The organism is Rhodoferax antarcticus ANT.BR (genome assembly GCF_001938565.1).
Lineage (GTDB): Bacteria > Pseudomonadota > Gammaproteobacteria > Burkholderiales > Burkholderiaceae_C > Rhodoferax > Rhodoferax antarcticus.
In genome coordinates this window covers 53814-110987 of sequence record NZ_MSYM01000020.1, presented here as the reverse complement: position 1 = coordinate 110987, position 57174 = coordinate 53814, and the positions used below count along the sequence as shown (strand labels likewise).

At 48.3% G+C, this 57174-nt stretch carries 58 protein-coding genes and 22 tRNA genes (2 of these 80 running past the window's edge); 72 read left to right on the top strand and 8 right to left on the bottom strand.

What is annotated here, in order from left to right; genetic code table 11:
* The 12 genes from traL to BLL52_RS20115 all read left to right on the top strand — a co-directional run.
* Positions 1-209, top strand: the 3' portion of a protein-coding gene (traL, locus tag BLL52_RS19265) for a type IV conjugative transfer system protein TraL (RefSeq protein ID WP_075588248.1). Its footprint begins 76 nt before the window's first position; the window shows 209 of its 285 coding nt (coding positions 77-285); the start codon falls outside the window, past its left edge; its stop codon occupies positions 207-209.
* A complete protein-coding gene (locus BLL52_RS19260; RefSeq protein ID WP_075588247.1) occupies positions 206-823 on the top strand; it encodes a TraE/TraK family type IV conjugative transfer system protein in 618 nt (205 codons plus the stop codon). Before traL ends, BLL52_RS19260 begins: the two co-directional genes overlap by 4 nt.
* Positions 820-1788 carry a TraK domain-containing protein gene (locus tag BLL52_RS19255; RefSeq protein ID WP_158025717.1) on the top strand — a complete coding sequence of 323 codons (969 nt, stop codon included), beginning with the start codon at positions 820-822 and terminating at the stop codon, positions 1786-1788. The genes BLL52_RS19260 and BLL52_RS19255 overlap by 4 nt, the downstream gene beginning before the upstream one ends.
* Positions 1785-3035, top strand: a complete 1251-nt coding sequence (locus tag BLL52_RS19250) for a TraB/VirB10 family protein (protein ID WP_075588245.1) — start codon at positions 1785-1787, stop codon at positions 3033-3035. Before BLL52_RS19255 ends, BLL52_RS19250 begins: the two co-directional genes overlap by 4 nt.
* Positions 3036-3061: 26 nt before the next feature.
* Complete coding sequence (locus BLL52_RS19245; RefSeq protein ID WP_139313499.1) at positions 3062-3730, top strand: TraV family lipoprotein; 669 nt, start codon at positions 3062-3064, stop codon at positions 3728-3730.
* 74 nt (positions 3731-3804) lie between these two features.
* A complete protein-coding gene (traA, locus tag BLL52_RS19240; RefSeq protein ID WP_075588243.1) occupies positions 3805-4104 on the top strand; it encodes a TraA family conjugative transfer protein in 300 nt (99 codons plus the stop codon).
* 98 nt (positions 4105-4202) lie between these two features.
* Positions 4203-6761, top strand: coding sequence for a type IV secretion system protein TraC (traC, locus tag BLL52_RS19235; RefSeq protein ID WP_075588242.1), 2559 nt, complete (start codon positions 4203-4205; stop codon positions 6759-6761).
* Positions 6762-6764: 3 nt separating this feature from the next.
* A complete protein-coding gene (locus tag BLL52_RS19230; RefSeq protein ID WP_139313498.1) occupies positions 6765-7274 on the top strand; it encodes a hypothetical protein in 510 nt (169 codons plus the stop codon).
* Complete coding sequence (locus tag BLL52_RS19225; RefSeq protein ID WP_075588240.1) at positions 7271-7816, top strand: S26 family signal peptidase; 546 nt, start codon at positions 7271-7273, stop codon at positions 7814-7816. Before BLL52_RS19230 ends, BLL52_RS19225 begins: the two co-directional genes overlap by 4 nt.
* On the top strand, positions 7816-8748 hold the full coding sequence (gene traF / locus BLL52_RS19220; RefSeq protein ID WP_075588239.1) for a conjugal transfer protein TraF: 933 nt from the start codon (positions 7816-7818) through the stop codon (positions 8746-8748). The genes BLL52_RS19225 and traF overlap by 1 nt, the downstream gene beginning before the upstream one ends.
* Positions 8745-10163: a conjugal transfer protein TraH gene (locus BLL52_RS19215; RefSeq protein ID WP_075588238.1), complete on the top strand. Its 1419-nt coding sequence runs from the start codon at positions 8745-8747 to the stop codon at positions 10161-10163. The genes traF and BLL52_RS19215 overlap by 4 nt, the downstream gene beginning before the upstream one ends.
* 19 nt (positions 10164-10182) lie before the next feature.
* Positions 10183-13788 (top strand): conjugal transfer protein TraG N-terminal domain-containing protein, encoded by a 3606-nt coding sequence (locus tag BLL52_RS20115; RefSeq protein WP_083634088.1) that lies wholly within the window; start codon positions 10183-10185, stop codon positions 13786-13788.
* Between the two features lie 55 nt (positions 13789-13843).
* On the opposite strand, the gene BLL52_RS20575 is transcribed toward BLL52_RS20115, so the two are convergent.
* Positions 13844-14275 (bottom strand): hypothetical protein, encoded by a 432-nt coding sequence (locus tag BLL52_RS20575; protein ID WP_139313497.1) that lies wholly within the window; start codon positions 14273-14275, stop codon positions 13844-13846.
* 55 nt (positions 14276-14330) lie between these two features.
* A complete protein-coding gene (locus tag BLL52_RS19200; protein ID WP_139313496.1) occupies positions 14331-14735 on the bottom strand; it encodes a DUF5658 family protein in 405 nt (134 codons plus the stop codon).
* A 53-nt stretch (positions 14736-14788) separates the two neighbouring features.
* Between BLL52_RS19200 and BLL52_RS20570 the strand changes: the two genes are divergently transcribed.
* From BLL52_RS20570 to BLL52_RS19155, 10 genes are read left to right on the top strand one after another with little or no spacing between them, the layout of a single operon-like run.
* Entirely contained in the window at positions 14789-15451 is a 663-nt protein-coding gene (locus BLL52_RS20570) for a thioredoxin domain-containing protein (RefSeq protein ID WP_139313495.1), read from the top strand.
* A 2-nt stretch (positions 15452-15453) separates the two neighbouring features.
* On the top strand, positions 15454-16053 hold the full coding sequence (locus BLL52_RS19195; RefSeq protein ID WP_075588236.1) for a S1 RNA-binding domain-containing protein: 600 nt from the start codon (positions 15454-15456) through the stop codon (positions 16051-16053).
* Positions 16050-16496: a lytic transglycosylase domain-containing protein gene (locus BLL52_RS19190; RefSeq protein ID WP_241839293.1), complete on the top strand. Its 447-nt coding sequence runs from the start codon at positions 16050-16052 to the stop codon at positions 16494-16496. Before BLL52_RS19195 ends, BLL52_RS19190 begins: the two co-directional genes overlap by 4 nt.
* 8 nt (positions 16497-16504) lie before the next feature.
* Positions 16505-16780 (top strand): hypothetical protein, encoded by a 276-nt coding sequence (locus BLL52_RS19185; protein WP_075588234.1) that lies wholly within the window; start codon positions 16505-16507, stop codon positions 16778-16780.
* Positions 16768-18231, top strand: coding sequence for a GspE/PulE family protein (locus tag BLL52_RS19180; RefSeq protein ID WP_075588233.1), 1464 nt, complete (start codon positions 16768-16770; stop codon positions 18229-18231). The genes BLL52_RS19185 and BLL52_RS19180 overlap by 13 nt, the downstream gene beginning before the upstream one ends.
* Before the next feature lie 46 nt (positions 18232-18277).
* A complete protein-coding gene (locus BLL52_RS19175) occupies positions 18278-19006 on the top strand; it encodes a DsbC family protein (protein WP_083634087.1) in 729 nt (242 codons plus the stop codon).
* A gap of 3 nt (positions 19007-19009) precedes the next feature.
* Complete coding sequence (locus tag BLL52_RS19170) at positions 19010-19621, top strand: hypothetical protein (protein WP_075588232.1); 612 nt, start codon at positions 19010-19012, stop codon at positions 19619-19621.
* Positions 19618-20736 carry a TraU family protein gene (locus BLL52_RS19165; protein WP_139313494.1) on the top strand — a complete coding sequence of 373 codons (1119 nt, stop codon included), beginning with the start codon at positions 19618-19620 and terminating at the stop codon, positions 20734-20736. The genes BLL52_RS19170 and BLL52_RS19165 overlap by 4 nt, the downstream gene beginning before the upstream one ends.
* Before the next feature lie 12 nt (positions 20737-20748).
* Entirely contained in the window at positions 20749-21468 is a 720-nt protein-coding gene (gene trbC / locus BLL52_RS19160; protein WP_075588231.1) for a type-F conjugative transfer system pilin assembly protein TrbC, read from the top strand.
* A 2-nt stretch (positions 21469-21470) separates the two neighbouring features.
* Positions 21471-21878 (top strand): hypothetical protein, encoded by a 408-nt coding sequence (locus BLL52_RS19155; RefSeq protein WP_075588230.1) that lies wholly within the window; start codon positions 21471-21473, stop codon positions 21876-21878.
* A gap of 56 nt (positions 21879-21934) precedes the next feature.
* Here BLL52_RS19155 and BLL52_RS19150 read toward each other — a convergent pair whose 3' ends face one another.
* Entirely contained in the window at positions 21935-22927 is a 993-nt protein-coding gene (locus tag BLL52_RS19150) for an ATP-binding protein (protein ID WP_075588229.1), read from the bottom strand.
* A 261-nt stretch (positions 22928-23188) separates the two neighbouring features.
* Here BLL52_RS19150 and BLL52_RS19145 point away from each other — a divergent pair, with 261 nt between their 5' ends.
* The 3 genes from BLL52_RS19145 to BLL52_RS19135 all read left to right on the top strand — a co-directional run bounded on the left by BLL52_RS19145 (position 23189) and on the right by BLL52_RS19135 (position 26847).
* Positions 23189-25726 (top strand): adenosylcobalamin-dependent ribonucleoside-diphosphate reductase, encoded by a 2538-nt coding sequence (locus BLL52_RS19145; RefSeq protein WP_083634085.1) that lies wholly within the window; start codon positions 23189-23191, stop codon positions 25724-25726.
* Between the two features lie 156 nt (positions 25727-25882).
* A complete protein-coding gene (locus tag BLL52_RS19140) occupies positions 25883-26260 on the top strand; it encodes a DUF1643 domain-containing protein (protein ID WP_158025715.1) in 378 nt (125 codons plus the stop codon).
* Positions 26261-26541: 281 nt separating this feature from the next.
* Positions 26542-26847: a hypothetical protein gene (locus tag BLL52_RS19135; protein ID WP_075588227.1), complete on the top strand. Its 306-nt coding sequence runs from the start codon at positions 26542-26544 to the stop codon at positions 26845-26847.
* 303 nt (positions 26848-27150) lie between these two features.
* Here BLL52_RS19135 and gmtX read toward each other — a convergent pair whose 3' ends face one another.
* The gene (gmtX, locus tag BLL52_RS22100; RefSeq protein WP_420852641.1) at positions 27151-27312 is read right to left on the bottom strand and encodes a gamma-mobile-trio protein GmtX; all 162 of its coding nucleotides are present in this window, start codon (positions 27310-27312) and stop codon (positions 27151-27153) included.
* 182 nt (positions 27313-27494) lie between these two features.
* Here gmtX and BLL52_RS19125 point away from each other — a divergent pair, with 182 nt between their 5' ends.
* A complete protein-coding gene (locus BLL52_RS19125; protein ID WP_075588225.1) occupies positions 27495-27827 on the top strand; it encodes a hypothetical protein in 333 nt (110 codons plus the stop codon).
* A 242-nt stretch (positions 27828-28069) separates the two neighbouring features.
* Positions 28070-28564, top strand: coding sequence for an RDD family protein (locus tag BLL52_RS19120; protein ID WP_075588224.1), 495 nt, complete (start codon positions 28070-28072; stop codon positions 28562-28564).
* A gap of 100 nt (positions 28565-28664) precedes the next feature.
* Here BLL52_RS19120 and BLL52_RS19115 read toward each other — a convergent pair whose 3' ends face one another.
* Positions 28665-29696, bottom strand: a complete 1032-nt coding sequence (locus BLL52_RS19115; RefSeq protein ID WP_075588223.1) for a lambda-exonuclease family protein — start codon at positions 29694-29696, stop codon at positions 28665-28667.
* Positions 29697-29903: 207 nt separating this feature from the next.
* A complete protein-coding gene (locus BLL52_RS21115; protein WP_198930663.1) occupies positions 29904-30644 on the bottom strand; it encodes a hypothetical protein in 741 nt (246 codons plus the stop codon).
* A gap of 197 nt (positions 30645-30841) precedes the next feature.
* On the opposite strand from BLL52_RS21115, the gene BLL52_RS19100 reads away from it, so the two are divergent.
* Both BLL52_RS19100 and BLL52_RS19095 read left to right on the top strand, forming a co-directional pair.
* The gene (locus tag BLL52_RS19100) at positions 30842-32872 is read left to right on the top strand and encodes a DNA topoisomerase (protein WP_075588220.1); all 2031 of its coding nucleotides are present in this window, start codon (positions 30842-30844) and stop codon (positions 32870-32872) included.
* On the top strand, positions 32869-33411 hold the full coding sequence (locus tag BLL52_RS19095) for a hypothetical protein (RefSeq protein ID WP_139313493.1): 543 nt from the start codon (positions 32869-32871) through the stop codon (positions 33409-33411). The genes BLL52_RS19100 and BLL52_RS19095 overlap by 4 nt, the downstream gene beginning before the upstream one ends.
* Positions 33412-33416: 5 nt before the next feature.
* Here BLL52_RS19095 and BLL52_RS19090 read toward each other — a convergent pair whose 3' ends face one another.
* A complete protein-coding gene (locus BLL52_RS19090) occupies positions 33417-33935 on the bottom strand; it encodes a helix-turn-helix domain-containing protein (protein WP_075588218.1) in 519 nt (172 codons plus the stop codon).
* Between the two features lie 166 nt (positions 33936-34101).
* On the opposite strand from BLL52_RS19090, the gene BLL52_RS19085 reads away from it, so the two are divergent.
* From BLL52_RS19085 to BLL52_RS20555, 39 genes are all read left to right on the top strand, one after another.
* Positions 34102-35073: a hypothetical protein gene (locus BLL52_RS19085; protein ID WP_139313491.1), complete on the top strand. Its 972-nt coding sequence runs from the start codon at positions 34102-34104 to the stop codon at positions 35071-35073.
* On the top strand, positions 35074-36978 hold the full coding sequence (locus BLL52_RS19080; protein ID WP_139313490.1) for a hypothetical protein: 1905 nt from the start codon (positions 35074-35076) through the stop codon (positions 36976-36978).
* A 91-nt stretch (positions 36979-37069) separates the two neighbouring features.
* Positions 37070-37897 carry a hypothetical protein gene (locus tag BLL52_RS19075; protein ID WP_139313489.1) on the top strand — a complete coding sequence of 276 codons (828 nt, stop codon included), beginning with the start codon at positions 37070-37072 and terminating at the stop codon, positions 37895-37897.
* 48 nt (positions 37898-37945) lie between these two features.
* Positions 37946-38533 (top strand): hypothetical protein, encoded by a 588-nt coding sequence (locus BLL52_RS19070; protein ID WP_075588214.1) that lies wholly within the window; start codon positions 37946-37948, stop codon positions 38531-38533.
* Positions 38517-38750 carry a hypothetical protein gene (locus BLL52_RS19065; RefSeq protein WP_139313488.1) on the top strand — a complete coding sequence of 78 codons (234 nt, stop codon included), beginning with the start codon at positions 38517-38519 and terminating at the stop codon, positions 38748-38750. Before BLL52_RS19070 ends, BLL52_RS19065 begins: the two co-directional genes overlap by 17 nt.
* Before the next feature lie 104 nt (positions 38751-38854).
* Positions 38855-39523: a hypothetical protein gene (locus tag BLL52_RS19060; protein WP_075588212.1), complete on the top strand. Its 669-nt coding sequence runs from the start codon at positions 38855-38857 to the stop codon at positions 39521-39523.
* Positions 39524-39565: 42 nt separating this feature from the next.
* Complete coding sequence (locus BLL52_RS19055) at positions 39566-41470, top strand: ParB/RepB/Spo0J family partition protein (protein ID WP_083634084.1); 1905 nt, start codon at positions 39566-39568, stop codon at positions 41468-41470.
* Entirely contained in the window at positions 41443-41931 is a 489-nt protein-coding gene (locus BLL52_RS19050; protein WP_139313487.1) for a hypothetical protein, read from the top strand. Before BLL52_RS19055 ends, BLL52_RS19050 begins: the two co-directional genes overlap by 28 nt.
* Positions 41925-42497: a hypothetical protein gene (locus BLL52_RS20565; RefSeq protein WP_139313486.1), complete on the top strand. Its 573-nt coding sequence runs from the start codon at positions 41925-41927 to the stop codon at positions 42495-42497. The genes BLL52_RS19050 and BLL52_RS20565 overlap by 7 nt, the downstream gene beginning before the upstream one ends.
* A 19-nt stretch (positions 42498-42516) precedes the next feature.
* Positions 42517-42759 (top strand): hypothetical protein, encoded by a 243-nt coding sequence (locus BLL52_RS20865; protein ID WP_158025714.1) that lies wholly within the window; start codon positions 42517-42519, stop codon positions 42757-42759.
* A gap of 163 nt (positions 42760-42922) precedes the next feature.
* Positions 42923-43306 (top strand): hypothetical protein, encoded by a 384-nt coding sequence (locus BLL52_RS21110; RefSeq protein ID WP_206744501.1) that lies wholly within the window; start codon positions 42923-42925, stop codon positions 43304-43306.
* Positions 43307-43426: 120 nt separating this feature from the next.
* The gene (locus BLL52_RS20560) at positions 43427-43825 is read left to right on the top strand and encodes a hypothetical protein (RefSeq protein ID WP_139313485.1); all 399 of its coding nucleotides are present in this window, start codon (positions 43427-43429) and stop codon (positions 43823-43825) included.
* Positions 43826-44048: 223 nt separating this feature from the next.
* Positions 44049-44124 (top strand) — tRNA-Phe (locus BLL52_RS19035).
* 5 nt (positions 44125-44129) lie between these two features.
* Positions 44130-44206, top strand: a tRNA-Met gene (locus BLL52_RS19030).
* A 65-nt stretch (positions 44207-44271) separates the two neighbouring features.
* Positions 44272-44348: transfer RNA gene (locus BLL52_RS19025), tRNA-Pro, on the top strand.
* 15 nt (positions 44349-44363) lie between these two features.
* Positions 44364-44440: transfer RNA gene (locus BLL52_RS19020), tRNA-Trp, on the top strand.
* Positions 44441-44448: 8 nt separating this feature from the next.
* Positions 44449-44525 (top strand) — tRNA-Glu (locus BLL52_RS19015).
* 17 nt (positions 44526-44542) lie between these two features.
* Positions 44543-44610 (top strand) — tRNA-Ala (locus tag BLL52_RS19010).
* Positions 44611-44787: 177 nt separating this feature from the next.
* Positions 44788-44862, top strand: a tRNA-Gln gene (locus tag BLL52_RS19005).
* 21 nt (positions 44863-44883) lie between these two features.
* Positions 44884-44968 (top strand) — tRNA-Leu (locus BLL52_RS19000).
* Positions 44969-44992: 24 nt separating this feature from the next.
* Positions 44993-45068: transfer RNA gene (locus BLL52_RS18995), tRNA-Arg, on the top strand.
* An 8-nt stretch (positions 45069-45076) separates the two neighbouring features.
* Positions 45077-45150, top strand: a tRNA-Gly gene (locus tag BLL52_RS18990).
* A 127-nt stretch (positions 45151-45277) separates the two neighbouring features.
* Positions 45278-45363 (top strand) — tRNA-Tyr (locus BLL52_RS18985).
* A gap of 7 nt (positions 45364-45370) precedes the next feature.
* Positions 45371-45446: transfer RNA gene (locus BLL52_RS18980), tRNA-Arg, on the top strand.
* Between the two features lie 17 nt (positions 45447-45463).
* Positions 45464-45541, top strand: a tRNA-Asn gene (locus tag BLL52_RS20860).
* A gap of 10 nt (positions 45542-45551) precedes the next feature.
* Positions 45552-45627, top strand: a tRNA-Cys gene (locus tag BLL52_RS18975).
* 98 nt (positions 45628-45725) lie between these two features.
* A tRNA-Ser gene (locus tag BLL52_RS18965) sits at positions 45726-45814 on the top strand.
* A 9-nt stretch (positions 45815-45823) separates the two neighbouring features.
* Positions 45824-45900, top strand: a tRNA-Leu gene (locus tag BLL52_RS18960).
* Positions 45901-45996: 96 nt separating this feature from the next.
* A tRNA-Ile gene (locus BLL52_RS18955) sits at positions 45997-46072 on the top strand.
* 17 nt (positions 46073-46089) lie between these two features.
* Positions 46090-46165, top strand: a tRNA-Asp gene (locus tag BLL52_RS18950).
* Positions 46166-46176: 11 nt separating this feature from the next.
* Positions 46177-46251 (top strand) — tRNA-Val (locus BLL52_RS18945).
* A 12-nt stretch (positions 46252-46263) separates the two neighbouring features.
* Positions 46264-46340: transfer RNA gene (locus BLL52_RS18940), tRNA-Thr, on the top strand.
* 189 nt (positions 46341-46529) lie between these two features.
* Positions 46530-46605: transfer RNA gene (locus BLL52_RS18935), tRNA-Lys, on the top strand.
* Between the two features lie 48 nt (positions 46606-46653).
* Positions 46654-46742, top strand: a tRNA-Leu gene (locus BLL52_RS18930).
* Between the two features lie 93 nt (positions 46743-46835).
* On the top strand, positions 46836-47399 hold the full coding sequence (locus BLL52_RS18925) for an HNH endonuclease (RefSeq protein WP_075588208.1): 564 nt from the start codon (positions 46836-46838) through the stop codon (positions 47397-47399).
* Positions 47400-47764: 365 nt separating this feature from the next.
* Entirely contained in the window at positions 47765-48247 is a 483-nt protein-coding gene (locus BLL52_RS18920) for a DUF1643 domain-containing protein (RefSeq protein ID WP_075588207.1), read from the top strand.
* An 11-nt stretch (positions 48248-48258) separates the two neighbouring features.
* Complete coding sequence (locus BLL52_RS18915) at positions 48259-52746, top strand: RHS repeat-associated core domain-containing protein (RefSeq protein ID WP_206744500.1); 4488 nt, start codon at positions 48259-48261, stop codon at positions 52744-52746.
* Positions 52747-53041: 295 nt separating this feature from the next.
* Complete coding sequence (locus BLL52_RS18905) at positions 53042-53437, top strand: hypothetical protein (RefSeq protein ID WP_139313484.1); 396 nt, start codon at positions 53042-53044, stop codon at positions 53435-53437.
* Complete coding sequence (locus BLL52_RS20555; protein WP_206744499.1) at positions 53438-53749, top strand: hypothetical protein; 312 nt, start codon at positions 53438-53440, stop codon at positions 53747-53749.
* 210 nt (positions 53750-53959) lie between these two features.
* Here the strand turns inward: BLL52_RS20555 and BLL52_RS18900 are convergent, their stop codons facing one another.
* Positions 53960-55087, bottom strand: a complete 1128-nt coding sequence (locus BLL52_RS18900) for a hypothetical protein (protein ID WP_139313482.1) — start codon at positions 55085-55087, stop codon at positions 53960-53962.
* 552 nt (positions 55088-55639) lie between these two features.
* Between BLL52_RS18900 and BLL52_RS18895 the strand changes: the two genes are divergently transcribed.
* The 4 genes in view from BLL52_RS18895 to BLL52_RS18880 are tightly spaced (at most 8 nt apart) and all read left to right on the top strand, a layout consistent with a single transcriptional unit that may run on beyond the window.
* Positions 55640-56020 carry a hypothetical protein gene (locus BLL52_RS18895; RefSeq protein WP_139313481.1) on the top strand — a complete coding sequence of 127 codons (381 nt, stop codon included), beginning with the start codon at positions 55640-55642 and terminating at the stop codon, positions 56018-56020.
* Positions 56021-56380, top strand: a complete 360-nt coding sequence (locus BLL52_RS18890) for a hypothetical protein (protein ID WP_075588201.1) — start codon at positions 56021-56023, stop codon at positions 56378-56380.
* Positions 56381-56388: 8 nt separating this feature from the next.
* Entirely contained in the window at positions 56389-57051 is a 663-nt protein-coding gene (locus BLL52_RS18885; protein ID WP_075588200.1) for a DNA-directed RNA polymerase subunit alpha C-terminal domain-containing protein, read from the top strand.
* Between the two features lie 4 nt (positions 57052-57055).
* Positions 57056-57174 carry the 5' portion of a DUF2786 domain-containing protein gene (locus BLL52_RS18880; RefSeq protein WP_139313480.1) on the top strand. Its footprint extends 628 nt past the window's final position, so 119 of the gene's 747 nt are visible here — the first part of the coding sequence; its start codon is at positions 57056-57058; its stop codon lies beyond the right edge, outside the window.

The window sequence follows — 57174 nt, the reverse complement described above, 5'->3', positions numbered from 1 at the left end:
TTTTGATGTCTGGCTTTGCCCTTGGTATTTTGGGGGGAGGTCTATGGACGTTGGTTGGACTTGGTTTTGGTTTTTTTCTGGTCAATGTTTTTAGGAAATACAAGGACGGTGGCTTGCCAGGTCAGTTGAATCACATAGCGCACTGGCACAACGGAATAAACATCAACTCCCGCTTCCCAAATGGCGGGGTTCGCAGGATATTTAAATGAATCTCAATGCTCACAGTAATAACATTGTTTCGCTCAAGCGATCAAATTCACTTTTGGCTGTCGCTTGCGTAGTGATGGCTTTGACGATAGCGATGATGGCAATCTCAAGCAGTTCCAAACACGAACGAATTGTCATTGTGCCGCCTGGTTTGAGTGGTTCTGTCGAGGTTGATTGGGGTGGTGCCAGCGCTGAATACATCAAGTCCTTTGGCATTTTTTACGCAACTTTGGTAGGAACGATTTCTCCCAAAAACGTAACCTACGTTGCCGACCGTCTGTCGTCAATGACCACTGTTAATTCCTATTCCGTGATTAGAAAGCGGTTGCTGTCTTTGGCGCTTGACCCTCAGTTTGTTAACAGTGGGTCTTCGGTGAATTTTGTGTCGAGTGAAGTTGTTTACGAACCCGAGCGCAAGAAAGTTTTTGTGATCGGAGAGAGCCGCGTTCAGTCGGGCTACGGCGAAGTAAAGATCACGCCAATCGTGTATGAAATGGATATTGAAATTTTGGAAGGTCGCCCTGTGGTCATGCTCCTTGACAACTATGTTGGTACAGCGCCAAGGACAGCTAAATGGATATTGGAACACCCACCTGTGAAAAAGGACTCACAATGAAAAAACAATTTTTAATATCCTTTGTTTCATTGGCCTGTGCGTCAGCGTTCGCTCAATCGTCTGATTTACAAACACCTGATGGTGGTCCTGTTGTGCCGGTTGCGGCGGCACAATCGTCAAATTTCGTTGTCATCCCAAAGAAGGGTTTCATTGTTGTTCCTTCACGAAAGGAAGCTCCTGCAGCCCGCGCTGAATTAAGAGCATCGGTTTCTCCTGGGGCTCTGGATTTGCCGCTACCAAAGCCGCTCAAGGCTGACGCGCAATTGTTACCTGGTCTTGGCATGATGCCGGGAACAATCACTGAGAACAAAATCAAATCAGTGAAAGTTGGGACGGACAGGAATGAACGTATCTATGTCTCATTGACTCAACTCAACAAGATTGCCACACCATTTGCAAATCCAAAGGCTATTGATGTCACTGGTGCGAGTCTCAAAGCTGTTGGTCAAGACATATTTGTACAGCCGTCAAGCGATCAGCCAATCACCATTTATCTCAGTGATGGTGGTGCAGGTCAATCAATCGGTTTAACGCTTGTTCCTATCGCTAATTTGCCAGCTCAATCGATTGTTATTGAGCCTGAAGCTGGAACCATGAAAAACTTACCAGAGCAAACGGCTTTGGATGATTTTGTACCAAGCGATTACGTCGGACGCATTACGTCGCACATCAAACAATTGGCCCTGGGTAAAACGCCAAGTGGTTTTTCAAAGAGCAAACTGCCATTGGCGATAGCCAACAATTCGCAAATGGCGTTCGAAACCCAATTCAAATACGTTGGTTCAAGTTACGACATTTTTAGTTACAAGTTGACTTCGATTTCATCCTCACCTGTTGAGCTGAGCGAAGAGACTTTTTACACCCCGAACGTGCGGGCAGTTGCGTTCTATCCGAATGCCATGCTTCAGCGCGGTCAGACAACGAATGTCTTTGTGATTTCTAATCACACGGGGGGTTCTAAGTGAGCGCTATAAAAAAACCATCGCTTGTCGATAACTTCAAAGCCCTACCGTCGGGTACACGTAACGGCATCATTCTTGGTCTGGTTGTTTTGGGCATGTTTGTTTACGGCACGATGAATGACACGGGGCCGAAAACTAAGGTCAAGAACAAGGAACAACGTGATTCATTTTCGGTGGCCAATCCCGGATCGACTCAAGCCACTGAAGGGATTGCTTCTGGACTGAGTGTGGCAGAGAAAAAACAAAAAGATCTGGAACAACAAATCGAGCTACTAAAGCTACAAAACAAACAAATTATCGAAGGCTCTAGTATTGATGGTAAGTGGAATGACATTGCGGCGTTGACTGCGCAAGTTCAAGAGTTGAAGCAGCGGCTTGATTCTGGCAATGTGCCAGCGGCCAAACCCGATGCAACGGGCGCAACTGGTGCGGCACCAGGCAGTCTTAATTTGCCGCTACCGCCACCGCCCATGGGACATTCTGGAACAGAACAAGTGACTGCGCCTCCTGCTTCCAGTGGTCCAAACTCTCAACAACGAGAAATCCAGGTTATCGGAAATGATGCGTCTTCGCCAGGCTTAGTGTCTGCCAAGCAACGTACTGAGGTCATCGCAAATATCCCAGGCGGTTCGAGCTTTGAGGCTGTACTTTTGAATGGTATGGATGCGTCCACGGCGATGAGCGCAAACAAGACTCCTTCACCAGCAGTTTTGCGCATAAAAACGGATGCTATTCTGCCGTCGCTCTACAAATACGATCTCAAAGAATGCCTCGTTTTAGTCGGTGGCTACGGCAATATGAGTTCAGAACGTGTGGAGATGAGAACAGAAACGATGAGTTGCATAAACGAACGTGGCGAGGTCTACGAGGGCAAAATCGAAGCTTATGTGGTTGGGGAAGATGGCAAGGTTGGTGCTCGCGGTCGGCTAGTTTCCAAACAAGGCACGCTGCTTGCCAAGTCGTTTTTGGCGGGCCTTGCCAGCGGCATAGGAAGCGCCTTTACGCCGCAACCAGTTCAATCACTCAATATCGCTGGTGGCACTGAGCAGCCCTATCAGTATCCTACTGGCGATCAGATTATTGGTTCAGGCGTGGGCAAAGGTATGAATCAGGCCGGGTCACAGCTCGCAGCGTATTACCTGAAGGTTGCAGAACAACTTTTCCCAATCGTCGAGCTTGATTCAGGTCGCAAGATGACCATCGTTGTCCTGAAAGGCTTTGATCTAAAAATGGATAAAAAGCCAACATAGCTGTTTTTTTTGACATCGTTGAAATTTTGGATACAATCATTGCAACAAGCACATTTATGAAACATAAACGTTCGTTCTCCAACATCTGCACCATCGCTGCATCCCTGGTGATGGTTGGCACTGTGGCTGGCTGTGCTTCCCTTGTAAACACCGCTGACAATGCTGACTTCGGTTGTCCTGGCATGCCGCTGGGTGTGACTTGCAAAACGCCTGCTGCGGTGTACAACTCGACAAATGGTCAGCTACCAATCAGCGACTTTGACACGCCAATTGGAGCGAAGAAGCTAGCCAGTGGTGATGCCGGTGGTGAGATGTCTATCCCTGAGCCAAAGGCGTTTGCTGCTATGTCTGGCATGCCAGTCACCGTTGAAGCGACATCAAATTCAAGGCATGGTCCAAAGCCTGTGCGGGAGGCAGCTAAAGTTGTGCGGATCTGGATAGCTCCCTGGGTTGATAAAGAAGACAACTTGCATTTGGCTCAACTTCAATACACAGAAGTGACACCACGATACTGGACTGTTGGGATGGACGAAGTTAAGTCGGGTAGCTCCTATGTAATCCCGCACATTGCATTCAATAATATTCCCTTGCCAGTCGAAGCTGGCAAGAATCCGAATGATCGCTCGGTGGGGCGTTCGTCTGACGGTTCAAGGCCGCCAGTGTCATTACCACAAACACCAAGCGTGCAGCAATGAGCATTAGTGCCAGGTTAACTGCCGAAACATTATGATCTTTGCAACACATTCTTTTAGCATGAAATGAGGCCTCAATGAAATCTATCAAATCTTCCACCTTGACCGCTCTGGTTATTTTTGCTGCTCTGGCTGCTTCTGCCATTGCCGGTACTGACACGACGTTCGGTACGGCTACGACCGGCCCCTTGGGCACTTTGACAGGCTGGATGACTGGTTCTATGGGTCAATTGTTCGCAATTGGCGCGCTGTCTGTGGGGCTGGGTGTAGGGATTGTCAAGCAGTCGATCATGGCGGTGGTGATCGGCATTGCAGTAGCTTTGGCAGCCTCTACTGGCCCTACCGTTCTGGCTGCAATTTTCACTGCCGTTCTGTAAAAAGTCCGGGCTATCTGATGAGAATATGGCGCACTCGTTGCGCCATATTTTTTAGTGAAGTTAATTTTGAGTTCACATTAAATAGAGAGTAATTTTCGATGAATCTCCAAGGAAAATACGATCCGCTCGATGCTATTTTCTCGATGCAATCGTTTGACACAAAGACCAACACTTTTGCCGGGTATTATGACGGTGAAAAAGAGGTTTACTTAGGAGCCATGTGGTTAAGCGAACCAATGGTTGGCCTGGATGAAGGTCAATTGCTTTCTATTCAATCTGTACTCTCCAGTCCTTTTCAAAAAGAGACAATGATTCAAATCGGGCTTCTGAGTTCACCCGATTTTCAAAATACCATTTTTGAATACAAATATACGAAGCGCCATTGCAGCAATCCAATCATATCTGAGCTGGTAAAGCGTCAGGTCGATCTCATGACCAGTGGGCGGGATAAGCCTGTTATTGATGCCTCGGGTGTTTTGCTAAATAAAAAACGAGTAATAATTACTCTCAAATGCAAATTTGAAAAAGTGCTTATTGGAAACATCGTTGCTTTCAATGAGCAAGCTACAAAGGTTGAATCCAGCTTGCGGGCCAATGGTTTGATGGCGAAACGATCAAATGCGTCTGAATATCTCGGTATATGTCGGCTGATAACTCATTTGTATGATCCTTTTGATGATCGATACGATGAATCAATGACTCTCAACGAGCAGGTGTTTTACACTGGTGATGAGATAGTCATCAATAAGAATTTCATTGAATTTAACACTGGTGTTGAGAAGACAAGTAATTACTTTGCTAGTGCACTTTCACCAAAGTTCCTACCAAAAGACTTCAGCCTCGGTTTGATGAATTATGCTATTGGTGATCCGAAAGGGTTGAGCAATCAAATCAGACTCCCATATCTGATGATCATAACGCTGAATTATCCTGATCAGGTAGCAAAGAAAGCCGAAGTAAATAAAAAAGCAAGCTGGATCAATCACCAGCTTTTCGGTGGGTCTGCCAAGTTCATGCCAAATTTGGGGCTCAAAAAGGAAGGCTTCGACATCCTAAGCGATGAAATCGAACGCAATTCTGCCGTGTTGGTTGAGGCCACTTTTGCCTTATGGTTGTTTGGCCGCGATAAGGCTGATCTGCAGGCTCAAAATGATGACATCCGAAACTATTGGTCTTCGCTCGGTTTTGAGATGCGTGCTGATAAGTTCATTCTTGATGTGCTATTTTCGTATTGCATGCCGTTAAACCCAACTCTCAAGAGTGGTCAAGGTTTATTCAGAAAGCATACTTTAACTGCTTCACAGGCGGCTCAGTTTCTACCTGTTATCGCTGAGTGGAAGGGTTCTCCGCAGCCGACGGTTCTGTTGTCAACACGACGTGGTGAGGTCGGCGGATTTGATTTGTTCAAAAGTTCGAACAATTTCAATTGCTGCCTTATCAGTGCATCAGGCGCTGGCAAAAGTTTTGTTACCCAACGCATCATTGTTGACTATCTTGCCGAAGGCGCGAAGGTATGGGTTATTGATAGCGGTTATTCGTATAAAAAACTCGCGGCAGCTCAAGGTGGATCTTTTCTCGATTTTCAACCATCCAGCGATATTTGTCTGAATCCATTTACCTCGTATTTAGCAGAACGAGGCGGCGAAAGCAAAAATATCGACGAAGAAATGGAAATGATTTGCACTTTGCTCGAACGCATGGCGGCGCAGCGTGAATCTCTTGATGACATGGAGATTGAGACTCTAAAGAAGGCGATTCGCCAAACTTTTATTGAGCATCAGGGTTACACAACCATCCAAAATATTTCTGAATGGTTAACTGCTCAGTCGTCAGACCCGAGAGCACGGGATTTAGCCTTACGCCTTGACAGCTTTGCTTTCGGCCAGTACGCCAGGTTCTTTAACGGAGCTGCCAACGTCAACATGGAATCCGATTTCGTCGTTTGTGAGTTGGACGGTCTAAAGAATCAAAAAACATTGCAGCAGGTTGTTCTTCTTCAGCTTATTACGCAAGTCACCAATGACATGTACCTGTCAAACAAAACAGGGGAAACCAGAAAACGTTTATTGATTATTGACGAGGCATGGAGCCTGATAGACGATCCTGTGATGGGACGCGCAATGGAAACCGCGTTCCGAGTGGCGAGGAAGTTTAACAGCAGCATTTTCCTTGTCACTCAGGGTATTGGAGATATGTATAAATCTAGTGCCGGACAAACAATGATTGAAAATTCTTCTTGGCAGATTATTCTCCAACAAAAGGTTGAAGCAATTGAATCTGTTAGAAACGCCGGTCAATTGACGCTTGATCAGTATTCTTATGAAATGCTGAAGACTGTGCAAACGGTTCCTGGCCAATATTCAGAAATGATGATCATCAACAATGGAGCCGCAGGCATTTTCAGATTGACGGTAGACCGCTTCACTCAAATTATGTTTTCAACCACCGGTGCGGAGCGGGCAAAAATTTTGCAGGATATTGATGATGGTGTTGATGTTATTGAATCAATCCAAAATTACATCGTTGGAGATGATTCATTTCAACGATTTACCGAGATTCGCCATTTGATGAATGAAATGCTTTCACAAGGCAAACACAAATCCGAGGTGTCGAAAATGTTAAAAATGGCAATTACAGAAGTTGATTTGATGGAGTAAGAAATGGAACAAAATACACCAAATCCAAGTGCTGCAGCTCAACATTCGTCACCAATCGAAAACACCCAACCAGCCGTTGATATTGTTTCACCAGTTGCCCCCACGCCTCTTTCAACGATGCAAGACGATTCTGGTCAGTACGTGACTCTGACATCTCTTTTGATTGTTGTGGCTATCACCATAGTGGTCACACTTGCAGCGGTTTACGGCGGTGCATCGAAAGGATTTTTCAACTTTTCTGGCAACGACTCTGCACAAAAGGTTGTCATCCTGAACCCTGATCGCCTGGTGCAAGCGGGGCTTAAAGCACATGAGGCGAAAGGAACAGGAGCGGACGCACAAGCCGATGCGGCACAGTTCCAAATCGATCTAAAGGGGGAGATAGATCGCTTGTCCAATGAAGGCTACATGGTGATTAACTCACGCGCTGTCGTCGCCTCTGGCAAACACATGGATGTCACAGATGTCGTGCTTGCTCGCCTTGGCCTGAGTCAAGCTGGAGCGTCCAAATGAGCGCAGCATTGGCCTTTTTAGATAAGCACCTTGGCTTCATGGTCCGGGTGCAAGAGAAGGAGCGCAACAGGGCCATTTTGGTGCTGGCTGTCACGTTCTTTGGAGTGATTGGTTTTTCGAACTTCTTCGGTGTATTCATTGACACATCAGAGCTTCGATGCTTGCCTGAGCGCGTGTACATCGGCTATCCAAAACTGCACGAACCACGCATAGGTGACATCGTTAGTTTTGTGTCAACGGAACGAGAGGCTCTTGGCATTTTCCGTGGGCACCGGTTGGCAAAGATCGTTATGGCCCAAGGTGGCGACAGGGTGGTCAGTGATGAACGTGGAGTTTTCATTAATGGCAAATTTATCGCTGACCGATCTCCAGTCAGCCTGCAAAAACTCAAAGAACGCAAACTCGACCCCATCAACATTAACCGAGTGCTACAACCAGGTGAGCTTTTTCTGATGGGCACCCTGCCAAGGTCGTTTGACTCGCGCTATTGGGGGGTGGTTCCAGATCGGCTTGTTGAGAGATATGTTTTGGCGGTGATCTGATGAAGACCCCAACTTATTTCCTGCCCGGTGTGCTGTTGCTTGCATGCTTAGGGTCAGCCCATGCTCAAGACGCGGACAGTCAGTTCAATCGGTATCAGGGCGATGGCTATTACTGGTACAAAAAGGAAGCAGAAGCAGCGGCCCCAAAGAAGCCTGCATCAGCCCCGAAGCCTGTAGAAGCAAATGCAAAAGAGAATAAGCCAGCGCAACTAAAACCATTGTCGGTCGCTTGGATCAAGGCCAACATGCCAATTTTGCTGGAAAAGGCTATCGAAGATCCTACCCGTGAGAATGTTTCAAATTACATGTATGCACAACGTGTCGTGCTGGATAGGTCGCAGGCCTTTTCTGATATGGCGACAGATGTGGTTGCATCCGATGGATACCTCGATGAAAACAATCGCGTTCCCATGGCAGCCTTTGCTCAGAATACTTTTATCCTTCAACTCGCAGAAAGCAAACGTGCTGCGATGAAGTTCCTATCTACAAAAACTGGTGTATGGGTGTTCGTAGATAAACCAGATAAGTGTAGAGCATGTGCCACATACGTTAACGATATTGTTAAGTCCAACGTAGTAGGGCTAGAAACTAAATTTGGATTCAATGTCAGAGTTATTGACGTTAGTAGTCCTGGCGGGATGATTGCGGCACAACGATTCAATTTGAAGTTGACACCAACCACTATGTTGGTATCTCCACCTGATAGCTACTATATTGTTTCTCAGGGTCTTATGGCTGCGACAACATTGCAAGACAAAATACTGGTTGCAGCTCGCATGAATGGCGTTCTGGATAAATCCACCATTGAGTCGATTGAGCCATATTCAAAAGGTCTTATAACAAAAGAAACCTTAAATTCAGCAGAGTATTCTGATGACCCAGCAGTTGTTATGTCAAAATTTAGAACCAGATTAACCGGAGATGAAAAGTGAATTATAAGAAAAGTATTATTATTTTCATCATTGCATCATTGCAAATGTCAACATCCAATGCTGCACTTGATTCCGTCTTGAATGGCATGTTTTTAAATGCGACCGCGCCTGATGTAACAAGTAGCCAATTTCGTGGTACATTGTCTGGTGGCTCTTTGTATGTCAGAACGCCGACAAGCCGTCTTCAATTATTTTCAATAGATCCTCCAAGATTCTCGGCAGGCTGTGGAGGTATTGACCTCTACATGGGTAGTTTTGGTTTTATATCAGCAGCAAAATTAACACAATTTCTTAGAAATATAGCTCAGAATGCTGGCCCATTGTTATTTCAGATGGCAGTTACTAACCTTTTTCCCGGTTTGGCTGAGGGTATTAAAAAATTCCAACAAATAGCTCAGGATATGGGCAAGCAGAATCTTGATAGTTGCAAAATGTCACAGGGGTTGATTGACGCAGCAAGAAATCCAGCCAATGCAATGGCTGATCTGGTGACAAATGTGGAGGCTGGGTGGGCACAAGTCACGGGATGGGCTTCCAACTTTTCAGAGGCTATTGATTCGGCGGTTACGTCGCCAGGAACAGGTGCCAGCCAAGCTAACGTAGCGCATGAACCTGATGGTCATAAAACAATTAACGAACTTGGTAATTTGACATGGAATGCATTGAATACAACTACGTTTGCAGGACAGTTACTCGGGCTTGCGGATTCAGAAGTCATTTCTAAACTTATTATTCATGCTCTAGTTGGTACAGAGATTCGCGGTAAAACTGATTCAGATCTCACCAAGCAACCTACCTCACCTACTCTTCCAAATATTCTCAGGCTGTCGCAACTCGCTAGACCAGACAGCGACACTACGGGGACTCCTGGTTTACCTGTATATGTTTGTGATGAGTACACCATGTGTATGACGCCGACGGCAGGTGAAATTCCTTCAAAGGGCATTAAGGGTTTTGTAGAGCTTCACATGCTTGGAGCCGCTGGTGCGACAGCCCCTTTACCTGGTTCGATTTTCTATCAACTCACTCTTTGTAATGATTCTAATAAATGTGGTCTAAATGCTGGGCAACTCCAATTTCTCAATAATATTTCCAGCGTTCCTGTCGTTGCATTAATAATGCATGGTCAAAAGAATCCACAAATTTTAGGCATGATCATGCCAGGACTTATCAATCAAATGATAGATGAAATCACCGTTTTATATGCTCGCGGATTAATTCAAACCATTCATAGGATGTTTGCATCAACACAAACACCAACATCTCAAACGTTCGATTCATCAAAAATAGAGATGCTTGCGGATTTGCGCGTCTTTGAGGAAAAAGCAGGTAATGGCATCAAGCTTCTGAATGAGAATATGCAGCTTATCGATTCGTCAAATCGTACATTAGGTAATGCATTGGGCTGGCGTTAGTAATTAATTAAGGTAATTTATGCCATTTACAGCTTCTGCAATTTCGACGGCCAATATTGGCACTTGGGATTACTACATCATGAGCGACAACACCGCCGTTTGGCGGGCCATGAATGGATTAGCCGCGTGGTTCAATGCAAGCGGCGGCATGGTTCAAAGCGCAGCCTGGCTTGGGGCTCTTGTTATGCTTTCAATGATGCTTTGGGGTGCTGCAACTCACTCTAAATCGGTCAGTGCGGGTACGCTTGGAAGCTGGTTCTTATTTATGTCATTTATGGGTGTCACTGGAACGGCTCAAGTCACCAATGTGTATTCCGGTGCTGTAACCCTCGTTGCGAATGTTCCCGCCTTAGCGTTGATTCCATCAAGCATGTTTTCAAAAGCTGCTTTCAACATATTCACAACTATGGAAACGGCTTTTCAGGCTGTTCCTGGCAGCTATATGTCCGTTGATCAGAATGCTTTTGTTGGTCCGCTTGATATTCTTTTGAGCCTTCGATCATCAAAAGCATCGAATGCTGCACCAAACTTGTACAAATCTTTGGTTCAGGTAGTTCATGATTGCTCAAAAACTCCTGGTGGTCCTATTATTGCTAAGACTATTGAAAACTCTAAAGATGTTTTGCAATGGCTTGAAACAAATGGAAATCAAATTGGTCTAACAAAAATTTATGCAGTTGGAGATACGTCTGGCGACGGAACAATATTTGCTTGTGGTGGTCCAGGCGGAGCCTTGGAAACTATTAATACGATGTTTACTGTTTTTGCGTCTGGTAGTGGCCCGTTTGTTGGTTTTGTGAATGCGGCTACAACAAAGAAAAATCCACAAGACATTGATGGCAAATGGACTAACGCTAGTGTTCCCAACTCTTGGGATGCGCTTTTTGGACTAATTCCTGGTATCCAGCAGTCTTCATTAGAGTTCACAAAAAACGCTCTTACCGCAACAACAATTACAAACACTCTTGCCTGTCTTAGTCAGTCCGGCATGCTGACTTCTGCAGACAACTGTACGACAGCAGCGTTCGCGTTGGCTGATGGCAAAGAGAGGTGGAAGACGGAAGCTGCTATGGCTGGAGGTGGTTTTTTAAAAACCATGTTTACGTCTATGGGTTTTTTGCAAGTGATATTTTTTGCTCTATTCCCATTCGTTGCCATATATGGTCTTGTCGTTGCAAGTAAAACGTTGGCCGTATTTGGTGGTTATATTTTAATTGGCATTTGGTCACAATCATGGATGATTGTTATCGCACCAATTCAGGCTTATGTTCAAACATCTGTAATTGAAGACATGACCAAGGCCCTTTCTGCCGATCACGCGGGTACTTTGGCTAATATGTCTTCAATCTATGATGGTCTGTCTACGAAGTTGGCTGTCGCATCTGATCTCATGGCCAATGCTCAAATGTTTTCCTTAGCTCTATTAACAGGTTCTGTTTATGCGCTAAGCGGGATGGCTGGCAAGTGGGGGGGCTCAGGGCATAATGATTCTGGCATTATTCAGGATAAGCCTCTTTCAAATGATGCGATTGCAAAGCGTGATGCTATATCTACAACTAACATGATTAGAACTAATGATGGTGGTTTTCAGCTTTCAACGGAATTTGCTGGCGCGTCGGGTGCAAGTGTATCGACAAGCTATATGACTAATCGAAGCCAAACGGCGCAGAATGAAGTTTCGGCTGGATCAAGAGCGTCTAGGGCTCATGATATTGGGGCGGCTATTCGTAGTTCGACTGGTATTCAGGTAAAAGACAGTGAGATTGCTTCAATTTTGGAAACTGCTGAATCAGGAAGTGCATTCACAGGTCAGATCAGTGCTACTGCTATTGCTTCAACTATAAAAGCATTGCAGTCAAGGGGTATGTTTGGCGCTCTTGATAAGCCTGGTCAGATGGCAAATGCTGAAAAGGTGGTTGGGAAAGCGCTGAATCAGTCTGCACAACAAATTCATAAGGAAAAGCCCGGCGTCATTATGGGTATGTTTAGCGATGATGCTGAAATCTCGGCTGAATCGACAGCTATCGTTGCGGAAAATGCTGTGACTGCAATTTCTATTGGGTTGACTGCTGTTGAAGTTGCGTCAGGGGTAGGTTCATTGGCTACTGCTCCAACATTGCTCTCGGGAGTGCTTACAAGAAAGGCCGTTGGCAGCGCTGTGAGAGATGGGATGAAGAAGAGAGCTAAAAAGATCGGGTCTGCTAAAGCTAAAAAGCAATCCGATTGGGCGGCTGGTGCGAAGGATGTTCTTGGCGGTGTAGCACAAGGTTTTGGTGAGGGCACTGGAGCAATGGCTAAAGCGATGATTTCCGACACTATTAAGAAGTCCCATGGCATTGGCAGTGATAGATCGATTACAGGTGGCATTGATATTGGTGCAACTGAGTCAGATATGCTTTCAAATGCCATTGATGCTGGTTTACGAGAATCAGAATCAAATTCTTCTGGTAAAGGATTGACAAATACAACGTCCATTGTTTTAAATAATCAGGCTTTAGACAGGATGGGTACAAATGGCCTTAATGGGAAAACGGGACAAGAACTCAGAAGGCAAACTGCGACAAATCGAGCGAATTTAGATAGCGGTCAAATTCATCAACCAGGCAGCAACCTTCCATACGACAAGGATCAAAAGGCTGCGGCACGTAAGTTTTCGAAGGAAGCAGTTGCAGGATATGAAACCGGTAATGCTGAATTGGACGCTTTTAAAGAAAACGTGTTCTATGAAAACGCTCTTACAGGTAATGTCAATGGTTCACTTGGGGGTATGGCTCAGGCACCTATTGGTGGGGCTGCAGCAGTTGGTGATGCTCTGCCTACGAACACGCAGGCCGCAAAACCTGCGGTGAAGGCTACCGCAGGTCATTATGAGCAGAATAAGGGCAAAGATGGGAAACCCGTTGGCAAAGCTGCGAATCCAACCACTGTTAGGCAATGGCTTAATGGAGATGATCCGAAGAACGCGGCAAGCGTAGAAGCCGCATCTAAGGCTGGCTATCATTGGGTACCTGGAACCAAGGGCCGTGCTGCGACTGATGAGACAATAACACTTGCCGACCCATCAACTACGAATAGTGATTTGACTGGACAACTTTCGAAGAAGGACAGAGCAAACCCTGGCGGCGATATTGCCGGAGGTAACACCAGTCCTCAATTCAAATATCTGGAAGGACAAGTTAATAATGCAAACGCCAATTTGACCAGTGTTGCAGCCGGAAGTCAATCAACTGAAGAAAGACTCGATAAAAGCGGTAAGCCACTTGTGGCTGCAGCCGCGCATGATCGCACAATGAAATGGGTTGCCGTAGGTGCCGCTTTTGGAGTGGCTGCAGTTGGCCAGAGCTTGGGTGTTATGCATAAAAATGCAAAAGATGCTGCTAAAGATGCTGCTAAAAATGCTGGTAACAACACTTCTGGCACTCCTGGCACTCCTGGCACTCCTGGCACTCCTGGTACTTCTGGCACTTCTGGCACTTCTGGCACTCCTGGTACTTCTGGCACTTCTGGCACTTCTGGCACTCGTGGCACTCGTGGCACTCGTGGCACTCGTGGCACTCCTGCGACCGGTACTAATAAGCCACCTCCAGGTAGTTCTGGCACAGTGATTAGACGCGGACGGCGCTGACAGCGTTGCAAAACGGCAACAAATTAGCGGAAATCAATCTTATTTGACTTGGAAATCATGGGTTTTGTTGCAAAACACATATCACCGTAACATTTTTTATCAAGATATGAGTATTATCCCAAGTTAGCGATATTAGAACATCGCTAATTATTTGATAATGACGAATATATTTCGTTAACAATTTCTTGAGCGTCACATCCCCGCTTGATAGTGGGGATTTTATGTTCAAAGAACTTTTTTCATTAATTTGGGTAGTCTTGCGTGGTGCCATCGTATTTGCACCATTATTTATCATCGGAAGCCACTTTACTTTCGGTGTTTTTGTTGTTTCAATTCTGTGGGTTACTTTGTCATTAGCTTTTCTTTTTAGAAAAGCCTTTGCAGGAGCACCGCGTGAAAGCATAGCTACTTCAGAGCCATCTCTTGGTGATGATTTGTCAGACTCAGAGCCATTTCTTGGTGATGATTTGTCAGAATTTGCTTTCATGATGAGCGATGATGGTTACATTAAGTACAACTAGGCTGTACTTAAATCAACAATATCAGCCTTTCAACGAAGTCATCACTGACAGCCAGTAGAAGTTGCGGTGAACGACGGCAATGTAAAAGGCCGCTACAAAAAACAACGAAGCCACCGCATTCATGGATGGCTTCGTTTTTATCATCAGCCAAGCGAACATTGAGGCCACCAGCATCTTGGCCGCTAAAACCACAATCTGAATTGGCACATTGAATACATGTGCTGCCTTGTTCAGTAAAACATTGCGTTCAACAAGATGACCTGTGTTTATTCCCATGAATGTCGAGATTGCGTCCAGTACCTGCAAAATAATAATTAGGACGCATAGGCTTGTAACGGCCATCTTGTAGATTCTGTTCCTTTTGATGGCATTTGGTGAAAGGTCGATCTTGTCGCTTGACCTTCTTTTTTGCATTTCTTGTGGCATTTAAATCCAGTAGCTATAATGTTTGCAACACGTCGTGACTTTAACCGAAAATTATGAACATTTCTCGTAGACACATCGCCAAAGCAATGGTTTTTGCGGCATCTTCGTGCCTGGTGCATCGCTCGTATGCACAGACAGAGACAGCAGAAAAACCGGTCCCGAAGCCTTACCGTGATGTAAGTGTTCCTGCGGATAAAGGTCACATCATTTTTTTCTTTGATTTTTTGTGCCCATTTTGCGCCAAATATCATCCGTCTTTTATGAGATGGGCTCCTACAGTTCCGAAGTCAATCAGGGTCAGTTCTGTTCCTGTTGTCAATGCGGGGAATGCCGCGACCATGCGCGATCAGATTATTGCTGCCCGATGCTTTTTTGCTGCAAAAGAACTGGCAACCCCAGATCAACTCAATCGATTTGTGTCGGCTGTTTATATCAATGTCTCCAATGGTGTTCCGTTCAGCTCTCAAAGTGGTTGGATTACCGCTGTTCAATCTGCTGGTTTAGATTTGGGTAAATTTGGCAAAGGAATTAGTGCATCCTCACAGCTCGGAAGCATTCGTGACTCGGCAAAACAAGTGGCACTCTATATGCTCGATGCGACTCCAAGCGTGGCAATTGACGGTAAATATGTGGTTACACCTGACAATGTTGGAGGCAACCAGGAATACTTTTTTACCCTGATCAATGGACTTGCATCAAAAATACTCGTCGGATAAATATGTTTAAAAGCTTTTTTTCGTTCCTTTCTTTCAAAGAAAGTCCTCAACGCAACCAGATCTCTGCACCTGATCCTGTGGAGATCGATTCCGATGATCGTGGCAATGAGATAGAAGCTCCGGTTCTTCGGGTAAGCGAATACACACATGGGCAAGAGTTGAGTGGGTGGGTCTTGAAAGTCAATGATGGTGGCATCGTTGTTTCGCTACCAAACACTGAAACCGGCCTTGTTTTGCGGGATGAGGTGTACTGGAGAGGCTACCCCAAAAAGTTCAAGAAGGGCGATTGGGTCGATGTGGTTGTTATTGCTTTCAAGCCGGAGAAGGGTCTGTTCCTGTCAATCCGCCGTGCGAACAGTGCGGAGCGCATCAAGGCAGTTTACGAAACGGTGACGGTCGGCGCTGTCCTTTCCGGGAAGATCAAATCGGTCAAAGAGTATGGTGTCTTTGTGTCTGTCGGACCTGGGGTTGAAGGCCTGTGCCATGTGAGCCACATAACCGACATCTCTGCTTTTGACAAACACGCCATTGGTCAAGATGTCAAAGTCCGGGTTCTTGAATTCATTGAGGCTGAAGATCGCATCCAACTGGAGTTTGTGTGAAATCAATCTTTTTTGTACTTTGTTTGGTTACACCAGTATTTTCGATGGCTCAGGCAGTACCTTTTGATCAATGCTTTTCTGAAGCTGCCCAGCGGTTTTCGATCAACAAATCTTTGTTGATGGCTATCGCAAAAACGGAATCCAACCTCAATCCGCGTGCGATTGGCCCCACCAATAAAAACGGTAGCTTTGACATCGGACTCATGCAGATCAATTCTGGCTGGCTACCAACTTTGGACCGCTATGGGATTTCGTATGCGGATCTTCGCTTGGCATGTACAAATATTTATGTTGGTGCTTGGATTATGGCGAACAACATCTCAAGTCATGGCCAGACATGGAAGGCCGTTGGAGCCTACAACGCCAAAACGACATCAAAGCGTGAGATCTATGTCTATAAGGTACGCAAGAATCTCAACGAACTTCAAATGGCATCGAACTAGGGTCTGTTATGTCAAAAATTGGTGACTTTATCGCGTGGATTTTTATCTGCATGCTTTTGATTTGGTTTGCGGGGTTGATTTTTTCAACCGATAAATGCACACGGGTTCATCGATCTGCGTGGCCTGTTATTTATGGGATGGGCGCTGTGGAGTCGCTTAGCGAGAATTGGGTGAGTGCTGGAACAAAGCTGAAGATGCTTAGGTACAAAGCGAACGGGGCCGTCGCTATGCAAAATGTGTTTGAAAAAACTGTTTACGGAGACAAAGAAAAATGCACCAAGTAGGAGTTGTTAAGCTTAACCCAATTGTTGCTAGGTCTGTTGAGCAGTCCGGGCGCTTTGTGTCAACAGGAGGACATGCCGAAGGAAAGGTTATTGATACTTTAAACAACATTTTTGAATTGGCTGTGGTTGACAGGATTTCTGACATTCACTTTGAATTTGATGACATCGACGGCATGCTTGTGCGTGGTCGAATGGCGGGTGATTTGATGTTTTTGGAATATTCCCTGCCGACAGAGTTGGCTCGTATTGCCCGAACAAAAATTTGCGCGAAGTCAAAGCTCAACGATCAGGAGCGCTTAATCCCGCAAGATGGCCGAATGATGGTTTATTTCGGTGGGCGACGGGTTGACATTCGGGTAGCCCTGATCCCGACCGTGGGCGGCTACAAGATTGTTTGCCGGTTGCTTGACTCAAATAACTCAGATATTCAGATTGACGAACTCGAAATGCCTTTCTTGATCAAAGAAGCCATGAAACGAGTAGCCGAATCCCCGGAAGGGATGGTGTTGCTCTCTGGCCCGACGGGATCTGGTAAGACAACAACGCTATATGCAATGCTGCGGTATCTCAATGATGAGTCCCGACACATTCTCACTATTGAAAATCCGGTGGAGTATTCCATCAAGGAATTCACGCAGATTGACGTGGATGGCAACATGACTTTTTCCATGGCAATGAAGTCCGCCTTGCGTCTTGACCCGGACGTGATCATGGTCGGTGAGTTGCGCGATGAAGAGTCAGCCGCAATTGGTGTCAAAGCCGGGGCAACAGGCCACATGATGCTTTCCACAGTGCACGCCAACAGTGCTCCTGAGACTTTGACACGGTTGATGGCGATGGGGTTGAAAAGCAATTCAATCTCTGCTGTGATGTCAGCCATGATTGCACAGCGTTTGGTGAAAAAAATTGGGGCTGATGCCGAAATTGAATGGATCAAACCTAACGACATCGAGCGTCAATGGCTGCAAAAACGTCAGATGTATTCTGAGTCCCAGGTGTTTCCAAAAATCGTTAAGGGCGGGTTTGGTGGGCGTGTTGCGATGATCGAAATGATTGAGATGACTCAGGACATGCGTTACTTGATGGACATGTCTGAAACAGAACCCAATTGGATCAATAAACTGGTGGAAATGGCAGTCAACCAAGAGCAGTTTGAGACACTGGCACAGGCCGGTGTACGTTTGGCACTAGAAGGAAAGACCACGCTGAGGGAGGTCATGAAAGCTGTTGGCGCTACGGGCTATGTGCCTACCCGTCGCAGGTTTGAGCAAATTCTGATTCATCAGGGTTTGTTGAGTTTGGAATCGCTTGAGGACTCTCACCGCGAGATTAGCGAAAGTCGTCATGCTGGGCGCGTTGTCACTTTGGAAGACTATTTGGTAAAAATGGAACTATGCAAGCTTGAGGACGTGACCAACGCGATCAAGATGGCCGGCAACTTAGTCGGGTGAATTGATTCTTGAAATATTTTCTTAAAATTTTGATAGAATATGATCTTTGCAACACATCTTTTTTAAACATATGCGTAAATCACAACTTTTGATGCTCGTTCTGGGTTTGACTTTGACTGTTAAATCTTTTGCAACTCCCGCGACTGATTTGCTGGACAAGTTGAAAAAAACCTATCCCAACATTCCGTTTTCGCATGTTGTGGAAACCCCTGTGACGGGTATTTACGAGGCCGGTTTTGGCAAAGACATCTTGTACGTGGAGGCAAGTGGCACGTACTTTTTCCCAACAATGGTCAACATGATCACCAAGCAAAACCTGGGCGAAGATCGCAGGGCAGAGCTGAACAAAGTGAACTTCTCTGACCTGCCTCTGAAGGATGCAATCAAAGTTGTGAACGGCGACGGTAGCCGCGAAATGGTGGTCTTTTCTGACCCAAATTGTTCGTATTGCAAACGCCTTGAACAAGTCTTGTCCAACACCAAAGATACAACGGTTTACGTCTTTGCGGTCGGCATCTTGGGCGAGGATTCGGTTAAAAAAGCGAACGCGATTTCATGCGCTGACGGCGACAAGGGAAAGCTGTGGAGATCAATGGTTCTTGAAGGGAAAACGATTCCAGCTAAGTCCTGCGATAACTCGCCAGTTACTCGCAATTTGGCTTTGTTTCAAACCCTCGGCTTCCAGGGTACGCCTGGCATCGTTTTCAAAAATGGAACGGTGGTTAAAGGCTTCATCGATGCCCCCAAGATTGAAGAGCTGCTGGCTAAAAAGTAAATCATGCGAATTCCTTTTGATTTAATCGCCGCTGTCTTGTTGGCCGCTTCGGTCACTGTACACGCTGAAGACCTCGGGGTTTACGGCAGCACCTATGAGATCAAAGAGCGTGATGCGATTGATTCGTTCAAGGAAGCTGCCGCAAAGAAACTGGCCAACGGCGGCAAAGAACAAATGATCGAAGGAGCCAAAGATCGCTATCTCGACTCCCTTGCAAACGTCAAAACACCTGACGGGATTCATGCTGCAAAAGCAAACCAGATCAGACATGTTGATCTGAGTGAAACCGTCAAAGAAACGATCAAGGACACCAACGGCTTTGTGATCGTTGCAGCAGGGACAAAGATCAATCCTTTGGCGCTTGGGGGGTTGTCAAAAAAACTGTTCTTTATCGACGCCAAAGAGGACTGGCAGATTGACCTGGTAAGGCGTAGATCCAAGCCTGAAGATAAAATTATTTTGCTTGGCGGTTCGATATTCGTGGCTGGTGAAAAACTAAATCGGAAGGTTTACCTTGATGTTCCAGGTCTGCATAAACGCATGGACATAAGGGTTTTACCTTCAATTGCATCCCAGGACGGTGCGTTACTTAAAGTTGAAGAGGTCAAACAGTGAAGTCTTTCAAATCATTTGTTGTTGGCTGTCTTCTGGTGGCAACGTGTCTTCAATCCATTGCTGCGTCAGATAAATGTCCGAATAAATTTCCAAACTTTATCAGTGATATTTGTTGGTCTTGCATGTTCCCCTTTCGTCTTTGGGGACTCAACATCATGAAGCTCAACAATGAGGACTTTGATACCGACGCCAATTCAACCCCAGTATGCTATTGCTTTAGTTCATTGAAAATCGGTGTTCCAATCGCATTTTGGGAACCAGCCTATATCGTCGATGTCCACATGGAGCCGGGTTGTTTACCAACACTTGCAGGACTTGAATTGCCTTTGCCGTGGAAGGACGGTCAGACGGGATCAACTGAAATAACAAAGAAGTCGGGTGCAGGTTATATTTATCGTCATTCAGCGTATTACGTTGCACCAATAATGTATTTACTGGAATCTGTACTTGATGACACTTGCGCTGATCGCTCACCGTTTGATGTGGGCTGGACAAGTGAATTCGATCCAACGTGGGATGATGACCAGCTTATGATGATTAAGATGCCAATTGCATTCGCATTTGGCACTCTGCCAGCGATTTTGGCTTCTGCACCGGATGCGGCGTCGGCGGCAGTTGGATTCCCAATTGATTCAATCTTTTGGCATGCGGGCTCGTGGGGGCCGATCTACCCGCTGGGTGGTATCGTTTCCAACTATTCATCAAACGATCAGGTCGGGCGACTGGTGGCCACTCGCATGCTGGCAGAGGCTCACGCGATGAGCGAGATGGCGGGGCTGTTCGCAAAGGGCTCTGGTAGATCCTTTGCCTGCAGACCGGGTGAGGTTGGGTGCAATAGCAGCGTGACCAAAAGGGCTATGTGTGCTGGCAGTCCGCTCGATATGCCGAAGGCCTTGGTCATGCAAAAGAGCCAATACAAAATCCAACGCATTTTTCCAGTACCTCAGACCGCAAAGTTGCCTTTAGGCGGGTGTTGTAGTCCGATTGGTCGATCGTCAATTTTGATGGAGATTGGCACTCAAGCACCAACCAAGGGGTTCAGAGACTTTGGTTATCAGGTTTTTAGAAAACGGGACTGTTGTGCGGGCGTTGTATCGCCAGCGTCGGCCCCATAGTCAGCAAAAAAAATGAAACACAAAACTTTTGCCTTTTCCATGATGATGGTTTGGCTTGTGGCACAGGCTCAATCCTTGCCGGGTGAAGCTGATGTGGCTGTCCAGCGTCAAAAGATGTTGGACGCCATGGCTGCAACGGCCAATGTGACTGCACCTGGTCCCGCTCCTGCCAGATCGGGCACCGGTCCCAACTTTGATGCTATCGACAAGTTGTCTGCCCCCGTGAATGCGCAAGCTAAGCCTGTTGACTTTATGAACCTGGCCCGATCCGGCGCAGCACAGCAACGGGCTCTAGCCCAGCCGAATCGCAAGGTATCTGATTTGATGATTTTTGTCTCAATGAGCATGCCTGATCAGATGTTGACAAATTACGCGATTCAGGCAAAACGGTTTGGTGCTGTATTGCTGATGCGTGGATTTGTGGATAACAAGTTAAGCCGCACTCGTGAAGTGCTATCCAGGTTGAATAAGGCTGGCGTCGAGTTTGAGATCAGCCCTGAGCCGTTCAAATACTTCAAGATCACCAAAGTCCCAACTATTGTTCTTGCCGCTGCTGATGCTGTTTCAGTCTTGGAAAACGGATGTGCAAGACCGGACACTTTCATCTCGATTGCCGGTGACATCACTTTACTGGATGCACTGGATAAATTTTCACTTTTAAGCAAGTCTGTCTTGGCAAAAGACGCAAAAGCTCGCATTGTTTTGGATCGTCAAACAGGAACTAAAGGGTAATCATGGACTTCATCAAGGAAAAACCGAAATTTGTCTCTATTGCCGAACGCATCATCTATGGCACGCTTGGAGTTTCAGCGCTCTCAACCCTTTTCGTATTTCTGTTTGGTCCGGTCGAATTTCCCGAGTTGCTGGCAAACATGCTTTTGTTGGGTGCCGTGGCCACATTGCCTTACGCGATGGGTCGTGGGAGCAACAAGGCCCGTTTCATCTACTCGGGATTCACGATCTTGTCAGCGTTGATCATGTTTGGTACCAGTGATTTCATCCAGAATTCGCCTCGTTTTGATTTGCATATCGGTGTTTTGTTGACGCCCATCGAATTGTTCGTGTGTGGCATGCTGTTTACCAAAGAATCAAGCGAGTGGTTCAAGAAGGCCAAGCCGGTTGTCAAAAAGGCGGCTGAATAGCCTTCAAAAAGGCAATAAAAAATACCCCGCAAAGCAGGGTATTTCGGGTTGGAATATCACTCAAGAGTGATCGGTAAACCTAAGCGGTTTGCCACAGAGTTAGCAGCTCGAATGAACTCGGTACGATCATCAGGCCCCCATCGAAATAGGAACGTCATTTCAAGACAAGGCAGCATGCCCTTGCATTGAGCTTGAAGTGCTGGTTCTTCGGTCAAATTGCCTGAATACGAAGTCAGTCGTTGCGCCGACGAGATGGTTTCTCGTGGCGATAACGGCGATGTCAAAGCACCTTCAGACGCAGCTTTTCTGGCCATGTCAGCGATTTCAGCGAGGTAGTTGGCAACCTTTGGGTGAATGCCAGGAGCCTTGCCGGTCATCATGGCAACTTCATCATTAACGCTCATGTACTTGACGCGAATGCCCAAAGTAAAGCGGCTCAGTAAAGCAATGTTTTGCTTTTGAGTGCCTTTGTAACTGCCTTTGCCAACACCATCGATTGCATTGCCAGTGGCACCAATCCGGAAATTTTGATGAGCTTTTACAAGCTCGCCGGTTTCAGGAATCGTGTACACCTTGGCTTGCAACGCAGTATTCAAACCGCCTGCAACTTCAGGTGGCAGAAAGTTCATCTCGTCGAGTAACAAAATTCCGCCAAGACGCATTGCTGCGATCAGTGGTCCATCAGCCCATCCAGTTGAACCGTCTGGTAGCAATGTCACGCGGCCAATGAATTCTTGAAATTCCATGCCGCCATGACAACCGACTGCAAACACAGGCCAGTTAAGGCGTGCCGCAACTTGTTCAATCAATGTTGTCTTTCCGGTACCGGTTTCGCCTTGCAAAAGAATGTTCTTTTCAGCGCCGTGAGTCCAATACTGAATCGTTTTCAAGTGTTCCTTACGAAACACATAAGCACGATCACGCTCGGGGACGTACTCTGACAAGCCTTCAAGAACAGGGAAACGCGAGTTTTCACGAACCGCATCAGGAAAGCGTGCGAAGCCGAAAAGATCGTCACCATAACCAAAGTTTTTGTATATAACTGCCATTGAATTTCTCCATAAAAGTGCCTGCTTGATTGCAAGGTACTGTTTTGGAGATGCTGACTTTTCGTAAAGTCTTGATGCGATGGGTTGGGCGGTAGCAATTTGGCTAACTGGCGAGCGCACAGCCTGGCTTTGGGGCGGGAGGATGTCAAGTTTTGCGAACCGTTGTGTCTGCCAATGTTGCGATCATGGATTTCAAAATTAGCTACTTTTTTGGCTGCATGTTGGCTACAATCTTTGCAACATCAACATTTATTCGCCACAATGAACCACATCACCAGACAGTCTGTCGCAAAAGCCACTGATGCAAAAGCTGAAAAAGCAATCTCGGATCTTGTCCGCAGCGCACCAAAATATGATGACTTTGGGCTTGACCCTCAAGTGATCTCGGTGGACACGCTGACGGAAAAGTATTTGAAGCCCGGCGAGAAAAATGTAGAGGATCTTTACCGGCGAGTGGCAACTTTCCTTGCCTCAAAGGAGGCTGATGGCCAACGTGATCATTGGGCGAGTGAATTTTTGGAAAACATGCGTGCCGGTGGCATCGGGGCAGGGCGCATCATGAGTTCGGCTGGAACTGGCTTACAGGCCACTCTCATCAATTGCTTTGTCGAGCCTGTTGGTGATGCTGTAAGCCATTTTGATGACGACGGCTACCCAGGCATCTACGAAGCTCTCAAGCAAGCCGCCGAAACAATGCGCAGGGGCGGCGGGGTTGGTTATGACTTTTCACGCATCCGGCCCTGTGGCTCGTATGTGAAAGGGACGGCTTCGAATGCATCCGGCCCATGCAGCTACATCGACATTTTCGATGCCAGTTGCAAAACTGTGGAGAGCGCAGGAGCCCGTCGTGGTGCTCAGATGGGAGTGCTTCGAATTGACCACCCTGATGTCTTGGAGTTCATCACTGCGAAGCGCACGCAGGGTCGCTGGAACAATTTCAACGTGTCAGTGGGTATCTCAGAAGAGTTTATGCAGGCCGTTTTCGGTGGCAAATCATGGGATCTGGTCCACAAGGCGTCCCCCAACGACACCTTGAAAGCCGCTGGTGCTTTTCTTCGTTCTGACGGTAAATGGGTCTACCGCTCGATGCCAGCAGTTGACTTGTGGAACACCATCATGAAGTCCACATACGACTACGCAGAGCCTGGCGTTCTGTTTCTGGACAACATCAATGCTGCCAATAATTTACGTTACTGTGAGCAGATCGCTGCTAGTAATCCATGCGGAGAGCAGCCACTTCCCTCTTATGGTTGTTGCGATCTTGGGCCGGTGATTTTGACGCGCTTTGTCAAGAATCCTTTTGGGCTGACGGGTTCTCCCTATTTTGATTTTGATGCGTTTGAAGACGTTGTTGCCACACAGGTCCGCATGCTTGACAATGTTCTGGATGTGACTGTGTGGCCACTGCCGGAGCAGGAGCAGGAGGCCAACAACAAACGCCGCGTGGGCGTGGGCTTCACGGGCATGGGTGATGCGCTGATCATGATGTGCTTGCCGTACAACACAGCACAAGGCCGGTCGTTTGCTGAGTCTGTGGCGATCTCGATGAAGAATGCCGCTTACTTTGCGTCGGTGGAACTGGCTAAAGAGCGTGGTGCATTTCCTCTTTTTGATGCCGACAAGTACCTGGAAGACGGCACCTTTGCAAGCACCCTGGATGAAAGCCTCAAGGCAAAGATCCGTGAGCATGGCATTCGAAACTCTCATTTGCTTTCAATTGCGCCAACAGGCACTGTGAGCCTGGCGTTTGCCGACAACGCAAGCAACGGCATCGAACCAGCCTTCAGTTGGACTTACCAGCGCAAAAAACGAGCTGCAAATGGTGGCCATTCGATTTACGACGTGGAAGACTACGCATACCGCCTTTACCGGCACTTGGGAGGCGATGTATCGAAGTTGCCGGATTACTTTGTGACGGCTTTGAGCATGAGTGCCACTGACCACATTGCCATGATGGAAGTTGTACAGCCTCATGTGGATTCGGCCATCAGTAAAACCATCAACGTCGCTGAAGACTACGACTTTGAGGATTTCAAAGGCTTGTACCTGAAGGCTTGGAAGGCAAAACTCAAAGGAGTGGCTACCTACCGACCCAACAGCACGCTCGGAGCTGTCCTGATCGCGCCTAGCGCGTCCACAGAGCAAAAAGACCAGGTGCCTGATCTCGCGCCTGCCGTTGTTGTTGATCCGATGCGACAAATGATTGAGCGTCGTCCGGCTGGTAGTCTGCCAGCGGTGGCCGAGAAAATCGAGTACATCACCCAGCACGACGGAAAAAAGACCCTTTATCTTCTGGTGTCGTTCCTGCCGGTTGAGGGGAAGAGTGGCGAAAAGCACTTAAGAGCCATCGAGTTCTTCATGCCCGTAGGCCAAAGCGCAGTGTCGCAACAGTGGATCAGTTCAAGCATGCGCTTGTTGTCGTTGGCCGCTCGCGGTGGTTTTCTTGAGCGTGCGCTGGATGACATGCGCAAGGTGACATGGGATCGCGGCCCGGTTCGCCTTGGTCGATACGTTAAGGAAGACGGCGGCAGTGTCCCCATGTTCCATGACTCGGAAGTTGCCGCCATCGCTTACCAGATCCAACAGATCATTGCCGAGCATCACATCTTGTTCAATTTGAACTCAGGCGAGTCTGAAGAAACGTCAGCCGCCATCAAACCGGTCGCCAAGGCAGAGCCTGCAGTCACCCATGGCTTGATGGCCGGAAAGAAATGTTTTGAGTGTGGGGCGCACGCGGTTGTCCGTCGTGACGGGTGCGACAAATGCACCAATTGCGGCATGTTGGGTGCTTGCGGCTAATTCGTGTGCGTTTACGCATAAGGTGAAATCTTTGACGCATAAAGTGAAACCTTTTTGCGCATAAAGTGAAACCATCCTTGGGATACTTGCAAATTCCGAGTCGTTTGTATCAGCGTATGTTCACGGATCGCATCACCGTTCATTACTGGGATGGTAATGCCGCGTGTTGTATATATCATGCTAAATCCTAGTACAGCGGACGCGGATGTTGATGATGCAACCATTCGCAAGTGCGCTGGCTTCGGCAAAAGACTTGGTTACGGCGGCTTTGATGTGGTCAACCTCTACGCTTTTCGAGCAACTAAACCAGCAGACCTCAAGCAAGCGAGCTACCCGGTTGGCGAGCGCAACGATGAATTCATCCGTTCCAGTTTACTGACGACTTCGACTGTTATTTGCGCATGGGGATCAAACGCAAAGGGGCTTGCTCGTCCAGTAGAGGTGTTGACACTGCTAAAAAGTATTGGCAAGAAGCCGATGGCTTTGCAGATCAATGCAGGGGGAGTCCCTGCGCATCCACTGATGCTGCCATAAACATGCGATCGGCATTGGACAGGGATGCGACGCAGATGATGTTCCGCGCGAGGTTTGGCAACCGGTGATTCGCCTTGGAATGACGCTATGAAAAGTTTACGAGTCCAGCGGGCCGGTTTGACGGTTGTGGAACCCAGTAGATCCATTGAGCATCGAGCACGGGGACACCCCTTCGGGTGGGCAAGCGCCAAAACCGCAAGGTTTCCCTATGTGAGCACTCTTTGCGGCGGGAAGTCGCTGGCAGGTTGGGATGCCCTGGACTCACCATTTCTAGGATTACTATGCCGGTAGAGGACGACCACAACAACGCTGAAACCCTGCAAGAGCAGTTGATGCGCTTGGAGCGCATTGCTCTGGCGGCAGGGCTGCCTTTGGCAGCAGAGTGGGTGCGCGACCATCACTCGCATGCAACGGTATGGGTGGAAGACGGTAAAGGCAATGCGCAACTGATGTTTGCCTGGCTGGCTAAGGAGCGTAAGTTGGAGCCCATCCTATGCGCCCTTTGCGACCACGTTGCAACTGAGCCAGATAGCCTTTACCCCTACCACCGGGAGCGCAGCCGGTGCGCTGCACACATCAAGGATTAATTTATGGGAAACGGATCAAGTCAACTTGCGAAAAATGACGATGGGCTTATTTGAACGTTGGCTAGAAATTGAGCGGGCGACCGGAAGACCAATGACCTCAATTCTGGGTGATATTAACGCGGCATGCGGTACGTCATACCGCCACAACTGGCCCAGCCTGATGGCAAAACGAGGCTACAGCCTTGACAGGTGCCCAACAAATGTTCGGAGATACATGATGAAAGTGGTAGTTCCTGATGAACTTCTGAGGTTAGGTATGCAAGCGACCGATGGGAATGTTGCGGCCATCGTTGTCAAGTTGACCTAAGTCTTAAGAACTTTGCGGATCGCGGTCACGAAGCCGGGTTCAAACAAAGTACGTCCGGTGGGTGTAATGATTTCACCATCCTGTCCAATCGCCCATCCTTGGTCAGCCAGAAATTCCTTCAAGATCGCCCGATTCAGGGCATCACTCTCTGAGTTGATGTGACCTTTCGAAATCGTTGCGACGTATTCGAAATGAATGCGACGAAATAGCTTTAAAATTTGAAAAATTTAGGCCATCCTTGCATTGCACGGGTGGCCTTTCTGCTGGTCGATGCCGGAGCCAACAACAGGTCAGGCGCATTGGAGAGATCGCAGATCGCAAGAAAATTTCCCATTCGTCTATGAATTCACAAGTCATTGATTTTGCTTGCGATTTCGGATTTTCAACGTCTGGCAAGGCTGGCGGTGGGCATTACCGAAAGGGCTACACTCGTCAGGCGGCGGAGTCACCTTTGCCATTGTTTGCCGACACGAGTGGCGCGACACTGGACGGCCTGGAAGATGTTTTCAAGGCGGCTTTCGACATCGCGCAAAGCCAGATCGATACCGATCCTGCCTCACTGAAGATTCATGGGCCACAAGCCAAGGTCGCCGCCAACACCACGGACCTGACAAGGCTAAAAAATCAGAGAGAGGATTTGGCCAAGGTCATTGGTCGCATCGAATTTGCATAAAGTAGAACGCAGTCGCATCAAATGTTAGAAAAATCGGCGCAATGATTTAAAAAATGCCTTAGCTAAGTCGTTGATTTATTGTTTTCGTTGTCGCAACTTATTCGAAAAATCACATTAGGGCGGGGAGGATGTCAAGATCGGAATATCCCCCAAATGGGGGATGGCGCAAACCGAATTCGACAAGTACCATAGTCTTAGTTTTGAAAAATTCGTTCTATGTCGGTCAAAATAAATAAATCGCAGTGCATTCAAACGATCTTGAGTATGTTGGCTTCTGGCCGCGCGTTGGCGCATCACTCATTGACATGCTGCTGCAGCTCGCCATCATGTTGCCCCTGACCTACGCAGTTTATGGTCGGTTTTCTCAGCCTGGTCGGATGTTCATGGGCTTCGGGGACTTCTTTCTCAACATGCTCGTACCTGCCGCAGTGGTCATTGCGTTCTGGGTTTACAAGAGCGCAACGCCTGGAAAAATGGCGCTGTCAGCGCGAATTGTTGATGCCGATACAGGCGCACCCCTGACAACCTCTCAATCTGTCATCCGCTACTTGGGCTACTTCGTATCCCTGATCCCGCTGGGTGTTGGTTTCTTTTGGGTGGGATTTGACAGGCGCAAGCAAGGGTGGCACGACAAGATGGCCAACTCTGTTGTGGTTCGTCCTGGCGGTGTCGAGCCCGTGAGATTTCAGTCCAAATCGGATTGGCGCAACCCACCACCGCAAGAGCCGCGATTTTGAGAACTGCTAGTCAATGTTGCGTTGGTAGCGTGGAAAAGTAAAAAATTTATACGAGAAAAAGCCATCGCAACAAGTGCAATGGCTTTTGGGGTTTACTGGATCACCATACCGGTGTCGGCTGTTCAAGTTTTTCAGCTTGAATTTCCATCGAAATGCCTTGGGCAAATTGACGTGAACGCAACTCTTCTAAAACGGCGGAGGCATCAGAGGCTTCTTTAACGGTTGTGACCGTCGTAGGCTTACTTTTGTGCATAAGAGCAATTTGATCAAGTGCATCTTGAGTCATGTCAAGTTGCTTTGAGAGATCAATTGCCACTTTTTCCCAGCTCGTTCGACCGTCGTTTGAAGACACGATGACCATGACACCGGAGCCTTGAGTCGATTTGCCATCGGCCAATTTTTTCAAGCGGTCTTTGGCGGTGTCAACATCAGTTTGAAGTAACTTGAGCCGAGAATTGAGAACAAGGTAGCTTTTGGCAGCTTGTTCAAATTCAGATCCACACAGTTCAACGTCAGTGATGATGGCCACTCGCAAGCGCATGGCCTCAAGTAGCAATTCACCTTGTCGAACAACGTCAAGCTTGACCGTAATTGGTGCAGCTTTTCCAATTTGCGGCGCATACGAGAAAAAATCTATTTCCTGGATCTGATTGTCAGTTGCAAGCATTTGCCACTGGATCTGATCGTAGTAATACTCAGGCACTTGACCCAGCATAGCCATGTCGTGAATGCGCTCAGAGATCGGACATTTGATTTCAACACCGCGTGAGCGAATGATGTTAGCGCCGTCCAATGATGCTGCTATCCATGGTGTTGCCGTGGATTCAACACACAAGGCCTCGTACTCTTCACCGACGATAGCCATGTACTCTTGACGAGCTTTTGGCTCCAGGGCAGTGCCGCGAGCCATTGCAAAGGTTCCAACTTCGCGTTGACGACGCCCGGTCATTTCTTGCCATGTTTTGTGCATGGTCGAAAACGGTGATTTGCCACCACAAATACTACCTACGGTCGCCGTAATGCGAGTGCCATCAAGAGCTACGTGTGCGACACCAAACGTATCGGTGAACGCACGACCTGAACGCCATGCTAACCAATCGGGATCACCCTGTTCGAGATGAATTTCTTTCATTTGAAATCTCCAGTTATGTTTTCACGGAATGTGAGAACTGCCCTAGTAATGCGGCCTGGAGAAAAAAGCGAAGGAGGGTTGCTGTTTTGTGTTGAAAGTCGTTGTTTTAGGCCGCAATATCGACGGCAGACATGAAAAAAGCCAACTCGAAGAGTTGGCTTTTAAGGGGTGTTAGATCGTCGTATTTTGTGAATACGTCGTCAACATTTAGCGGTTGTAACGCGCCATTTTCCGAGAATTGCGGCAGAAAGTGCCTTCAATATTCGATTGCGTGCTATCAGAATGATAGTGAATGAAGGGAATGTCATCATCCATGTCGTCAAAACCAGAGGCGGCGCGACTTGGAGCAGGAGCTTGTGCAGCACCAGAACGTTGAGCCGGAGAAGCTTGACGAGCAGGAGCCGGTTGACGAGCAGCAGGGGCCGGTTGACGGGCAGGAGCAGAACGTTGAGCCGGAGCAGGTTGACGAGCCGGAGGCGCATCGTCATCCATGTCAAACGAATTTCCGTGAGCAGGGGCCGGTTGACGGGCAGGAGCAGAACCTTGATCTTGAAATTCACTGATGGCAATGGAAAGATAGTCACCCGCCTTTTCACCTTGTTTGATCCAAGCGGCCAATGACAGTTTCGGACCATCTTGTTGGTTGTCCAAATTCAAAGAACCACGGAAATCAGGCTGTTTAAGCTCGGTTTTCTTGTCGTTTTTGAACAGAGCGCCATTGAAGTACGAACGCGATTCGCCGTCAATGAGGGCGACAGAGAGGCGGATGTAGCCTTTGCCAGCAGCCGACTTTTGACGAACGCCACGAACATCGTAGCCCTTATCTTTGTCATAACCGCTGTACTGCGCCTGGACACGGTTGTCCTTGGAAAGTGAGAATTCGATTTTTTCGTTCGTGTTTTGGAACACGTTGAAATTTGCCAAACGCAGAAGATTTTGCTTGCTCATGATAAGTTTCCTTTAAGTACGGTACACAGGCGAGCGGCCCATGTCTTCGTTAAAAAAGCAGTCGAAACCGCTAGTTGCAGCGAAATTGCTACGAACTAAGCTGGATATGTGCGAAAAAATTAAAGTCGCTCAGACAAGCTTTGCTCAAATTCCGTGCATATCCATTATAATGTTTGCAACGGGTCTACTTTTGCGACATGAAACTAATTATTGCTGAAAAACCAGCCATGGGACGCGACATCGCACAAGCCCTGTCTGGGATGCTGGGCCAACCTATCAGGGCAGATTCCGCTCGGATGTGTCAGTGGGTGGGTGACTACGCGATCGTTGGGGCGCAAGGGCACTTGTTTCGACTCGTTGATGCGGAACACTACGGCGATCAGTTTGCTTTTCCCTGGAAGCTCAACACACTGCCGGTTCTCCCCGCGCAATTCTTACTTGAGCCGGCCTATGAAAAGCTCAACGGAAAAGTGGTCAACAGCAGCTTGACACAATCCATCAAGCGCCGTCTTGTTGCCATCAAAAGCTTAATTGCTGACGCTCATGAAGTCTGTCATGCAGGCGATCCAGACCGCGAAGGGCAAGCCATTATTGATGACATCTTGCGTGAATTCAATTTCACCGGGCCAGTGAAGCGTCTTTGGCTGCACGCGCAAACCAATGATGGAATCATCGAAGCCTTCAAATCGATGAAGGACAACCAAAACTACGCCACGCTGGGCTTGGCTGCGGTGGCACGACGAGAATCTGATTGGGCCATCGGCATCAATGCGACTCGCGGCTATTCAACGGTCTGGTGGAAACGTGGCCACAAGGGACTGCTTAACATTGGCCGGGTTGTGACTCCTTTGGTGGGCATGGTTGTACAAAGGGAAAACGACATCACGTCATTCGTTCCCATTGAGCACTACTCGCTGATCGCCACCGTCGATTTCGGGAAGCAGGAACCGTTTGTGGGTGAATGGCAGCTAGGCGTGCATGAGGGTGATCCTCGCTTTGATGCCAGGGGCAAGCTCCTTTTGGACCGCGCAAAAGCCGAACAGGTTCAACGTAAATGCACAGGCAAGCAGGCAAGGGTGATCCTGGCTGAAAAAAAACCGCTCTCAGAGTCGCCCCCGTTGCTTTTTTCCTTAGTTGAACTGCAAAAAGCTGCGGCAAGGATGGGCTATTCACCAGACGAAGTGCTCGCCGCAGCTCAAGCCTTGTATGAAAAACACAAGCTGACCAGCTACCCAAGAACAGAATGTCAGTACGCGCCGGAATCTGAACTAAAAGTGGCCGATGCAGTCATCAATGCGATAAAAAGCAATTTTGGTGGGCAATTTGTCATCCCCCAGGAATGCGATACCAGCAAGCGTTCGAGCGCCTGGGACGACAAAAAGCTTGGCGATCACTTCGCAATCATCCCCCTTGTTTCTTCTTGCCCGGTGGGCAATTTAAGCCGGTGTGAGCTGGACGTTTACCGTTTGGTGTGCCGACAGTATTTGGCTCAATTTCTTGAACCTTACAAATACATGCAATCTGCAATTGAAGTTGAGATTGATTCGCATCGGTTTCGTGCAACAGGTAGAACCCCTGTTTCATTGGGTTGGCGAGTTCTTTTTGGGGGCGCGCAAAAGAAGTTCGACAGCACAGGCAAGGTTATAAATCAGGCAGTTTTACCAAATATCCAAGTCAATGATTTTGGCGATGTTGTCAAAATGGATTTGAAGTGTGCAAAAACTGAGCCACCCAAGCGATTTACTGCAATTACGCTGCTTGAAGCCATGGAAAAGGCTTACCTTTTTGTGACTGATCCTAAAGTCAGAGCAAAGTTAAAGGATGTTGAGGGCATTGGCACTGCAGCGACCCGCTCAGGGATTATTAGTAAAGCGGTATCTACCGCTTTAATAGTCGAAGATAAATCCAACAAAATTATCAGCTATCGACCAACGCCAAAGGCATTTGGTTACATCCTGTCTTTGCCAAATGTATTGACGAAACCCGATCTAACCGCTTGGTTTGAGGGCAAGTTGGAGTCGATTAAAAACGGATCGCTTGAGTATTCCCGTTACCGGGAGGTATTGACAAAACTTGTGAGCCATGTTCTAGAGAGCGCTGTTAGCGGGCAGGCCTACAACAGCATGCCCGGCCCAAGTGATCTTCCACAGCCAGTTCAGGCCACGTCAAAGAGTGCTCGTAAGCCTCGCAAGAGCCCCGCAGTCAAGCGAAAGAAGGTGGCTGCGTGAAAGCTATTGACTTAACAACACTCAGCTTGAGTTCTGCGTTAAACAACATCCCCCGAGATCAATGGATGACCAGTCCTGTTGTTTACCGTGAGATGGTGTTTTGCAGGCGTTTGAACGGAATAATTAGACACCATATTATGAAGGGCGGCGTTGATATTCAATGTTTTAGTGACATTTCCTCAGAGGTATATGTCATTATGCAGATGAAGATGCTCAAGATTCTTGATAGTGTTTCTTCATTCTATTCGGTTGCCTTCAGAGTATCTGAATTGGTGGTTGCCAGTTACCGGAAAAAAGATTACAACACCGTCAACGGCAAAAACATCAGTTTGGATGCTCCTGCGTTGGACGATGGCGATAACTCTGCCATGCTTGAAATACTCTCCTACGAAATCACAATGGCTGACTTCTCCGAAGATATTATTAAGCGCGTCGATTTGAGTAACGCAAAAACCAATTTAACTAACAAATTGGGTCTTTTAGGTTGGCCAGAGGATGTTCCGCGAGTTCACAAAAGAATTGGCAGGCCCAGAAAGTGATTTTGTTATTGCGGTTCTGGCAAAGTTATATAGCGAAGAAGTATGTTGTTCGTTAAGTCTTCATACATCATAGCAAAGGCAATTTTTGCACTTTCTGGCCATGTATTCCAAACTGATTTTTTTGGAAGTTTATATGTCATGTTTTTGTCTTTACTCATTTGTCTATAAATAAGTTCAAGTGTATTTTGAATATTTGTAGTGTAAACAACATCATCGTTTTTAATAAACCCAGACAATATGTACACCTGTAAAACTGGTATTTCCAATGCAGATGCAAGTTTTTCAACCGTTTCACGACTGGTCTTTGCTGCCCAGCGGTTCCCGTTGGTGATGGCTGTGAGAATTGGAACTGATATACCTGAATACTCAGCGAACTTTTTTAACGACATTTTTCGGTTGTCAACAAGATGAGTCGCCCGGAAGTCTTCAATGAGCGTGATGAGGTCTTGTTGGAGTGTAAAGAAGTCCCCAGAGTCTTCTGTTGCCTGTTCGTCGTCTTCATCGGGGATGTTGTTTGTACTCATGCTTTGCATCTTTAGGATATGTTGAGGCTGGATCTGATGATCTCTTATTTTGCTCTCGTTAGCTTACATTTTTAAAACTTAAAAAGGAGGTGTGGCCAAAAAAAAAACCTTTAAACAACCCAATACTAGCTTTTTCGTTATAGTCTTTGCAACATAGAGGTTTTACATGACTACTGCAATTCGTCCACTCACAATCAATGAGCGCCGTCAGCCGGCAACTCGAACCTTCCACGCTGGGTTTAAAAACGTGTCATTCCAGATCGGTGTGCTGGAAATGCCAGTCAACCACGCGGGTTACAACAATGACACGACTGCGACCTACACCAAGGCAAAAATCATCAAGGATGGTGGAAAGATCCACTTTCCTGCGATGGTGCCAAAACCAATTGTTCCGCATAAAGGCCCTTCAAATACGGTTGCCTCTGTCATTGGCATGCGCAACAACTACGGCGGTTATGACGCTGTATTGGTCGTCCGCAATAATGAGCGCCTGAGTTCATTCAATTCCCCACTTCGTACCGTGGAGGATTTGGTGAACCTCGATCCCAAGGAAAAGAAGCTGGAAAACGAAAACCGGCTTGGCAAGGGGTCGAACGCTCGGGTTCACAACCAGGTCATGTTGTGTGGTGTGATTGTTGGTGCCCGCTTTGAAGATGGTGATTCTCCCCGCTTTCACATGATGATGCGCCAGGATTCCAACATCAACAACGTCATTCCTTTGGTGTATGAAGCTCGCAATGCGTCGGCATTGGCCACTCGAATCAAAGCAGGCCAACTTACAACGGTCGATGGTGAATACTACTATCGGTCTATGCCTGTGTACGAACTCGATGCCGATGGGCGCGTCAAGCTAGATGCAGATCGTCGCCCGGTTCCAGTGCTCGATGAAAATGGTGTACCAAAAAAACGTATCAGCACCTACATCCGTTGTGGCGTTCCACGCGACCCCTCTGAATTTGACACGGATTTTGGTTCAACACCACCGAAGTGGATCGTCCAGATGGCAAATGATATGGCCGCGTATCGTGAAAGTGAGCGTGTGTCGCGTGAAGCTGCTGCGATCAAACGCACCGCAGCGAAGGCGGCAACGGTTGATTTGCCACCAGCTCGTGTAGTGGCCACTGCGGAAGACCTCTAAGTGAAGATTTCAGAAAAACGCATCCCGAATGTTGTTGTAGGGCTCACGCTTTTTTGGCTGGGCATAGCTCAGGCGTTTTTCTGGAATGAACCATTCAATATCCACTTCATTCCGATGTGGTTGGGTTCGATTTTTGTCGGAATTTTTATGGCGAAGTCATCTTCTGATGAGTTCAGGGATCTCATTTTAAGACGTTTGAAATACAACTATGAATTGAAATTGCCGGTCGGTGATCGTCGGGCTTTTTCAAATCAAGATCGTGGCGTCGTGTCCAGTCTTGGGGGAGTTCCCTTTTTCCGCCAGGCTATGCCTTGTGTTGAACAGATTGAAAAAAACGACCTGTTGGTTCATTCACCCCCTGAATTGAAGCCCGAGCATTTTGACCGACTGTTTTCCGATGTGTTTTCAAAGTCAGGCCCTAACACAGGGCTTGAACGACTTGCCGACAGAACTGTCAGAACACTGTGTTATAGCAAGCACATCAAACATCCGGCAGGAGTTGATCGTCATGGCGGACGATCTCTGTTGACGCACACGTTGCTGGTGACAGCCTTGATGCTGCACCAGGCAAAAGCTTATACCTACGATCCAAAGCGCCACACACCGAACAACCCAAATTTCAAGTTAGATCCCAAAGATCCACTGATCCCGGCGCTTGGCTTTTTGCATGACATTGGAAAGTTGGTCAAGTTCATTGTGAATTCCAATACTAACGCCGTGACGATTCACGCTGATCACAGTTCTGAGTCTGCGCGGATTGCGTCTGACTTTCCAGAATATTGGGATATGGACATCTCTTGTGAAGATCGTTTGCTGTTGCAAGATGCCATTTCATATAGCTGGCAGCTCAACGCATTGCCTATCAAGAAATCAACAATGGCACGCCCACGACCTTCTTCGGATCGCCTATATGCATTGGTCGATCTCTTGAGTTCTTGTGACGTTCTTGCCTCTTCTATTGAAATGGGCGCTGGCTATGATTTTGGCGTAGAACCTGTGTTTGAAACGGTCCAAACATTAGACGACATCAACGCCGTCAACGTGTATGAAGAATTTTTAAACTTTGCGACGATCAAAGCCGACATCAATGCATTGAATGGCATCAAGAGTGTTGGCTTTCGCTACAAAGGAATGATCGATGGTGTGATGATGAATGTCATCGTCTTTGACGAAAAAAAATTCTCGGAAGACTTTAGCAAGTACTTGGAAAAACCTGATTTGAATGCCAAAGAGGACAAGCGAAGTGTGATCACAGGCATTGTCCTGGGCGAGCTTGATGAAAATGGCATTCTGGTGCGCGATCCGAAAGACGTTGGCTTACGTCCGGCGAAGGACTGTCTCTACAAAATCGTGTTCACGGCACCCAATTCCAACGGGACAGAGAACGCGATTGTGCTGTCCTCGGCGTTTGTGATTTCCCTTGATGGGGTTGAGCGGTTTGCGACTCTTGAGAAAACCACCAACTGTCACGCTGTTCCGAGTTTCAGCAACTCGATTTACGGGTCCAAAAAGTTCAAATCTACAGGCACAACAATTCTTGAGGATGTTGCATTGGAATCCCTTGGTATAAAACCCACCGGGCAGAAAAAGGTGCCTGTTAGCATTGCGACTTTGATCAAGCCCCCACCAGCGCCCAACTCTGCTTTGACGATCAATTTCATTCGAATGGGACTGAAGAACAAAAAAATTGTTCCGACCACGGTGCAAACGGAGTCGAGCGGCGTTCTTCATGTGGTTGGCTACAACAAATTTTTCAATGATTTGGGTATCAAACTGGAAGAAAGTAGTGGGGGAGAGTCACTTAGCTCAATAGGCATCAAGTCCATCAGGAGATCAAAAAAGAACCCTGATGACTTCATTGTTGATCTTTGTGGCGATATTTACGGCAATTTGAATAACAATTAGATTTTATCTAACTTTGTCGTGACATAATTAAGTAATCAGATAGTTGGCAGGTTCAGAGAATAACTAACTAGAAAAAATTAAGGAAAATAAGATGGAAATTCAACTTTCCAGTAAATTCAAACACAAGAAGATGCGAGTTCCGGTGAGTCGTCCGGTACGTTTTGCAAAATTTGGCGATCAAGCTGATCACGTTCTGACTTCCAGAATGCGTGAAATAAAGTCCAGTCTGGGTATGACAACGAATGAATTGGCTCGTGCGGTTAACCGTTACGAGAAGGAATTTGGTCGTCCAAGTTCAGATGTTGATCATGTTGTGAGCAGTTCCTATTTGCCAATCAAGGCAATTTTGCTTTCTTCGTACTTGCAGGGATGGGTCATGCAAGATAACTTCATTGAGTCTTTCCATAGGCGTCTTGAGGCGTATTGGAAGCACACAATGTCAACAGACAACACCGGGAGGCCAAAGAGTATTCGCCCGGTCATGGATGCCTGGTTTGAAAAGCTTGGTATTGACCCAACGAATCTGACTGTTTCCCCTCACCGTGAACTGTGTCGCCGTGTCACGCATTTGTGTAAGCGTGCAGTGGTGTGCGACCGGGCCGGTGTATTCCAGAAGGGCACTGATCTTGACGACGAGTATGGCTGGTACGCAATCCTTGATGATGAAATGGTGGTTCACCGTTACGTGTATCGTAAGGCTGATGATTTGTTGATTGCAAACAAAACGATAGTTGCACCTGGTGATGTTGTGCAGTACAGCAAGGAAATTGTGTCTCCTAACCCCTCGTATCAAACGAGTCAGGAGAATCCGATTAACCAGTCAACTTACTACAGGTGGTATCGCTCAAATAAGATGCCCAGGTCCAGGGTGGCCACTGAACTTATCGAGAATGCTGTCAACGAAGCCGCTGCTGAGTAGCGGCTTTTTTGGCGCTTGTTAATTATTGTCTTTGCAACAGGAAGATTTATGAGTTTCATCATTGGTTTACCGAGCGTGCGGCCAAGCGAGGTCGATGTGGTGTATTTACAGACATCGGAGTTGAATAATCAAACCTTGTTTGCGCTGGAGCGATCTATGCGAAGCGCTGTCAAAATCAACCCAATGGTGGAGTGGTCTGCGATGCTGAAACTTCTCGAAATGGATGGTTTTAGTTGCGTTTTAGATCCCAAACAGAATTCTGTTTTTATTCATTCGCGCCCATGGGATGAACACCTGACGCACCCTGATCAGGCACAATCATTTTTTGTGACTTTCCCTGATGATGCCCCTTACGAGATTGCCAATGGGCTTTTCCTTGCAAGCAGGAACCCGTCGTTTTATTCTCTGGTTAGTGAGAACTACCTGGGGGATGGCAAAGTGGTTGTGGTCAACAATGCACATGAACTGATCTATCCAGATGACTCGGCCTGGATTGATGATTCTCATACAGAAAAGAAGTCTATAGGCCACTGTGAATTGATCCGCGACCAATTCTGTTGTGAGCAGGAATACTCTGACGCATTGAAGGTTTTAGCAAACTCTGGTTACAAGGTCCATCTTGAAGAATTGGTTTGAAATGCAATCTGATTGCTCTGAAAAAATGATTCCACACGCTCTACTGCAAGAGAAGAAAGAGCTGGAAGCTCGTCTGATTTGGATTGAATCTGAGATTAAACAACTTTCAAATTCAACAGGCCTTAATGAGCGCATTCAACGACTTAACTACGCCAAAGCGCAGCTTGTAGCGACCCTTGATATTCGTCGTGTTATGTACGAAAAACCAAAGATTTAAAATTGTTTTTCGCAAGAAAAATAATTTGGGGGATTCCTTAAAAATCCTCCTTTTTCTTGTGGTTGCGGTATAATCTTTGCAACACCAACTATTTGTAAAAACCTATGAAACACTTGATTCTGTATTCCACCATCGCAGGTGGCTTTTTCGCACAATCAGAGGCGCTTGATGCGGCTGTGGCGCGATCCCGCGAAGAGGTTGGAGAAGATGTCTGGAAGCGTGGATTTTCTGGCAATGCCCGTGGTGGTGCCACTGCCGTTCTTCGCTCTTACCTTGATGGCGCTTGCATTCTGCCGATGGCGATGGAGGGCTTGTTGAACTATGTCAACTACCGCGAAAACATCGACGGCAATGGCAATGTTTACCCGAAGCTGCGAATCGGTCTTCAGGCTGGAAACGATGACCAATACACCATCTCCCTTGATCTCAAAAGCGATGTCGCCCAACGATTGATCGTCAAGCTGAATAACTGTCTGCCTGGTGAGTGGGTGAAGATTTCTGCATGGCCTTCACCGATTGAGCGTGCTGGACGCACTTTCATTAACCATGCTGCCAGCATCAAGGACGCAGATGGCACGGAAATACCCGTCAGTGCTGATTTTTCAACAAAACTAAAGGAGGAATGCACCAAGGTTGACAACGCCTTGAGAGCCGTAGGTGTGACAGATGTGAAGGTGATTGCAACTGCAAAAGCCAACAAACGTATCGAGAGTCACAAAGAGCTGCTTTTGAAAATCAGGGCTGTTTTTGTCTCTGAATCTGAGCGCGTCTGATCGGGCAATTTCGCCCATTTCATTTATTTCGGAGTTTTCCCCATGACTGCAACCGCAACACTTCAAGTTTCCAATGTCGCTACCAGCACCCCGGTTGCGGCTAAAAAACAATTTTCGCTCCACGTCCCATTGAATCAACTCACCTTGTCGCCAACCAATGTGCGCCGGGTCGAACCCACTGGTATCTCTGAGTTGGCCCAAATGATCGCAAGCCAGGGGCTATTGAACCCGTTGATCGTTACACGATTAGTTGATCAGGACGGCTTGCCGCGTTACGGTGTCGAAGCTGGTGGGCGCAGGCTTCGTGCCCTTCAAATGCTTACCGCAACCGGGGCGCTGTTTGCCGACTTCCCCGTTGAATGCAAACTGATTGACGCTGACTCGGCCATTGAGGTCAGCCTGACTGAAAACATTTCCCAGGAAGGCATGCACCCGGCTGACGAGTTTGATGCCTACCACGCGATGTTTCAAAAGGGTGTAACCGCTGCAGCCATTGCCAATAAATTCGGCGTGACAGAACTGCATGTGCAACGTCGCCTCAAAATGGCCGGTATCGCGGCAGAATTGTTCAGCCTGTACCGTGCCAATGAACTGACGTTGGATCAACTGATGGCGCTCGCGGCCACGGATGACCAGGAAACACAGGTGAGGGTTTGGAACTCTTTGCCGCCCTACTCACGTTCGGCACACCAGATCAAAAATCAGATTCTTCAACAGGAAGTGCCTTCCAGCGACAAGCGGGTGAAAGTCGTGTCAATTGAAGAATACACGGCCGCTGGTGGCGAAGTCCGAGTTGACTTATTCAGCGAAAAAGACGACGCGGTGTTTATTGCGAATCCGCTGCTGCTGAATGAGTTGGTTGCCAAGCATCTGGAAGATCGCAAAGCCGAACTGTTGGGTGCAGGGTGGGGTTGGGTTGAAACCAGTTTGGAGCAGGTTCACAGTTACAACCTTGGATCGAAGTATCAACAAGAACGGCCTGTACCACGCGCACCAACACAAGAAGAACAAGCAAAGCTGGACGAAATGCAGGATCGTTTGAATGACCTTAACGGCAAGATTGATGATTGTGAAAATGATGACGGCGCTGACCCTGAAGAAGTCGGAAAATTGAGCGATGAGGCGGCTGAACTGGATCAAGAGATCGATGCTCTGACGGCCACTTTTATTGACACCAGCAACCCCAACAAGGCCACTCAAGGCGTGATTGTCTTTGTCGGGTGGGGTGGCATTGACTGCCACTACGGTCTTCGCCTAAAAGGTTCGGTTGGTGACGCTCAGTCAGGCGTAGGTAGCGCCCAAGGCAAGGTTAAGCCTGATTTCTCAGAACGACTGATGCTCAACATGACTTCGCACCTGACTGTTGCTTTGCAGGCATCCATGATTGGCAATCAAAAAGTCGCACTGGCAGCGGCGGCTCACCGTTTTGCTGAGTCCTTGATGGATCATGGGTCTTTTAACAACCCGGTGAAGATCAATTTGACCAGCGCGAAGTACGAGTTGGAAAAGAATTCTGATTCGCTGGCTGCAAACAATGGGCATGAAAAGGTGGAGAAGGCATTGGATCGCTGGCGTCAAATGTTGCCCGTAGATAAGGCTCTGTGGCTTGATTGGTTCATTGGCCAGCCCCAAGGGGCAAGTCTTGAAATGATCGCGCTGGGGACGGCCCTGGCTACCACGGCGGTACATACAACCAACGGAGCATCCCAAGGCAACGCGCACGGACTGATCAAGGCGGTTGGCCTGGATATGGCTGATTTTTGGGCGCCAACCCCTGAAACCTACCTCAAGCACATGCCGAAAGGCAAGATCATTGATGCTGTGACAGAAGCCACGAGTGCAACTGTTTCAGAGCCAATGGCAAAAATGAAAAAAGACGAAGCGGTTCAGTACGCCGCTGCCAAGCTCGCCGGTACTCGGTGGCTTCCATCAGCCCTGAAAGCTTGATTTTCAAACGCAAGGCCATTGCAAAACGATGGCCAATCCAAGTTCAGAAGATCGAAATGACTGTTCAAACAATTAGCTTAACCCGTGTGAAGGCAGCTCTGGCCTTTGTCTCAAAAGAGTTAGCACTTGGTCTTCGAAGACCAAGTGATTGGCGGGTCTATGCGGAGGCGTTGAGCAAAGGACCCTTCCCGCAAAGCGGAGCTATAGACGACTCGTTTTCTGCCACATCCAAGCAAGGCGGAACGCCATCAATTACAACGATAGACGGTGAAGTGGCCGAAAAAAAGGAAGATTTTAAAGGTGGGAAAAAAACCGAGTTCAAATCAGAATTTGGCGACTTGTCGATGGCGGTACCACGGAGGGAGGGATGCTCTGGTGTGTATGAGCAGCAAAACTCAAGCACACATCGTCATGGAAGCAATGACCACAAAAAGTATCAATCGAAAGGCTTTAAGTGCTAACAATAAAAAGGGATTTTTATATTCTTCCTGCCAAGGTGTGTGTTGATGCGTTGGTGCGCTTCAATATTGCCAAGGACGACGCAAGTTCCGCAACCACTGATTTGAAAGATGAATACGGCTGTGATGGCGTCATTTGTAGCGGTAGTATTGGTGTCGGATTGGCCTATCGCTTTGCCGCTCGTATCAATGGTTTTGGTCCTCCAACAAGGATCAATAGCAGTCACTGGATGATCAAACCGGATCGCAAAACTAATGCTGGTATGGTGGCCCAAAACAAACTTGATGATGTAGCAGACTTGTTGACTTTGCTAACCTGGAGCCTCGAAAAATGTCTTGGTGTTTTCGGAATGGTGGCTGATGGTGATGCAACGCATTTTGTTGTGGCCAAGCCATTAAACGATGGTCGTGTCATGCTTTCGGTGCCGCAGGGGGACTGGCTATCACGCGACCCGCTTGGATGCATCCTGGATTTACCTGTGATCCCGGCAGACTCTGAACTGGTTGATGAAGCAAGGGCTAAACGTCTTATTAATGAGGCGATGACTCAGGCCAAAGAGCCGTCGTGAATTGATTTTTGAGTTCAAAATGAAAGTTCACAAAGAAATAGCGCGAAGAACGCCACTGAAACCGCCGAAGCCGCCGAAGCCGCCGAAGCTAATTCTTCCCATCAATATTCAGCGCCCTGAGCGTTTGTTGCTTGACGATGGCACTATGTTTTTGACTTTACCAACTCTGGATGAGTTGGATAGGTTTTGGAAAGAGAACAAAAAGGGCTTTGCATTCGCTGCCAAATACGGAACCGAACCAAATCTGTGGATCAGTTCATGACCGCGACGTGAACGCTGCAAGAAACATTCTCGCGCTCGGACATGAGCGTCTAGCAGTAGGAATCCCTGTCCTTGGGCAGGGAGGCTGTCAACTCCAAGGCTCTCGCGCTGACAAGTCCCCACTTTTTTGTAAACGCCGTTCACAACAATGCCATAATTGGCGCATGGACTTATCGCTTAACCGTCGCAACAACTTGATGCTTTTGTACGCCCAACACAAGGCTAAGTACATCAAAAAACACCCTGAAGATTCTGGTGTTGGTCTGGACCTGGCTTTTGCAGTGAGGCTACAAATCGCCAAGTCTTCACTCTCAAGCATGAAAAGCGGTTCGCGTCAGATAGGGGTGAAGCTTGCACGCCAGTTCGAGGCGAATTTCAACATGCCAAGCGGCTGGATGGATGAGCCACGACTTGAGCCCGTTGTTCCAAAGGATACTGATTTGATGAGGTTCCTGAAGCTGTCCATGCGTGCTTACGAAGCGGCAGATCAAGATCGGCGTCAGGCCATGATTTCCGAACTTCAAGACGAGCTAAGCTGCCATTTGTAGACAGCAAAAAATATTTTTTCATAAGTTGTTGTTTTTGCTTGTAAACGCCGTTTACAATACACTATCGAATTTTGATTCAAACCGTCAATACCAATTTTTTCAGCAAGTAAAGAGATCATCGTGAATATGCAACGCAATCCAATAACACTCAACAGACCAGCAATGGTTTGTGATGCGTTCTTGCGTGCAACACATTTAGATTGGCAGCTTGGCGACTCATGCACAGTTGGTTATGCGGCATCAATTTCATTACAACAGAGCGAGATTTCAAAAGAAACCGGGTTGCCGGTGTTTTCTGAAAATTCGTTCAGTCCGGGGGGGGTAGGTAAGCACCTAAGCCCCAGGTTTACCCAAACCTCAAACCCGGACTCCTTGCATAAAGGACTCCGGGTTTTTTGTTGCCTGCATCGCCAGGCGGCATGCTCTGAAAAGGGCTGCTCCTTAATAATTTGTTGCCATGTGAAAGAGTCGCGCCGATGTGCTTATGCATTTTTCGGTCTGCGATTCTTTCCGAAATGACTTGTTTACGGGTATCCGTGGCAATCATCTTTTTTGATGTTTGCTGGATCGGTAAAGCATGAGCTGCCCGTGTCATTTCGAGAGTGTTCGGAAACACATTGCCATCGAGCCGAAAGGCGCGAGCGTCCCAAGATGGCAGTGGAAGTGTGTCGGTCTTCAAGGGATCGGGCATGCTACGTCAGGCGCATTGCGTTCTGAATTCTCTCGAAATGAAAAGTTAATAGGGTCTGTAGCTCAGTAGGTAGAGCACCTGATTGAAGATCAGGGTGTCGGTGGTTCGGCTCCACCCAGGCCCACCAGAATTTGCAGAGTAGAGAAGCCTGGTATCTCGCAAGCCTCATACGCTTGAAATCGCTGGTTCAAATCCGGCCTCTGTTTCCATTCATGCCGAATACGCCAAGGTTCGCTGCACCACAATGGCAAGCAGGAATTCGGTAGGTTATTCCCCGTGTATAGCGCAGCCTGGTAGCGCATCTGGTTTGGGACCAGAGGGTCGAAGGTTCAAATCCTTTTACACGGACCATTTTAAATTTTCAATATCTACATAGCTCAATCTGGCAGAGCGTCGTTCTCCAAAAGCGAAGGTTGTTGGTTCGAGGCCAACTGTGGGTGCCAATGTTTTTGTCTCTTTCGTCTAGTGGCCCAGGACAACTAACTTTCCCTTAGTAGATCGTCGGTTCGAATCCGACAAGAGACGCCATTTTTTACAGTTTTCTGGGGGGTGTAGCTCAGTTGGGAGAGCGGTTGCTTTGCAAGCAGCATGTCGCAGGTTCCTGTCACTTCCAACATATTTTTTTGAATTGGATGCGTCGGCAAATTACCGGCGCACTGATTGCGGGAGTTATTAACCCGCAGGACTCGCAGTGATGGAATTGGCAGACATAGGCCCTTTTAGGGCCGGGTAGTCACAAGGCTACCGTGAGGGTTCAAGTCCCTTCTGCAATGAGTCTCAAACATATTGAAGGGGGTTAGCCAAGCGGTACGGCACTGGATTTTGATTCCAGCATGCGTAGGTTCAAATCCTACACCCTCTGCCAATTTTTCCTTCAAAACAAATTGCCCTGGTGGTGGAATTGGCAGACACACCAGAATGAGGTTCTGACGCTGAAAAGCGTGTCGGTTCGACCCCGACCCAGGGCACCAATGATCGTTCAAACACCTCACAGCGCCCCATTAGTTCAGCGGATAGAACAGTGGCCCTCTAAGCCTCGTGTCGGTCGTTCAAGTCGGCCATGGGGCACCACCTTTTTTGCAGGCCTGACCGAGTGATCAGGTACCAGCCTTCCAAGCTGAGGATAGGGGTTTGATTCCCCTGGCCTGCTCCACGTTTTTATGGAAAGTAATGCAGCGGGAATGGTCCTGCGACCGGCTTTGAACACCGGGTTCTCAGTAATGGGATGGGGTTCGATTCCTCTGCTTTCCGTACCCTTTTTTGATTCAAATCTTTACCCTGGATACGTGGGGGAGTTGGCCGAACCCGCAGGACTGTAACCCCTGTCTTAACCGCACGCACGTTCGAATCGTTGCCGTATCCACCAATCATCAGCGACCGTAGTTCAAATGGACAGAATACGGCACTCCTAATGCCCTGGTGCAGATTCGAGTTCTGCCGGTCGCACCATACTTCGAGTTTTCAATTCCGTGCAAGCAAACAAGGTGTAGGCGCTCGACTGTTAATCGAGAATGAGCCTGGTTCAAATCCAGGGCACGGAGCCACCTTTTTTCTGTGGTCATAGCCAAGCGGTTAGGCGTTGGATTGCAAATCCAAAAAAAGACCAGTTCGACTCTGGTTGACCACTCCAATTTTTGATGTGCCGTAGCTCAGTTTGGCAGAGCGCTCGCCCGATAAGCGAGAGGTCGGGATCTCGGAATTCCCCGGCACTACCATCAACATTTTTCAGGAAGATTGGGCGAGTGGTTTAAGCCGACAACCTGCTAAGTTGTGACTCAGAAATGGGTTCTCTGGTTCGAATCCAGAATCTTCTACCACCATCAACTGCCCATGTGGACAAATAGGTAAAGTCAACTGTTTCAAACGCAGAAGTCTGTGGGTTCGAGTCCCACTTTGGGCACCAGATTTTGAAATCCGTCAAGAGAAGAATCTATAGGAAGAAGTCAAGTAGAAGGATCACCTTTTTCTTGGAAAGTAACGGGGTTTCAAATTCACTTTTTGCTGTGTAGCTAAGTGGTAAAGCCCTGGCCTCATAAGCCAGTGATGCGTCGGTTCGATCCCGTCCACAGCAACCATCGCCAACCAAGTTCTCGCGGCATTAGCTCAGTCGGTAGAGCACCGGCCTGTCTAGTCGGTGGCCTGGGGTTCAAGTCCCCAATGTCGCGCCAAATACAAAATCAGTTCCCTAGCTCAGAGGCAGAGCAACGCCTTTACACGGCGAAGGTCGAGATTTCGAAATTCTCGGGAACTACCATTTTCTTTCCCTGCCGGGTTAGCTCAGTTGGTAGTAGCAATCGATTTGTAATCGATAGGTCATCTGTTCGATTCAGATACCCGGCACCACATACTTTGTTCCATTTTTAATCAACAACTGGAGAAATTCAATGTCTCGAAAAACTAGCGTGGTCGTCAAACTACCGCCAGTACGAAATCGCTTCGTCGTACTGGCTTCAAAAGGAATGCAGCCCAAAGCGGGTGCTCACGCAAAGAGTGCCAAGGCCATCCGGCGTGCAGAGAAGGTGAGTCTCATTCGGGGGTTTAGCTCATTTGGTAGAGCAACCGGTTTTTACCCGGTAGCGGATCAGTTCGAACCTGATAGCCCCCACCAGAGCATTCATAAAAGATCGCGTCTTTTGTGAGTGTTTTGAATCCTTAATTCCGAATGGTGGAATGGGCAGACACACCGGGTTTAAAACCCGATGCCATTAAGTTGGCGTTCCAGTTCGATCCTGGATTCGGAAACCAGAGCATATTTCATGGCAGCAAGTCGTTTCGTACCCATCACACCAATCCTTTTACCTTCACCCACCCACACCCTTGTAACCACTGAGAATCATCATGCCTAGCCGAGAAATCCTACGCCTTGACCGCCATGGCCAGCCTCAAAAATGGATCACCAAAAATGAGGCCGCAACCTACTACGCAACTGACAGCGTGGCGTGGACTTTGGGCGATACCTTTGCGGCATTGCGTGGTGGTTTGAATTCGATGACGGGACAAATATCGCGCATTGAAGTGCATCCGATCATCGCTGTTCGAGGTGTGGCCAAAGTGAATTTGTTTGATGCTTGTCCAGCACTCACAAAACGAACTCTGGTGGCTCGTGATCGCAATACCTGCGGATTTTGCGGTGGAGTGTTTAAGTACGATGACCTCACTTGCGATCACATTGTTCCGCAAAGCAAAGGTGGCCTCACCAAATGGGAAAACTGCATTTGCTGCTGCAAAAAATGCAATGGTGCGAAGGCCGATATGAGTTGCGAAGAGGCCAACATGCCACTTTTGTTTGCTCCATACCGGCCCAGCCATGCAGAACACCTGATCTTGTCAGGTCGCAACATCCGGGCTGATGTGCATGCGTTTTTGGCTGCACGCCTGCCAAAAGGTTCGCGGCTTTTGTAAGCTGATTCTCATAGAAAAAGCGGACATAGTTCGCTTTTTTTAGCACCCACACGCGGTGTGTTGCTGGCCGACGAATCGCCTTTTGAAATAACTTAGATGAATCCCATGTCGCTTGCAAAAAAGCCGCCAGTGTTTCGTTTCTCAAGGCTGCAAGCTGGTTTGCAGTGATGGCCACGACGTGCCCCCGGCAGCAGGCCTGAGACTTGTGCAGCGCGTTGATTTATGACAAGTTTTTTTGTGTTTGATAGGCAACATATTCTCAGATATTCGATTAAATTATTATTTTGTCTCTTATTTTGTCTCTTATTTGGTTTCGGTATATTGTTTGCAACGTGTTATGATTGATCTGTTTGACATCAAAATCAATGATCAGCACTGCCGCCTTCAGTCCTTGCCGCCGCTACCGCTACTCGCTGTGGCGTGATTGGAGCGATCTGGTGGCCGGTGGCAAAGGTTTTGCCATGTTCATAGGGCTCAACCCCTCTACTGCCGACGAAACCGAAGACGACTCCACCATCCGACGCTGTATTGCATTTGCAAAAAGTTGGGGCTATGACGGCCTGTGCATGACCAACCTGTTTGCTTTTCGCTCTACGGACCCTTCTGTGATGCTGGCCGAGTCCGATCCAGTTGGCCGGGACAACGATCAGCACCTTCAAGACATGGCGGCAAAGGCCGGGATCGTGGTGGCCGCTTGGGGCACGCCTGGTGTTCACATGGGCCGGGCTGATCAGGTCAAGAAGGTGATCCCGAGCCTGCACTACCTGCGATTGACCAAGGCCGGGCACCCAGGCCACCCACTTTACCTGCCAGGAAGCCTGGTGCCTAGGCTTTGGGCTGAAAAATGATGAACTGTAAATTGAAAACTACACCACTCGGTCTTCGCTTTTGGGCGAATTTCAAGATGATTGGCAAGGCAGAAAGTGCCATGCGAGGCATCCATAGAGAGCTTGCGAAGACGCGACTTTTCAGAGGTTTGTTTTTCTGTTTCTGGATGGCTTTGTGGCAATCAAGTTTTGCATCCCCGCTGATTGGTACTGCTGCCATTAAAGTCCCAAGAAAAGACGTATGGGGTGTTTATGACCAATACTATGGCTTTCAAAATTTCACTGATGCCATTGAATCTGTCCACGCTAGTTTGAGCGCCAATTCTTACCCCTGTGGTACTAACGGTGCAGTCCCAATCGGTTATTTCACTTCAACCTACAGCATTGCTTTGGGGCAACTCACTATTTATGTGAGTTGTCGGGCGCTTAATGGTAGCGTTGGAAATGGATTGTATGGATCAGTAGCGGAAACCTGTCCCAAAAGCAGCGGCTATGTGAATTCCAAGTCAAGCATGGGTCTGTTAGTCTGTGCAGATTTGGCAGGCATAAACATGGCTAAGTCCGCAGGCCAAACGGAAGGCCCTGGATGTAAAGTGTCAACCTCTTCTACATGCAATCCAATCAACATCGGCACTGGCAATAAATGGTTGCGTGAGCAAGATTATGTTGGTTTCGGCTCATATCCGTTGCAGTTCAGTCGCTTTTACAACAGCGGGGTGCTGATCAACACTATTTTGGGCTCGCAATGGAGTACCCATTACAGCCGCAAGTTAATGGTATCGACCAATGCGTCTTATCCCATCGTGGGTGTGTTCAGAGAGGATGGAAAGGTTTACACGTACAGCCTCACGAATGGGGTGTGGGTAAGCGATGCAGACATAAAGGACAAGCTGACTCAATCGCCTGGTGGTGGTTGGAATTTGATTACAAACACCAATGAGGTTGAGTCCTATGACGCGACCGGCAAACTGTTGAGCATTCGTAATGCTGCGGGACTCGCGCACACCATGGACTACGACAGTGCGGGTCGGATCTGGCACGTCACCGATCAAGCCGGACGAAAACTCACTTTCACCTACGACAGCAACAACCGAATTTATGTCTTGACGGTTCCCAACGGTGGCCAATACCAGTACGACTACGATATTTTTGGCAATCTGATCCGGGTTACATATCCCGATGCTCGGACAAAACAGTATCTTTACAACGAAGCCGGTTACTCGATTACAACTGTGGGTTTTGCAACATACCCCAACGTGTTGACGGGAATCATTGATGAGAGTGGCAGTCGGTATGCTAGTTATTGGTACGCCGACGGTAAGGCTTACAAAGAAGAACACGCCCCAGGCCTGAATCTTGGGATTGACCGCAACACCCTGAGTTTTGGTTCGGATGCAAGTGGCAATCCTCGTACCATCGTCACCGACGCACTCAACACGGCTCGGACATACAGCTACAAAACAATTCTCGGAATCCCACGCAGTACCGGGCAAACTCAACCCGCTGGGTCTGGCAGTGCGGCGGCGAGCAGTGCCCAAACTTATGATGCCAGCGGCAATGTAACCAGCCGAAAGGATTTCGTCGGCAACACCACTTGCTACTCTTACGATCTGACGCGCAATCTGGAAACTGTGAGGGTTGAGGGATTGGCACCGGGTAAAGCCTGCCCAAGCAACCTTGCAGCCTACCAGCCGATCATCATTGGCAATTCGGTCGAGCGCAAAATCACAACTCAGTGGCACGCCAGCTACCGGCTACCAACTCTGATCGCGGAGCCGTTGAGAGTCACCACACTGTTCTACGATCCTGGCACTGGCAATCTGCTAACCCAAACCCTGCAACCGACCACGGACGCCACAGGGGGTGCGGGATCTGCGGCGACGTACACCGGGATTGCTCGCACCACCACGAACACTTACTTTTCCACGTCGGATGCTCGCAACGGTCAGCTTCACACGGTAGATGGGCCGCGCACAGATGTCACCGACATCACCAGCTTCGATTACGACACAACAACCGGCGATCTGATCAGCATCACCAACGCGCTCAATCAGACCACCACCTTGAGTAGCTACGATGCAGATGGCCGTCCAGAGCATGTCACCGATCCCAACGGGCTATCTACGTTCCTGACCTATGCCGTGCGCGGGAGATTAACCAGCATCGATTCTGGTGGCGAAATTACGACCTACACATACGACGCGATTGGAAATCTGATCGGTGTGGTGCGGCCAGATGGCTCCCAATTCACTTACGCCTATGACGCCGCTCACCGCCTGACGCAAATCACCGATTCATTGGGTAATCACATCAATTACACGTTGGACGCGATTGGGAATCGAACACAAGAAAAAGTGTTCGACAGTGCAGGCACACAGGTTGTTGGCCACAGTCGCACGTTTGATGCTCTGAGCAGGTTGTATCAGGACATTGGCGCAGTCAACCAGACTACCGTTTTCTCATACGATGCCAATGGAAATCTGGCCACAGTCAAAGACCCGTTGAACCGGCAAAGTACCAGCGCCTATGACGCTCTGAATCGGCTGCTTTCCAGCAAAGACCCGGCCAACGGGATCACGGCGCTAGGATACGACAACCGCGACCAACTGGTGAAAGTCACGGACCCTCGCAACCTGATCACACAGTACACAACGGATGGCTTGGGCAACGAGAGCCAGTTGACCAGCCCGGACACCGGCATCACGGGCAGGACGCTCGATGCAGCAGGCAATGTTCTGACCATGACCGATGCCAAGGGCCAGCTCAGGACGTACACCTTTGATGCACTGAATCGCGTGCTGACCGCCACTTACAGCAAGGCACCAACAACACCGATAACGATCAGCTACACCTATGACCAGGGCGTGAACGGCATTGGGCACCTGACCGGCATCACAGAGCCGACAGGCACCACGGCTTATGGCTACGACCAGCATGGTCGATTGACATCCGGGACTCGCACCGCCCACGGCATGCAGTACACGACGATCTACAGCTACGACAGTCAAGGCCGACTGGCAAGCATTGGATACCCGTCAGGCCGCTTGGTGAGCTACACCTTTGATGCAATGGGCCGGGTGAGTGGAGTATCAAGCACCGTCAACAATGTCACCAAAGCCCTGGCCAGCAACATCACGTATGCGCCGTTCGGTGGCGTGAGCGGATTCAGTTTCGGGGATGGCACCACAGCGCCAGTTCAGTCCTATGCCCGAACATTCGACCAGGATGGCCGCTTGGCGACCTACACGCTGAAAGGTGTTCTCAATACCGTTGGTTTTGACGCAGCAAGCCAAATCACCATCATCACCAACGCGCAGTCCCCAACGCTGCCAGCGCTGTACGGCTATGACAACCTTTCCCGGCTCACCAACTACGCACAGAACACCACCGGCTACAACTACAGCTATGACGCGGACGGAAACCGGACCTCACTGACCATTGGTGCCAGCACAACGACCTACACCTACCCAGCCACCAGCAACCGCCTGAGCGGGGTTGTGCGGGGTGCCACGGCACCAGTAACCACGGATGCAAACGGCTCGGTCATCAACGATTTTGATCGCCAGTACGCCTACGACTTGCGCGGAAAATTGATTCAGACGACAACCACGCTGGGCAATGTCAATTACGAGGTCGATGCCAAAGGCCTGCGCGTGCGAAAACAAGCTGCGTACAGCGGCGGCAGCGACACGATGTTTTTCTACGATGGCCAAGGCCATTTGATCGGTGAGGTGCCCACAGGTGGAGCGACATTCTCGAAGGAATATGTGTACCTTGGAGATTTGCCTTTGGCAGTGACGGATGCGGCTGGTGGGTTCAACTACGTTCATACGGATCACCTCGGAACGCCACGGGTGATCACGAATGCGGCAGCTCAAGCAGTGTGGAGGTGGGATAACTCTGACCCCTATGGCGACAATGTGCCAAACGAGAACCCGAGTGGGCTGGGTGTCTATCACTTTGACATCGGGTTTCCAGGTCAGTACAGCGACAGAGAAACTGGCATCGTTTACAACATCAATCGCAATTTGAATAAGGCCACAGGACGGTACAACGAGAGTGATCTGATTGGGTTGGATGGTGGTGTTAATACCTATGGATACGCCGATGGCTCGCCAGTGACGAAAACCGATCCATTTGGACTTGCAACGTATATCTGTAAGCGTCCACTAGGCGGTTCACCTGGTTCGTATGCGCCTCCACTTTTGAATCACACCTATGTATGCATTGGAAGCGGAGCGAATATAACCTGTGGAAGTACAACAGCTTCGAGCGGTGGTGCGATGAGTAATATTTTTGGCAGCAGCAAAGGTAAGCCAACGACATCAGTTACCGATTACTACAAACGCGAGGCATGTGAGGAACGCCAAAGTGACGACAGATGCATAGAGACTTGTATCGCTAATGAGTTGGAAAACCCAACTCGACCGAAATATGGGGTTGGCCCGTCGGGTACTGATTGCCAAGAGTACACGGAGGATGTTGTCCGTACGTGCGAGAAGCGCTGTGTGCGGCGGTAATTATGACAAGACGAACTATCTTTTTGATCCTGTGGCTGGTGGCCGTTGCCTCCATATTCGTATGGTCTATGGTCAGCTATAACGCAGAGGTTGTACCAGAACTAAAGTACGAGATACTTCTTCGCCATGGAATCTTGATGCTCGTGTTATCACTGCCAAGTGGGTGGATTTCGAGTTTTTTGGTTGGCGCGATTGTGGGTTTTATCGGATTTGATGTAGCTGGCATGGCTGATGCGCTACTCGTGTCGCTCACTTGCGCCGTTGCAGGCTATCTTCAATGGTTTAGGTTGCTGCCGTGGCTGTGGCGCAAGTGGAAGTCAAGGTGATGCCAATGATCAAATTACGAAAATCGTTGCTTCTGCTTGCATTTGTAATTGGAGCAGCATTGATGGCTTGCAATAATGAAAATCAAATCAAGAAGCAGTTGCTAGAAAAGACTCCTGTTGGAAGCAACATGGAACAAATACTCGCTTTTTGTTCTCAAGAAAAATTGAAGTGCAATCGCTCTGATACTGCTGGATATTTGGACCAGGACTCCGGGGAGGTTGTGGGTGTTAAATCAATTTGGGGGGTACTGAAAGAGCAGAAAGCAACTCCGCTTACCATAACGTCAGTTTCTGCTTATTGGGGGTTCGACAAAGATGGGCGTCTGATTGATGTTTGGGTTTGGAAAACTTCAGATACACCATAGATGATGAAAAGATATTCACATCTGCCTTTGCCGGTTTTACTGGCGTTGGCGCACGCTTTGGCGGTACTACTTGTTTATATGGAGCACTATGAGGGTAGCTGGGGCGGTATATTTTTTGCTATTCCAGATTTGCCAGTTATCGTTCTCTTGGGATTCTGTAAGTCATTCCTTTCGTTTGAAGGTTATTGGTTAGTGCTTGCAATATTTGGCTCCCTTTGGTGGTATTTTTTGGGATATTTGCTTGCGCGAATTTGGCGCATGCGATCAAAGCGATTGGCTAATTCAGCTTATGACACTCAGCCCAAACATTAGAGATCACGCTACCACCTACCCGGCCACCAGCAACCGCTTGAGCGGGGTTGTGCGGGGTGCCACGTCACCTGTTATCACGGATGCAAACGGTTCGGTCATCAACGATTTCACCCGCCAGTACGCCTACGACTTGCGCGGAAAATTGATTCAGACAACAACGACGCTGGGTGTGGTAAGCAGAAACCCATTCCCTGCCCGGTGTTAACCACACTAGCACCCACAAGCCGTGTGTTGGCTGGCCGACAGAAGCGCCTTTTGAGCTGACGTGAATGATTCCTTTGTGGCCTGCAAAAATGCCGCCAGTGTTTCGTTGCTCAAGGCCGCAAGCTGGCTTGCATTGACCCCTACAACGTGCGCTGGCAACAAACCTGGCACCTGTGCCGCAGTGAGCCCGCCGAAGCCCAAAGTGCTCATAAAGGCGATCCCCTTACCACTGTTCAGTGCGGCAATGATCATGATCTGAGGCTGACTAAAAAATGGCGTTTGAGCGTAGTCAATTGATCCAACTTGGCACTGCGGGCTGCTGACACTGATGGCACACTGGTAGTTGAAATTTCCCAAGGCTACGTCACTCAGGAAGTGAATGTTTGCGCCTAGATTTTTGATGTTGGAGCTGAAGAACGTACCCACTTCTGCCGGGGTGATTGCGGCGACCTGTGCCGGGTCACTGGCAAGTTGCATGAATGTGCTTGGTGACAAGTAGTTGATCTTGGAAATCCCGTTGTCGTAGGAGCCCAAAATCCGCACCTTGGCAGGAGTGAGTGTGGAGATCTGGCCAGGTGTTATCCCGGCGATCTGTGACTGTGAGTTGCTTGGTGTGGCGTTGTAGGTGTACTGGAGTGAAGTCAGGATGGCATCACTGAGCTGGACGAAGTTTCCCCCGATCAAAGCAAACTTCCCTGAGTTCAGTGTTCCTATTTCCTGCGGGGTGAGGGCTGCGACCTGGGCTGGATCGCTCATCAGACGGGCAAAAGTGTTGTCGGCAAGAAACGAGAGTTTTGGATACCCGGTTTCGGCTGATCCAATGATCTGCACACGGGCCGGGGTGAGTGTGGCAATCTGGTTTGGTGTGATCGCATGAATGTGGGACATCCCATTGATCACAGATGCGATGAAGGTTTCTTTGAGTGAAGCCAGGACGGTATCTGTGAGGTATTGAAAGTTGTCACCGATCAACACAAATTTTTCGCTGGGCAATGTGGCCATCTCCGGCGAAGTGATTGCTGACACCTGAGCGGTGTTACTGACGAGTTTGGTGAATGTGAGGTTGGCGAGTGCTGCAATTTGGGCAACCCCTGTTGCATCCGATCCAAGATAACGAATTTGCACAGGGGACAAGACGGCGATTTGTTCCGGTGTAATGCTAAATATCTGGGCTTTGTGTGGATCGCACCAAAGATTTGTATTGATAACGGTAGTCTTGAGTGCAGCAAGAGCGCTGTTTGACAGATACTGAATATCTGTCCCAAAGCTGATCAGTTCAACGTCGGTGACGGTTTTGATCTCGATGGGAGTCAGCGCCTGAATCTGTGCGGTTGTAAATGTGCGGGCCGGTGCTTCAGTGCATTTAATTTCAACTGATCCGCCACCACCGCACCCGGATAGGACGATGGTTAAAGAAACGATGACTGCATTGCAGACTTTCCCGATAGATTCAATAAGTTTTTTTGCATAACACTGTTTTTTTAAATTAGATGGAAATATTTTATATTCGCTATCATGGTCAGATCAAGGAAGTGAATTTGCGCTAATTAAAAATTTGGTTTTATTAAAAAATTCGTGAGTCTGTACGAATATAGCAACACTTTATCAATGGATTAATCTGTTGTAATTCATATTCTCAAGTTGTTTTTTGAAGTTTTTTAAAAAAAACTTCTTTACCCGCTTTATTTGTTCTGGTTGCGGTATAATGATTGCAACACCAACCATTTACAAAGGCAAAAAATGAAAGTTACCATGTTCAAATCTACAGACGGTCAATTACACGCCACCAATGCAGAGTGCTTGCAGCACGATGCGCGGCTTAAAGCCGAGTCAACCATTAAGGCGTTGGCTGTCGAGCACATTCAAGCGCAAGGCGAAGAAGATTTGGCCAGCATTCCAGATCAACTCACGAAGTTTGTTCTTCAACATTCTGAAACTCTTTTTGCGATTCTGGCCCCGATGCAAACACCAAGGAATCGCGTTCCACGCAAAACCAAGGGTTCAATCAAGGGCGACAACGCTGCCACTGCCGCTGCTGCGGTCATTGCGGCTGCTGCGGTGGTTTAAATGGGCGCAGCCCGCTATTCAGTTGTTGAGGTGTCCGACAGCAAGAGCTTTTGCCAGTGCTGCGGTAAGACCGGACTGAAGCGGGTTGTTTTCATTGCCGACTCAGAAACGGGCGAAGTTCGCCACTTCGGTTCAACTTGCGCCACGTCGCCTGCCAAGGGCTTCGGCCTTGATGCCGAGGTTAAGGCTGTTCTTGATGGGTTTGTGCGCCGTGAGGCTGGGCTGAACTCTGCTGCTGGCTATGCGTACCGGCGCGAAGGCGGCAAGTACGCCAATGATGCCTCAAACAAGAGAGTGCCTGTGAACATGGCCAGGTGGTTCGAGATCCGCGAGCAAATAAGTCTCGCATCCAAAATTTAGGAGTTTGTATGGCTGTTACAGCAAAATCCTTGCGTGAAAAGGTCGATCAGGCGGCACGCGGCGAGGATGGTCAGTACGACCCCAGGGCGCGAGTGAGCCTGACTGTTGCAGATACCCTTTACCTGGCAAATCAACTTGATACGCTATCTGGCGATGATCTGCGGCCTGAAAATGAGTCTCGATTGAAGCGGGAAGGGCGTAAAGAGCTTCAAAGTCAGGTTAAAACCGGGATGGCCAATTTGCGCTGTGCAATTGCCGGTCAACTCGCCAAAGGTGACATCAAAAATCTCCGGGCGACCTATGTGGCGAATGCATTGCTTGATGTCGCGGAGGAAGTCTGGTGGGGCGCTCACGGTGGCCCTAATGACGCTCAGAGGGTGATCGATGCAACAAAGGAAATGTTGGCCTCGATGGACCGTTTGCAGGAAATGGCAAAGTGGCAATTGGTTCCGTTGTTGCCGGACGATGCAGGCCAAATGGCTCGCCCTGTCTCGTCGCTTGAGATTTCCCGTCGCGCTGTCAACATCTTGACCCAAGAGCAAATCGTTACCGTCGCTGACCTGGTGCAACGCAGCTTGCGTGAGCTGGAAAAAATGCCAAACATGGGGCTTAAATCCAGGAACGAAATTATCGAGGCTTTGAAGTTAATCGGACTGTCATTGGCGAGGTGAAAATTTGATTTCCGATCCAGAACAAACGACGGATATGACCGCCATCTTGAGGCGGCTCAAAAAAATTATGGCTTTGTCTGAGTCATCAAACCCAGGCGAAGCGGCAACTGCATTGCGTCAAGC

Coding starts and splice junctions, on each gene's coding strand:
- BLL52_RS20555 (WP_206744499.1), top strand. CDS start 53,438: ATGATGAAAAGATATTCACATCTGCCTTTGCCGGTTTTACTGGCGTTG.
- BLL52_RS20865 (WP_158025714.1), top strand. CDS start 42,517: ATGAAAGTTCACAAAGAAATAGCGCGAAGAACGCCACTGAAACCGCCG.
- BLL52_RS19230 (WP_139313498.1), top strand. CDS start 6,765: ATGGAACAAAATACACCAAATCCAAGTGCTGCAGCTCAACATTCGTCA.
- BLL52_RS19060 (WP_075588212.1), top strand. CDS start 38,855: ATGAAACACTTGATTCTGTATTCCACCATCGCAGGTGGCTTTTTCGCA.
- BLL52_RS21115 (WP_198930663.1), bottom strand. CDS start 30,644: ATGAGCAAGCAAAATCTTCTGCGTTTGGCAAATTTCAACGTGTTCCAA.
- BLL52_RS19115 (WP_075588223.1), bottom strand. CDS start 29,696: ATGAAAGAAATTCATCTCGAACAGGGTGATCCCGATTGGTTAGCATGG.
- BLL52_RS19225 (WP_075588240.1), top strand. CDS start 7,271: ATGAGCGCAGCATTGGCCTTTTTAGATAAGCACCTTGGCTTCATGGTC.
- BLL52_RS18885 (WP_075588200.1), top strand. CDS start 56,389: ATGGCTGTTACAGCAAAATCCTTGCGTGAAAAGGTCGATCAGGCGGCA.
- BLL52_RS19150 (WP_075588229.1), bottom strand. CDS start 22,927: ATGGCAGTTATATACAAAAACTTTGGTTATGGTGACGATCTTTTCGGC.
- BLL52_RS19255 (WP_158025717.1), top strand. CDS start 820: ATGAAAAAACAATTTTTAATATCCTTTGTTTCATTGGCCTGTGCGTCA.
- BLL52_RS19085 (WP_139313491.1), top strand. CDS start 34,102: ATGACTACTGCAATTCGTCCACTCACAATCAATGAGCGCCGTCAGCCG.
- BLL52_RS18920 (WP_075588207.1), top strand. CDS start 47,765: ATGATCAGCACTGCCGCCTTCAGTCCTTGCCGCCGCTACCGCTACTCG.
- BLL52_RS19125 (WP_075588225.1), top strand. CDS start 27,495: ATGAATTCACAAGTCATTGATTTTGCTTGCGATTTCGGATTTTCAACG.
- BLL52_RS20115 (WP_083634088.1), top strand. CDS start 10,183: ATGCCATTTACAGCTTCTGCAATTTCGACGGCCAATATTGGCACTTGG.
- BLL52_RS19195 (WP_075588236.1), top strand. CDS start 15,454: ATGTTTAAAAGCTTTTTTTCGTTCCTTTCTTTCAAAGAAAGTCCTCAA.
- BLL52_RS19200 (WP_139313496.1), bottom strand. CDS start 14,735: ATGCCACAAGAAATGCAAAAAAGAAGGTCAAGCGACAAGATCGACCTT.
- traA (WP_075588243.1), top strand. CDS start 3,805: ATGAAATCTATCAAATCTTCCACCTTGACCGCTCTGGTTATTTTTGCT.
- BLL52_RS19100 (WP_075588220.1), top strand. CDS start 30,842: ATGAAACTAATTATTGCTGAAAAACCAGCCATGGGACGCGACATCGCA.
- BLL52_RS18890 (WP_075588201.1), top strand. CDS start 56,021: ATGGGCGCAGCCCGCTATTCAGTTGTTGAGGTGTCCGACAGCAAGAGC.
- BLL52_RS19140 (WP_158025715.1), top strand. CDS start 25,883: ATGCCGCGTGTTGTATATATCATGCTAAATCCTAGTACAGCGGACGCG.
- BLL52_RS19070 (WP_075588214.1), top strand. CDS start 37,946: ATGAGTTTCATCATTGGTTTACCGAGCGTGCGGCCAAGCGAGGTCGAT.
- BLL52_RS19260 (WP_075588247.1), top strand. CDS start 206: ATGAATCTCAATGCTCACAGTAATAACATTGTTTCGCTCAAGCGATCA.
- BLL52_RS19170 (WP_075588232.1), top strand. CDS start 19,010: ATGCGAATTCCTTTTGATTTAATCGCCGCTGTCTTGTTGGCCGCTTCG.
- BLL52_RS20575 (WP_139313497.1), bottom strand. CDS start 14,275: ATGAAAGCAAATTCTGACAAATCATCACCAAGAAATGGCTCTGAGTCT.
- BLL52_RS19135 (WP_075588227.1), top strand. CDS start 26,542: ATGCCGGTAGAGGACGACCACAACAACGCTGAAACCCTGCAAGAGCAG.
- BLL52_RS19090 (WP_075588218.1), bottom strand. CDS start 33,935: ATGAGTACAAACAACATCCCCGATGAAGACGACGAACAGGCAACAGAA.
- BLL52_RS21110 (WP_206744501.1), top strand. CDS start 42,923: ATGGACTTATCGCTTAACCGTCGCAACAACTTGATGCTTTTGTACGCC.
- BLL52_RS19155 (WP_075588230.1), top strand. CDS start 21,471: ATGGACTTCATCAAGGAAAAACCGAAATTTGTCTCTATTGCCGAACGC.
- BLL52_RS19145 (WP_083634085.1), top strand. CDS start 23,189: ATGAACCACATCACCAGACAGTCTGTCGCAAAAGCCACTGATGCAAAA.
- traF (WP_075588239.1), top strand. CDS start 7,816: ATGAAGACCCCAACTTATTTCCTGCCCGGTGTGCTGTTGCTTGCATGC.
- BLL52_RS18925 (WP_075588208.1), top strand. CDS start 46,836: ATGCCTAGCCGAGAAATCCTACGCCTTGACCGCCATGGCCAGCCTCAA.
- BLL52_RS19055 (WP_083634084.1), top strand. CDS start 39,566: ATGACTGCAACCGCAACACTTCAAGTTTCCAATGTCGCTACCAGCACC.
- BLL52_RS19185 (WP_075588234.1), top strand. CDS start 16,505: ATGTCAAAAATTGGTGACTTTATCGCGTGGATTTTTATCTGCATGCTT.
- BLL52_RS20570 (WP_139313495.1), top strand. CDS start 14,789: ATGAACATTTCTCGTAGACACATCGCCAAAGCAATGGTTTTTGCGGCA.
- BLL52_RS19075 (WP_139313489.1), top strand. CDS start 37,070: ATGGAAATTCAACTTTCCAGTAAATTCAAACACAAGAAGATGCGAGTT.
- trbC (WP_075588231.1), top strand. CDS start 20,749: ATGAAACACAAAACTTTTGCCTTTTCCATGATGATGGTTTGGCTTGTG.
- traC (WP_075588242.1), top strand. CDS start 4,203: ATGAATCTCCAAGGAAAATACGATCCGCTCGATGCTATTTTCTCGATG.
- BLL52_RS19180 (WP_075588233.1), top strand. CDS start 16,768: ATGCACCAAGTAGGAGTTGTTAAGCTTAACCCAATTGTTGCTAGGTCT.